General features: G+C 43.5%; 55 protein-coding genes and 1 pseudogene (1 of these 56 running past the window's edge). 18 read left to right on the plus strand and 38 right to left on the minus strand.

Features of this window, described 5'->3' with window-relative positions; all coding sequences use genetic code 11:
- Nucleotides 1–221 precede the first annotated feature (221 nt).
- Nucleotides 222–647, minus strand: coding sequence for a nucleoside-diphosphate kinase (locus GB993_RS08670; RefSeq protein WP_161003956.1), 426 nt, complete (start codon nt 645–647; stop codon nt 222–224).
- A 198-nt stretch (nt 648–845) separates the two neighbouring features.
- On the opposite strand from GB993_RS08670, the gene GB993_RS08675 reads away from it, so the two are divergent.
- Both GB993_RS08675 and GB993_RS08680 read left to right on the plus strand, forming a co-directional pair.
- A complete protein-coding gene (locus tag GB993_RS08675; protein ID WP_161003957.1) occupies nt 846–1481 on the plus strand; it encodes an NAD(P)-dependent oxidoreductase in 636 nt (211 codons plus the stop codon).
- A gap of 42 nt (nt 1482–1523) precedes the next feature.
- Entirely contained in the window at nt 1524–2552 is a 1029-nt protein-coding gene (locus GB993_RS08680; protein ID WP_161003958.1) for an NAD-dependent epimerase/dehydratase family protein, read from the plus strand.
- Between the two features lie 99 nt (nt 2553–2651).
- Here the strand turns inward: GB993_RS08680 and GB993_RS08685 are convergent, their stop codons facing one another.
- From GB993_RS08685 to GB993_RS08700, 4 genes are all read right to left on the minus strand, one after another.
- Entirely contained in the window at nt 2652–3005 is a 354-nt protein-coding gene (locus tag GB993_RS08685) for a helix-turn-helix domain-containing protein (protein WP_161003959.1), read from the minus strand.
- A gap of 165 nt (nt 3006–3170) precedes the next feature.
- Nucleotides 3171–4337: an LCP family glycopolymer transferase gene (locus GB993_RS08690; RefSeq protein WP_161003960.1), complete on the minus strand. Its 1167-nt coding sequence runs from the start codon at nt 4335–4337 to the stop codon at nt 3171–3173.
- Between the two features lie 210 nt (nt 4338–4547).
- Nucleotides 4548–5288 carry a hypothetical protein gene (locus tag GB993_RS08695; protein ID WP_161003961.1) on the minus strand — a complete coding sequence of 247 codons (741 nt, stop codon included), beginning with the start codon at nt 5286–5288 and terminating at the stop codon, nt 4548–4550.
- A 127-nt stretch (nt 5289–5415) separates the two neighbouring features.
- Nucleotides 5416–6114, minus strand: a complete 699-nt coding sequence (locus GB993_RS08700; protein ID WP_161003962.1) for an SDR family NAD(P)-dependent oxidoreductase — start codon at nt 6112–6114, stop codon at nt 5416–5418.
- A gap of 204 nt (nt 6115–6318) precedes the next feature.
- Here GB993_RS08700 and GB993_RS08705 point away from each other — a divergent pair, with 204 nt between their 5' ends.
- Nucleotides 6319–7215 carry a helix-turn-helix transcriptional regulator gene (locus tag GB993_RS08705; protein WP_161003963.1) on the plus strand — a complete coding sequence of 299 codons (897 nt, stop codon included), beginning with the start codon at nt 6319–6321 and terminating at the stop codon, nt 7213–7215.
- A 98-nt stretch (nt 7216–7313) separates the two neighbouring features.
- Here the strand turns inward: GB993_RS08705 and GB993_RS08710 are convergent, their stop codons facing one another.
- The 3 genes from GB993_RS08710 to GB993_RS08720 form a co-directional block, all read right to left on the minus strand.
- Nucleotides 7314–7634, minus strand: coding sequence for a DMT family transporter (locus GB993_RS08710; protein WP_161003964.1), 321 nt, complete (start codon nt 7632–7634; stop codon nt 7314–7316).
- A 395-nt stretch (nt 7635–8029) separates the two neighbouring features.
- Entirely contained in the window at nt 8030–8245 is a 216-nt protein-coding gene (locus tag GB993_RS08715; RefSeq protein ID WP_161003965.1) for a hypothetical protein, read from the minus strand.
- A 61-nt stretch (nt 8246–8306) separates the two neighbouring features.
- On the minus strand, nt 8307–9764 hold the full coding sequence (locus GB993_RS08720) for a solute carrier family 23 protein (protein WP_161003966.1): 1458 nt from the start codon (nt 9762–9764) through the stop codon (nt 8307–8309).
- Nucleotides 9765–10219: 455 nt separating this feature from the next.
- Here GB993_RS08720 and GB993_RS08725 point away from each other — a divergent pair, with 455 nt between their 5' ends.
- The 7 genes from GB993_RS08725 to GB993_RS08755 all read left to right on the plus strand — a co-directional run bounded on the left by GB993_RS08725 (nt 10220) and on the right by GB993_RS08755 (nt 16147).
- Nucleotides 10220–10846, plus strand: coding sequence for a cation efflux transmembrane domain-containing protein (locus GB993_RS08725; RefSeq protein ID WP_161003967.1), 627 nt, complete (start codon nt 10220–10222; stop codon nt 10844–10846).
- Between the two features lie 158 nt (nt 10847–11004).
- On the plus strand, nt 11005–11340 hold the full coding sequence (locus tag GB993_RS08730; protein ID WP_161001992.1) for an ArsR/SmtB family transcription factor: 336 nt from the start codon (nt 11005–11007) through the stop codon (nt 11338–11340).
- Nucleotides 11341–11404: 64 nt separating this feature from the next.
- Nucleotides 11405–11815 carry a peptide deformylase gene (locus GB993_RS08735; protein WP_161003968.1) on the plus strand — a complete coding sequence of 137 codons (411 nt, stop codon included), beginning with the start codon at nt 11405–11407 and terminating at the stop codon, nt 11813–11815.
- Between the two features lie 276 nt (nt 11816–12091).
- Nucleotides 12092–12838: a DUF2087 domain-containing protein gene (locus tag GB993_RS08740; RefSeq protein WP_161003969.1), complete on the plus strand. Its 747-nt coding sequence runs from the start codon at nt 12092–12094 to the stop codon at nt 12836–12838.
- Nucleotides 12839–12870: 32 nt separating this feature from the next.
- Nucleotides 12871–13314, plus strand: coding sequence for a DUF6530 family protein (locus GB993_RS08745; protein WP_161003970.1), 444 nt, complete (start codon nt 12871–12873; stop codon nt 13312–13314).
- Nucleotides 13315–13507: 193 nt separating this feature from the next.
- Nucleotides 13508–15739 carry an AAA family ATPase gene (locus GB993_RS08750; RefSeq protein WP_161003971.1) on the plus strand — a complete coding sequence of 744 codons (2232 nt, stop codon included), beginning with the start codon at nt 13508–13510 and terminating at the stop codon, nt 15737–15739.
- Nucleotides 15740–15784: 45 nt separating this feature from the next.
- Nucleotides 15785–16147: a GIY-YIG nuclease family protein gene (locus GB993_RS08755; RefSeq protein WP_161003972.1), complete on the plus strand. Its 363-nt coding sequence runs from the start codon at nt 15785–15787 to the stop codon at nt 16145–16147.
- Between the two features lie 140 nt (nt 16148–16287).
- On the opposite strand, the gene GB993_RS08760 is transcribed toward GB993_RS08755, so the two are convergent.
- The 3 genes from GB993_RS08760 to GB993_RS08770 all read right to left on the minus strand — a co-directional run bounded on the left by GB993_RS08760 (nt 16288) and on the right by GB993_RS08770 (nt 20074).
- Nucleotides 16288–18327 (minus strand): heavy metal translocating P-type ATPase, encoded by a 2040-nt coding sequence (locus GB993_RS08760; protein ID WP_186337679.1) that lies wholly within the window; start codon nt 18325–18327, stop codon nt 16288–16290.
- Nucleotides 18328–18590: 263 nt separating this feature from the next.
- Nucleotides 18591–19220, minus strand: a complete 630-nt coding sequence (locus GB993_RS08765; protein ID WP_161003973.1) for a sugar O-acetyltransferase — start codon at nt 19218–19220, stop codon at nt 18591–18593.
- A gap of 146 nt (nt 19221–19366) precedes the next feature.
- Nucleotides 19367–20074, minus strand: coding sequence for an ROK family protein (locus tag GB993_RS08770; RefSeq protein WP_161003974.1), 708 nt, complete (start codon nt 20072–20074; stop codon nt 19367–19369).
- A 23-nt stretch (nt 20075–20097) separates the two neighbouring features.
- Here GB993_RS08770 and GB993_RS08775 point away from each other — a divergent pair, with 23 nt between their 5' ends.
- Complete coding sequence (locus tag GB993_RS08775) at nt 20098–21057, plus strand: aldose epimerase family protein (protein ID WP_238331640.1); 960 nt, start codon at nt 20098–20100, stop codon at nt 21055–21057.
- A gap of 120 nt (nt 21058–21177) precedes the next feature.
- Here the strand turns inward: GB993_RS08775 and GB993_RS08780 are convergent, their stop codons facing one another.
- From GB993_RS08780 to GB993_RS08790, 3 genes are all read right to left on the minus strand, one after another.
- Nucleotides 21178–21738: a hypothetical protein gene (locus GB993_RS08780; RefSeq protein ID WP_161003976.1), complete on the minus strand. Its 561-nt coding sequence runs from the start codon at nt 21736–21738 to the stop codon at nt 21178–21180.
- A gap of 198 nt (nt 21739–21936) precedes the next feature.
- Nucleotides 21937–23367 (minus strand): amino acid permease, encoded by a 1431-nt coding sequence (locus GB993_RS08785; protein WP_161003977.1) that lies wholly within the window; start codon nt 23365–23367, stop codon nt 21937–21939.
- Nucleotides 23368–23729: 362 nt separating this feature from the next.
- Nucleotides 23730–24314 (minus strand): TMEM175 family protein, encoded by a 585-nt coding sequence (locus GB993_RS08790; protein ID WP_161003978.1) that lies wholly within the window; start codon nt 24312–24314, stop codon nt 23730–23732.
- 272 nt (nt 24315–24586) lie between these two features.
- Between GB993_RS08790 and GB993_RS08795 the strand changes: the two genes are divergently transcribed.
- Nucleotides 24587–25360 carry a (S)-acetoin forming diacetyl reductase gene (locus GB993_RS08795; RefSeq protein ID WP_161003979.1) on the plus strand — a complete coding sequence of 258 codons (774 nt, stop codon included), beginning with the start codon at nt 24587–24589 and terminating at the stop codon, nt 25358–25360.
- 82 nt (nt 25361–25442) lie between these two features.
- On the opposite strand, the gene GB993_RS08800 is transcribed toward GB993_RS08795, so the two are convergent.
- The 10 genes from GB993_RS08800 to GB993_RS08845 all read right to left on the minus strand — a co-directional run bounded on the left by GB993_RS08800 (nt 25443) and on the right by GB993_RS08845 (nt 36293).
- On the minus strand, nt 25443–26213 hold the full coding sequence (locus tag GB993_RS08800) for an ABC transporter permease (RefSeq protein WP_161003980.1): 771 nt from the start codon (nt 26211–26213) through the stop codon (nt 25443–25445).
- Nucleotides 26214–26225: 12 nt separating this feature from the next.
- The gene (locus tag GB993_RS08805; protein WP_161003981.1) at nt 26226–27128 is read right to left on the minus strand and encodes an ABC transporter ATP-binding protein; all 903 of its coding nucleotides are present in this window, start codon (nt 27126–27128) and stop codon (nt 26226–26228) included.
- Between the two features lie 178 nt (nt 27129–27306).
- Nucleotides 27307–28239, minus strand: coding sequence for a quinone oxidoreductase family protein (locus GB993_RS08810; RefSeq protein ID WP_161003982.1), 933 nt, complete (start codon nt 28237–28239; stop codon nt 27307–27309).
- Between the two features lie 126 nt (nt 28240–28365).
- Entirely contained in the window at nt 28366–29688 is a 1323-nt protein-coding gene (locus GB993_RS08815) for an MATE family efflux transporter (RefSeq protein WP_161003983.1), read from the minus strand.
- Nucleotides 29689–29997: 309 nt separating this feature from the next.
- Nucleotides 29998–31776 (minus strand): ABC transporter ATP-binding protein, encoded by a 1779-nt coding sequence (locus GB993_RS08820; protein ID WP_161003984.1) that lies wholly within the window; start codon nt 31774–31776, stop codon nt 29998–30000.
- A 49-nt stretch (nt 31777–31825) separates the two neighbouring features.
- Nucleotides 31826–32347, minus strand: coding sequence for a MarR family winged helix-turn-helix transcriptional regulator (locus GB993_RS08825; protein ID WP_161003985.1), 522 nt, complete (start codon nt 32345–32347; stop codon nt 31826–31828).
- Nucleotides 32348–32512: 165 nt separating this feature from the next.
- Nucleotides 32513–33166 (minus strand): TetR/AcrR family transcriptional regulator, encoded by a 654-nt coding sequence (locus GB993_RS08830; protein WP_161003986.1) that lies wholly within the window; start codon nt 33164–33166, stop codon nt 32513–32515.
- Between the two features lie 75 nt (nt 33167–33241).
- Nucleotides 33242–34399, minus strand: a complete 1158-nt coding sequence (locus GB993_RS08835; protein ID WP_161003987.1) for an ABC transporter permease — start codon at nt 34397–34399, stop codon at nt 33242–33244.
- Nucleotides 34377–35117: an ABC transporter ATP-binding protein gene (locus GB993_RS08840; protein ID WP_161003988.1), complete on the minus strand. Its 741-nt coding sequence runs from the start codon at nt 35115–35117 to the stop codon at nt 34377–34379. The genes GB993_RS08835 and GB993_RS08840 overlap by 23 nt, the downstream gene beginning before the upstream one ends.
- A gap of 615 nt (nt 35118–35732) precedes the next feature.
- The gene (locus GB993_RS08845; RefSeq protein WP_161003989.1) at nt 35733–36293 is read right to left on the minus strand and encodes a TetR/AcrR family transcriptional regulator; all 561 of its coding nucleotides are present in this window, start codon (nt 36291–36293) and stop codon (nt 35733–35735) included.
- A gap of 162 nt (nt 36294–36455) precedes the next feature.
- Between GB993_RS08845 and GB993_RS08850 the strand changes: the two genes are divergently transcribed.
- Nucleotides 36456–37640: an NADH-dependent flavin oxidoreductase gene (locus tag GB993_RS08850; protein ID WP_431188882.1), complete on the plus strand. Its 1185-nt coding sequence runs from the start codon at nt 36456–36458 to the stop codon at nt 37638–37640.
- A 130-nt stretch (nt 37641–37770) separates the two neighbouring features.
- Here GB993_RS08850 and GB993_RS08855 read toward each other — a convergent pair whose 3' ends face one another.
- The 4 genes and pseudogenes from GB993_RS08855 to GB993_RS08870 form a co-directional block, all read right to left on the minus strand.
- Nucleotides 37771–38643, minus strand: coding sequence for an alpha/beta hydrolase (locus GB993_RS08855; RefSeq protein ID WP_161003991.1), 873 nt, complete (start codon nt 38641–38643; stop codon nt 37771–37773).
- A gap of 116 nt (nt 38644–38759) precedes the next feature.
- Complete coding sequence (gene msrA, locus GB993_RS08860; protein WP_161003992.1) at nt 38760–39584, minus strand: peptide-methionine (S)-S-oxide reductase MsrA; 825 nt, start codon at nt 39582–39584, stop codon at nt 38760–38762.
- Nucleotides 39585–39753: 169 nt separating this feature from the next.
- The gene (locus GB993_RS08865; protein ID WP_161003993.1) at nt 39754–41979 is read right to left on the minus strand and encodes a MucBP domain-containing protein; all 2226 of its coding nucleotides are present in this window, start codon (nt 41977–41979) and stop codon (nt 39754–39756) included.
- Nucleotides 41980–42024: 45 nt separating this feature from the next.
- Nucleotides 42025–44987 (minus strand): annotated as a pseudogene (locus tag GB993_RS08870) (MucBP domain-containing protein); the annotation flags it as partial.
- A gap of 1399 nt (nt 44988–46386) precedes the next feature.
- Between GB993_RS08870 and GB993_RS08875 the strand changes: the two are divergent.
- Nucleotides 46387–47061: a hypothetical protein gene (locus tag GB993_RS08875; RefSeq protein ID WP_161003995.1), complete on the plus strand. Its 675-nt coding sequence runs from the start codon at nt 46387–46389 to the stop codon at nt 47059–47061.
- Nucleotides 47054–48607: a hypothetical protein gene (locus GB993_RS08880; RefSeq protein ID WP_161003996.1), complete on the plus strand. Its 1554-nt coding sequence runs from the start codon at nt 47054–47056 to the stop codon at nt 48605–48607. The genes GB993_RS08875 and GB993_RS08880 overlap by 8 nt, the downstream gene beginning before the upstream one ends.
- 89 nt (nt 48608–48696) lie before the next feature.
- Here GB993_RS08880 and rihB read toward each other — a convergent pair whose 3' ends face one another.
- Nucleotides 48697–49629, minus strand: a complete 933-nt coding sequence (gene rihB, locus GB993_RS08885; protein WP_161003997.1) for a ribosylpyrimidine nucleosidase — start codon at nt 49627–49629, stop codon at nt 48697–48699.
- A 130-nt stretch (nt 49630–49759) separates the two neighbouring features.
- Between rihB and yeiL the strand changes: the two genes are divergently transcribed.
- Nucleotides 49760–50443: a transcriptional regulator YeiL gene (gene yeiL, locus GB993_RS08890; protein WP_161003998.1), complete on the plus strand. Its 684-nt coding sequence runs from the start codon at nt 49760–49762 to the stop codon at nt 50441–50443.
- An 80-nt stretch (nt 50444–50523) separates the two neighbouring features.
- Here yeiL and GB993_RS08895 read toward each other — a convergent pair whose 3' ends face one another.
- From GB993_RS08895 to GB993_RS08920, 6 genes are all read right to left on the minus strand, one after another.
- Nucleotides 50524–50781, minus strand: coding sequence for a CsbD family protein (locus tag GB993_RS08895; protein ID WP_161003999.1), 258 nt, complete (start codon nt 50779–50781; stop codon nt 50524–50526).
- 160 nt (nt 50782–50941) lie between these two features.
- A complete protein-coding gene (locus GB993_RS08900; protein WP_017260379.1) occupies nt 50942–51331 on the minus strand; it encodes an Asp23/Gls24 family envelope stress response protein in 390 nt (129 codons plus the stop codon).
- Nucleotides 51332–51383: 52 nt separating this feature from the next.
- On the minus strand, nt 51384–51818 hold the full coding sequence (locus GB993_RS08905) for an Asp23/Gls24 family envelope stress response protein (protein WP_017260380.1): 435 nt from the start codon (nt 51816–51818) through the stop codon (nt 51384–51386).
- A 33-nt stretch (nt 51819–51851) separates the two neighbouring features.
- Entirely contained in the window at nt 51852–52037 is a 186-nt protein-coding gene (locus GB993_RS08910) for a DUF2273 domain-containing protein (protein ID WP_017260381.1), read from the minus strand.
- A 17-nt stretch (nt 52038–52054) separates the two neighbouring features.
- Nucleotides 52055–52612, minus strand: a complete 558-nt coding sequence (amaP, locus tag GB993_RS08915; protein WP_161004000.1) for an alkaline shock response membrane anchor protein AmaP — start codon at nt 52610–52612, stop codon at nt 52055–52057.
- A 128-nt stretch (nt 52613–52740) separates the two neighbouring features.
- Complete coding sequence (locus GB993_RS08920; protein WP_161004001.1) at nt 52741–53244, minus strand: GNAT family N-acetyltransferase; 504 nt, start codon at nt 53242–53244, stop codon at nt 52741–52743.
- Between the two features lie 172 nt (nt 53245–53416).
- Between GB993_RS08920 and GB993_RS08925 the strand changes: the two genes are divergently transcribed.
- Nucleotides 53417–54367 (plus strand): amidohydrolase family protein, encoded by a 951-nt coding sequence (locus GB993_RS08925; RefSeq protein ID WP_161004002.1) that lies wholly within the window; start codon nt 53417–53419, stop codon nt 54365–54367.
- A 71-nt stretch (nt 54368–54438) separates the two neighbouring features.
- Here the strand turns inward: GB993_RS08925 and GB993_RS08930 are convergent, their stop codons facing one another.
- Entirely contained in the window at nt 54439–55302 is an 864-nt protein-coding gene (locus GB993_RS08930) for a hypothetical protein (RefSeq protein ID WP_161004003.1), read from the minus strand.
- 211 nt (nt 55303–55513) lie between these two features.
- On the opposite strand from GB993_RS08930, the gene GB993_RS08935 reads away from it, so the two are divergent.
- A complete protein-coding gene (locus GB993_RS08935) occupies nt 55514–56554 on the plus strand; it encodes a zinc-dependent alcohol dehydrogenase family protein (RefSeq protein WP_161004004.1) in 1041 nt (346 codons plus the stop codon).
- A 566-nt stretch (nt 56555–57120) separates the two neighbouring features.
- Here the strand turns inward: GB993_RS08935 and GB993_RS08940 are convergent.
- Nucleotides 57121–57537, minus strand: a complete 417-nt coding sequence (locus GB993_RS08940; RefSeq protein WP_161004005.1) for a nucleoside 2-deoxyribosyltransferase — start codon at nt 57535–57537, stop codon at nt 57121–57123.
- Nucleotides 57538–57577: 40 nt separating this feature from the next.
- Nucleotides 57578–57671: the end of a TetR/AcrR family transcriptional regulator gene (locus tag GB993_RS08945; protein ID WP_161004006.1), read on the minus strand. The gene runs 446 nt beyond the window's last position; only the last 94 of its 540 coding nucleotides appear in the window; its start codon lies beyond the right edge, outside the window; it ends in the stop codon at nt 57578–57580.

Raw genomic sequence — 57671 nt, forward strand, 5'->3', positions numbered from 1 at the left:
ATTAACCAACGCCCCCTTAAAGTACTTAACTGGCAAACACCTTACCAAGTGATGCTGACTAATTTGTCAAAAAATTCGGATCAAATTTGCAATCTACCTAATAAATTAAAACAGTAGCAGTTTTTCACAGTAAAAAAGACAAATGATTCGCCGAGCATTTGAATCATTTGTCTCTCTTTATTAATCAGAATTCAAGTTAAACAACTTCTACACACCGACAACTACAGTTCCGGAAACCAAATTTTGATTTCACGTTCAGCTGCCGCAGGACTGTCAGAGCTGTGAACGACATTACGAATGGCACCGTCTTCCCAAGCGCGACCATAGTCACCACGAATGGTTCCTAGTTCCGCTTCATCGGGATTCGTCTTACCAGCCATTTGGTGGAAAGCATCAACAATATGCGTGCCAGTCGCTACGATTGCGACAATCGGACCAGACTGCATATAATCAGTAATCTCAGAAAAGTAAGGTTTGTCGACCTTGTCTGAATAATGCGCCCGCAATTGCGCATCAGTTGCCTTCTGGAACACTTTTAATGCGCTAATCTGATATTGCTTACGCTCCAATCGGTCGATAACATCCCCGATATGTCCGTTTGCTACACCATCTGGTTTAACTAGGATCAATGTTCGTTCTTCTGCCATCACACTCATCGCCCTTCGCATTTTTATGTACAAATCCAGTATATTTCACTTCATGAACAAACCCAATAAGAATTAAAAAATATTTTTTTAGACAGTTTTAACGTTTTTTTGTTTATTTTGTATTTGAATGATGTTATTATTTATTCCACAATCAAAACAATTACTGTCATCTTCTTAAACAAAGTGGAGGGGGTCAAAATGAAATTAGCAATTATCGGCGCCACTGGCAAGTCTGGTAACATGATTTTAAATGAAGCGCTATTACGGCATCTAGATGTAACGGCAATCGTTCGTTCACCCGAAAAGCTGTCTGCTAACGTCCCAATTATTCAGCGAGATGCTTTCAGTATTACTGCTGAAGATTTGGCACCATTTGACGTGATCATCAGCGCGTTTGGTAACGTTGCTGGCGAAACCCGTGAGGCTCACGTGGATATCGTAAAACACTACCTTGAAATTCTAAAGAATTCGCACAAACGGATTTTATTGGTTGGGGCTGCTAGCTACCTTTATACCGATGAAAAGCGCACTAAAAAACTTTACGACACGTTATGGATGCGCACAGCCGGTTTACGTTCTGGTTCTCTTGTCCTAGAACGTGCATATCTCACAATGAAAGAAAATGCTGTTGGTTTTGACTGGACTTTCATTGCACCAGCAGTTAATTATGAAGCGAGTGGCCCACGAACTGGCCATTATCAAATTGGCAGTGACGTAGTACTCAATAATGCAGCAGGTAAATCAGTGATTTCATACGCTGACCTTGCCGTTGCCTTGATGGACGAAGTGGAACGGCCCAAACATTTAAATATGCTGGCCGCTGTCGCAAACTAATTTTCATAATAAATTTGATGATTCACTGAAAGAAGGATAATTATGTCAACACAACCGGAAACTATTTTAGTCACTGGCGGCACAGGATTTGTCGGTGCATGGGCCATCGTTCGTTTGCTAGAACAAGGCTATAATGTTAAAACAACAATTCGTAACTTAAAGAAAGTCAACATGGTGCGTGACGCAGTCGCCAGCCAGGTTGACCCTGGTGAGCGGTTAACGTTCGTTCAAGCAGATTTGACCAGTGACGCTGGCTGGACTGAGGCCATGGCTGGCGTTGACCGCGTGCTGCACGTGGCTTCCCCCATGCATACAGATGACTCCGCGGATATCGAAACCTTCTTGAAACCACAACGTGAAGGTGACGAACGTGTACTTCGTTTTGCCGCCGCTGCTAATGTCAAACATGTTGTCATTACTTCTGCAGCCGCTGCTGCCAAACCATCAGACGATAGTAGAGCAGACTCCGATGAAACCGTTTGGACTCAGCCAAATGACCCTGTTCAAAACCCTTATCAGCGTTCAAAGGCCATTGCTGAAAAAGCTGCCTGGGCTTGGATGGAGAATTACAACGGTGACATGAAATTATCTACCGTGTTACCAACGGCCGTTTTTGGTCCCGTCCTCATGCCACAAAATGACAGTTCCCAAATTTTAATTGAACAAATGATCAAGGGACATGTCCCTGGCGCACTCAAAATCAACTTTGATATCGTGGATGTTCGCGATCTTGTTGACCTTGAAATTCTCGCTATGAAGAGCGATAAATCCGGTGGGCAACGGTATTTAGCCGCCGCTGGCAGTATGTCCATGCATGACATTGCTGAAACCCTAAAAGAACATCTCGGCGACCATGGTAAAAAGATCCACACATTGACGATTCCCAATTGGGTGCTGTCAGCAATTGCCCGTTTCAACGCTAATGTAGCTGTCTTTGTTGGTTTACTCGGCCGTAAATTTCACTACACGTCTGCCAAGGCAGAAAATGATCTCGGTTGGCGTCCACGCAATCCGCATACCACCATCACAGATTCTGCGGACCGCATGGTGACTCTACATTTGGTGGATTAACGAAAAATAAATGGACGAATTCATTTATACGTCAAAAAGAAAACCAACTTTCTCAAAAATAAAGAGGAAGTTGGTTTTCTTTTATCATATTTATTTACCTTATCGAAGTGCAATAACAATCCCATGAATAATGGCAGGAACAAACCAGTATAGAAACCCGCCAATTGGGAAAATCATCCACCAGTAGTGAGCCACGAAATCCCAAAAGCTTCTTTGATGATGTTTATCCGTTACAACGATTTTTTCTTGAAAGGTCGTATCCCCTTTAATTAAGCTGTCCAAGCTAACACTAAACAAATCGCTAATCTGAATTAACCGTTCGATATCCGGATACGCGGTTCCTAACTCCCATTTAGAGATGGCCTGACGACTAACATGCAATGTATCTGCTAACTGCGTTTGAGTCCAATCACGCCGTTCCCGTTCCTCTTTAATTCGCTGCCCCAGCATCATAATAATCGCTCCCCCTTTCGTTAACTATATTGTGAATGGTTAACGAAAAAGATGCACGATATACCTCCGAGCATGGCCAGCAACTAACGGTTGCATTCCCGTGATAGCAAGGTTTATGAACGTTCGTAATCTCATGTCAAACACAAATAGAAGCGTGTCTAGTAATTAGTTGTTAGCATCGTAATTTGGATTTAAGTCACCTGTATTATCACGATCATAGGCTTTATTATACTGACTTGAGGTATTCGTATCGTGACCCCAGGTCGATTTTGTATCTGCTGTTTCGCCAAAATCGGCGGCAGGCACATAGGCTTCCATGCCAGCTGGTACTTCTTCACCAAAACGCGGACCCGTTGTAGCAGCGCTCATTTCAAGTCCCTTACGTAACTTGTTTGTGACACGCTGCTTTTCCGTTTGAGGCAAGATTTCAAAACTCTGCCCGGCAATGTCATCACTCACACCCTGAACGTGATCTGAAACAACGTGTTTGGTGGCAGTTTTGTACGATTTAGCTAATTCCATTAAGTCACTCAGGGATAAATCTGTCCGTGATTGACTCGCCAAGGAATTAATAAATTGGTCATTCAACAGATTATTTAACTTACTCCCCTTTTTCAACAGTGCTTGAATGACAATCCGTTGTCGCAACGTCCGACCGTAGTCGCTTTCTGGATCCTGATAACGCATCCGCGTAAACTTCAAGGCCTGCGAGCCGTTCACGTGAATTTGTTTGCCCTTAGTAAAGTGTTGTTTTTCATACGTGAATGTCAGTGGTGGCACAATGTCGACGCCACCAACTTCATTGACCAGTTTTTCCATGCCTCCCATATTCAGCAAGCCATAATAATCGACTGGCACGTTAAACATATTTTGCACAGTCGCAATCGTGCTTTTCGTTTGACCAAAATAGTACGCGGCGTTGATCTTCGTTGGAAATTGATCCTCATGACCGCTAACCACCGCCAGCGAATCACGTGGAATGCTCATCATGGTCGTCGTTTGCGTCTTGGGATTAATGGTCACCAACATCATTGAATCCGTGCGACCACCGGCCCACACTTTTGAATCACGGCCTAGGGCGCCAACGTCTGTGCCCAATAACAAGATTGAAATCGGTTTTTGTTGCTTGATTAACTGGCTCACATTTCGGCTCTTCTTAATCCCCGATGCACTGTACATTTTACTTGTTGACCGTTCCACGCTACTAAACACGTGATAACCGTACCCACCCACGCTGAGCGCAATCACGGCAACGACTGCCAGAATGATGTTTCGTGTGCGGTGCTTCGATTGATGACGCTTCATGCGGTTGTCTTGTGATTCACTGTCCATAAATGGTTCCCCCCTGAGTAAATTGTGCCGTTACTAAACTGCTTATGAGTGTACGCAATTTTCCCAGAATTTAGGGGCGGTTAAGTTTTTATTGCGCTAATTTTAAGTTCAGTGATAGTTCTTAACTTTTTATTAAGGGCCTCGCGAAAATCAAACAAAAACACACTAACTGGTTAAACAGTTGGTGCGCAAACGAACTTAGAAATTTAATTAACGGTGCACGATTTCCTGCATGACATCATATTCATCCGGTTCAACATTGCCGGCATAGTTTGGTGTCGCAATGGAAATACCGCCATCGCGATTTTTAAACGCATAAAGGTCACCAGCAGTATCGATCTCGCTACTTTCCCCCGACTTCAATCCTTCGATATGAATACGCGTGTTCACCTTGACTGTCCGAACGGCATTATTGCTAGCGCCGAACACACGAATTGGCGTCGTCGGAATTTCTTCATACATCACGTTGTAAACAGCAGGTTGACTGCCGTCTGGGCCACGCCACGTAAATGTCGCAGTCCCAGCACCCGACTGATTGTTAAATGACAAATCTAGTGATGCCGGGACGTTCGCGCCACGATATTGAAACGAACTCACCGCATTCATCGATTCTGTCGAAACGGAGTACGGACCGACCGCAGTCGTGGTGTCATTATTTTTGCTGGATGAACTATCATCATTCATCATACTGGAGTGGTCACTCATCATCCCCGAATGCCGTGACATCATTGATGTGTGGCGTCCAGATGTTGAGTTGGACGATGCCGCATCCTCTGAGTCACTGCGTTTGGTAGAACTCGTTGATGAGGAAGCATTACTAGCAGTACTTCCGTTCTCGGAACCACCATTCATCGCCTTGCCAACAAAGTAGCCACCGACTGTGACCAAAATCACCACCAGTGCAATAAGCCACCATTTTGAATTCGATCTTTGATGTTGCTGACGCTGCATAATAACCCCTCCCCCGAGTTGTATCAATTACAACCCTAGAATACGGGATGACGTAGCATCTGTCTAGTGAAATTAATGTCTACGCTACCTTCGTCAAACGGTGAGAAATGACCAAAAGATGTTAATCTTACCCAATCGCAGGCTTAACTTCCAAAAATGCCCCTTGCTTCGGTTCTTCGCTCGTAATCAAACGGACAACGCCAGCGGCCGCTTCTTCGGCAGTCTGCATAAAGTCGGCCTGCAGGTTGCCGTTCAAGTCAGTGGAAACCGGTCCCGGATGGACGCTGAAGATTTCAACGGGTGTATCGGTTGTTTCAAACGAAGTGGCTAAGGAAGTTGTCATCACATTTTGAGCGCCTTTACTCGTTTGATAGGCAAACGGATTAAACAATTTGTTCGGTGTCGTAGGAATCGTGATGTTGGCAACTTGCCCGTGGTTTTGTTTTAACAGTGGAAACAGTGCCTGGGTTAATTCGAACGTTCCGAAAAAGTTGACTTCCATTGTCTCTCGTACATCAGCCATCGAGGTCTCAATGCCTGCGGCTCTCATGTCGCCGGGAATACCAGCGTTGTTAACAAGTAACTGTAACTCATGATAATTTTCAGTAATTGTTTTAGCGGCTGCCTGAATTGTTTGCGTATTGCTGAGATCTAACTCAACGAATTGTGGTTCTTCTAAACCCGCCGCACGTAATTGGTCAACAGCTTCTTGCCCACGCTTTGCATCGCGTGACCCAATAATAACCTGCCATCCTTGTTCACCTAATTGCTTAGCAATTTCAAAACCCAATCCCTTGTTACCACCTGTGACAAATGCCTGTTTCATTTGTTATACCTCCGTGTAAGATGCCGATTATTTGTATGCTTGGGTAAAATTGATGTCGGCACTAACTCAGTTCATGAAGCTCAAATTCACGTCGGGCCCACGCCATTCATCTCATTTACAAAAGCAATTATAACGAGTCTGTGTAATAGTTTAATCTGTTAGTTTATACTAGTATATAAACTAACAACTAAGGAGGCTTGAGAGATGACAACAACCAGGCAACAGGAACTGGCGGATTTCTTAGTGACGCGCCGGCAACGTTTGCAACCCGACCAGGTTGGTCTGCCCACTATTGGTCGCCGTCGAACACCCGGATTACGGCGGGAAGAAGTTGCTGCACTAGCCGGCATCAGCCTAACGTGGTATACATGGCTGGAACAGGGACGCGATATTCATATTTCAGATCAAGTCGTCGCCAGTTTAGCTAACGCGCTCAAACTCACGGAAAGTGAAACTAACCACCTTTATACGTTAGCTGGCGTTGCTCAACCAGATACAACTGCACCCTTTACCGAAACCATTAACCCAATGCTACAACGTACTATTGACAGTTGGCCGCTATCTGGCGTTATCGTTATTGATCGACGGTGGAATTTTGTTGCCGTTAATCAATTAGCAGATGTGTTTGCTACTCAAGTGGTTGGTCACCCATTGGTGCATGAAAACCTATTGCGCGAAATGTTTACCGATGATGCGTTTGCTCGGGTAATTACTAACTGGCCAATTGTTGCCCATAATATGGTTGGCCGCTTCCGCCAAATGTATGCTAGCCAAACGGATGACCAGGATTTAGCCGCTTTCGTAGCCGCTCTTCGTCATGACAGCGCAATATTTAGTCAACTATGGACGCAACATGATATCGTGCCTGAAGCTGAACGCGGTAAAACAATGATCTTCCCAGATACCGGAGAGGTTCATTTTGATGAAACAAACTTCATCGTCGGTGACAACACTGACTTACACATGTATGTGTTCACACCTTCTCTCGAAGATAATACATTAGATAAAATCATGGGGATTTTGAATCACACCAATCCCCAACAGTTGCAACGCTTCAAGGCATCGTTAAGTCCCCTACTAGAAAAACTTTCAAATGAATAATTTGCTGACGAAGCTGCATACAAGAAAGTGATGGTCCTTCACGTGACCATCACTTTTTTTGCTTTTATTCAAAAACGATCTCTTTCATCAACGATGAACTAATCACCCACTGTCACTTTAATGCCAATAATGCCGATCAGCAGTAGTGCGACGAAAAACCACGTCGCTAATGGAATCTTATCCCCAAAGAAAAAAACACCAACGATAATGGAACCGACAGCACCAACACCTGTCCAAATCGGATAGGCCAAACTAAGTGGCAAACTCTTCGTGGCCCGTGCCAGCAACAAGAAGCTGATGATCATCCCCACTACCGTCGCCACCGTGTAGTTCATTTTGGTCAAGCCGTTGCTCAATTTCATCGCCGTCGCCCACACAACTTCAAACACTCCTGCAATCATTAACTCAATCCATGCCATATTCAAATCCTCCTGATTTCCTCGTGAAAACAAAAAGAGTGCGATTGCTGATTTCTCTATAGCCTGTCGAAATCAGTAATTGCACTCTGTGCCCACCCGGCGGTGGTTTGAATTCATTAAATTTGTACGCTTAATATAGCACGTTTGCGGTAACTGGGCAAACTGACTAAAGGAGATCTGGCTAATCGCGTTATTTCTATCAAGAACACTCCCAAAATATTATTCATTTAATCTTCGCGAAAATATACATGGTCACTCCAGTCACACCAACGAAAACAAAATAAATGCTAAAAACATCAAACGCTCCTTTATTTCCAATTAACTTCTATCAATAAACGTTCACGACTTAATTATTATCTATGAAATTCTTAGCATCCAAACTAAATAACATTGCATTATTTATCCTTGAGTTTGTCCATCAACGGTTTGAACTGATCCATAAACTGATGAATATCTCGAACCCTCTCTTCATTGAGCGCCGAAATTCTTTTTAGAAAAACATTGCCTTTACTATCTACGATAGGTTCAAACTCGACATTTTCTGGCACATTTAATTCTTCGGGAAGGGTCAAAGTAATTGAATTGCCGACCTTTCTGCTTTTAATGATCATTTCGTACCTTCCATACTGACTCAGATGTTTTGTTAATCTATCTTCAGGCAATTTTTAACCGTTAAATAAATGCCAACACCGTGAAGTTAATGACAAAGAGTAATGACACAATCCAGATCAATGGATGGACCGTCTTTGCCTTACCCATTACGGTCTTAATCAAACAATAGAAAATGAATCCTGCTGCAATCCCATAGGTGATGTTATAAGCAAAGGCCATCATCAATGACGTCATGAAAGCTGGAATTGCTTCTTCTAAATCGCCCCATGGAATCTTATTGAATGAACTCATCATCATGATGCCAACTAAAATCAGTGATGGCGCAATTGCGGCTGTAGGAATAATTGACAGTAAGGGAGAAAGAACGGAACTAGCCAAGAAGAGAATGGCAATGACAACACTTGTTAAACCAGTGCGACCACCAGCACCAATTCCAGCTGAACTTTCAACGTACGTCGTAATGTTAGATGTACCGAACAGTGAGCCAACCCCCGTTGCAATCGAATCAGCGAACAATGCCTTATCCAGTTTGGACTTAAAACCTGGTTCGGCTTCCAAACGTAATTCTTCTTCACCTGAGAAAATACCGGTTTGACGGCCAGTTCCAATAAAGGTACCCAGTGAATCAAAAATATCAGACAAGCTAAACGACAGAATGGTCATTAACACTAAAATAATGCGGTGACTGTCAGAAAATAACGATCCCATTCCTTGTGACGAAAATGCTGCTAAGAAAGTTGTTCCTAACTGTTTGACCGACGCTCCAAAAGTAAAGGCACTAGACAAGTGTAAGTTGGTGACACCCATTGGAATGCCGATAATCGTTGTTGCAAAGATACCAATCAATAGAGCACCTGGAACTTTGCGAACTTTCAATAAAACTGTAATGACTAAGCCAATCAATGCTAATACGATGCTGGCATTATTGAAGTTTTGTAATGCTGGTACGATGCCGCCCCCAGTCACAACTGTCTCAATGCCGTGGTGAAATGTTTCTTGTGTTCCGGAAAATACTTTATTGTTAATCGATAAAATATTGCCAGCGTCTGAAGTGAACTTTAAAAAACCAGCGTTTTTCAAACCCGCATAAGCAATAAAGGCGCCAATCCCACCGCTAATTGCCAATTGTAGGTTCATCGGAATTGCTGAAATCAACATCTTCCGAATTTTGGTCACAGTAATCAAAATATTAATGATGCCACAGAAGAAAACTAACGCTAACGCGGCCTGCCATTTGAAGCCTAAACTCATAACAACGGTATACGTGAAGAAAGCATTGAGCCCCATCCCTGGCGCTAGCGCATAAGGCACGTTTGCAACAAGTCCCATAACTAATGTTCCGGCAACAGAAGCAATAATCGTTGCCAAGAACACAGCTTGAACAGGCATTCCAGTTTGTCCAAGAATCTGAGGGTTAACAAACAGGATATATGACATGGCGAAAAACGTTGTCAAACCTGCACCAATTTCTGTACTGACTGTGGTTCCTGCCTTTTTTAATCCGAATAACCGTTCCACTATGTCACCCCATCATAAATATTTTTATAAATACGAATTATTAAACCGTTTATTGTTTGATTTGTTCGTATTCAATATAGACATCGTACTCATTGCAAAATCAAAATGCAATCTCTTTTTGTCCTTTTAACAGCCAATTATAATGTTTCACGCAAGAAAAGGGATTCTGTTTTATTTGCGGCTTAAATCTTCAACAAAGTTCGTGTTTTGCATCACTTCATGTCAAAAAAATTTTGTCATCTTTGTTTTTTCCATACCAATAAAATTAATCCAGCCGTTACCTCATTCTTTTCGGCGAATTTGTAGTTTGACCATTTTCAGGACTTAACATTGTTGTTTACGAATCAAAAGTGTTATGTTATTATCAACATATGAATAAAATGACATATTTAAAGCGACTCTATTGGCCTTCAGATTAAGTTGTTCAATACGTTGCTCGATTGAGGAGAAAGAATATGCAAAATAACGCTGATTCAAACATGCTTGTTCGTCGAAGCATTCACACGGAGCACTTTTCAACCGGCTGGATGGCATTTGAATTCCTAGTCGGTCTTTATTCCGGTATTACGGCACATTCAATATTATTAATTGCATTTGGATTGGACAGTTTTTTAGAAATTATTTCAGGTAGCACACTGATTTGGCGTTTACGTAAAGAAGCAAATGGCGCAAGTCAGAGCGAAATTAATCACGCTGAACGTCGCTCCTCACTAATCGTTGGCTCGGTTCTCCTGCTATTATCTGTCTATGTCATTGGCGTTTCACTGTTCAATTTAGTCACACACCAGGCCGCAGACCAAAGCTTTTCCGGCATTGCGATCGCCATTGCGTCCGTTATCTTGATGCCATTTCTAACTATACGCAAACGCACGTTAGGTAAATCACTTCATTCAGATGCCTTAGTGGAAGATGGTATGTGCAATATCACCTGTGCTTATATGGCTGCTACTGTATTAGTCGGCGGTGTTTTAACCGCACTATTCGGTTGGTGGTGGGCCGACTCTGTGGCAGCACTTGTGCTGGTTTACTTTATCGCCAGTGAAGGCTGGGAATCTTTCCAAACAGGTCGCGGTAAGGACTAACAAAGAACTTCTGTAAAATAACAAAACGGCAGGTTTGACGATTGCGTTTGTCACAATTTGAATATTTTCATTTTTAAGTCGTACCTTTGAATGACTTCAGACGTTTACGCAAGTAACTCAACATGCTAGACTCAACATATGAAATGAAAGGAATCGCTATGACAAACTCCAACAAACCGAACTTGATCGATTCATTTCATTTAAGTGAATCGACGCGTATCTTTAAATTGCTCAGCAACCCCTCACGTTTGCAAATTTTATACGTCTTGGAACAACAGGAATTAAACGTTAATGACTTGAGCACGTTGCTTAACTTAGAACAATCGGTCGTTTCGCATCAGCTTGCGCTGCTTCGAAAGCACCAGTTGGTCACAGCTAAACGTGTTGGGAAGGCGAATTATTATCGGCTAGACGATCCTCACATTCTTGACATCGTCACGGAGACCCTTGAACATGCGGACCATGTAGTTCGTGGTAAAAAGCACAATGAGTGACACACTGTCGTCACGACTAATAATGCTGTCAGCCTTCTACTTCGTCATTTAAAAGAGGTTCGTTATGATTCAACCCATCAATAAAAACATCAATAGTTTAAAAAAAGTCTCCCGACTAGCAACACCTGCTGACCAACAAATCGTTGCTGACCTTGTCGACACGCTGCGGGCCCACCAAGACAATTGTGTTGGCATGGCGGCAAATATGATTGGGCAGACAAAACGCATCATTGCTTACCAACTCGGGCCAATGCTGGTACCGATGATTAATCCAGTGATTACTCAAAAACAAAATGTTTATCAGACTACCGAAGGCTGTTTGTCCTTATCAGGTCAACGGCCGACAACCCGTTATCGCAACATTACCGTCCGCTACCAAACAACTGATTGGCAAACAAAAACGGCGTCATTCTCCGATTTCACTGCGCAGATTATTCAACATGAAATCGATCATTGCGACGGAATTTTAATTTAATGACTAACTTACAAAATAGGATCAATATCCGGACAATTATGTTCGAATATTGATCCTATTTTATATTGATCACTGATTTCGCCAACAATGGCTCTAAGTGTTTGTATTAAATCGACTTAGCGACAGAGCGTTGATACCATGATCATCAGTGACAAAGCACCGTTAACATCCGTACTCAAAACCGGCGAAAATCAAATACTGCAATAAATAAAAAATAAAAGTGTTGACGAATACAGTAAACACATTTAATATACGTTTATTGATTGAGGTGATAATATGCTTTCAAATTACTCGCAACAAGAGTTGGCACAAGGTTGGCATCGTCAAGCAGACACTTTTTACTGTAACTACTGCGATGCCAAATTTGAAGCCGACCAAGTTTATCAAGTTAATGATCATTTTTTTGCTGCTGCAGCGGCAATTGAGCAACACATTCAAAACGTTCATCAAGGAAATGCGTACCAACTAATCCATGATGATTCAAAATACAATCAATTAACAGAGAAGCAACAAGACTTACTAACCGCGTTTGCGACTGGTCAAAAAGATGCTGATATTGCACGAGACATGAATGTTTCGGCTTCTACGATTCGCCATCAAAAATTTACGTTTCGAGAGAAAGCCAAACAAGCCAAGCAATATCTGGCTATGTACCACAACGTCTTTGAAATTAATCATGATCAATCAGACACGCTCATTCCCATTCCTGGTCACGTTGCCAGACCGGATGACCGATTCGCAATTACCAACGCTGAATGGCAGAACACTGTCGCGGAATATTTATCCGAAACAAATGGACAGCTAACTTTAAAGCGTTTGCCACGTAAACAAAAGCGAATCGTGGTCGTTCTCGACCGCATCACACAAAGTTTGCCAGCTGATGGTGAATGGGATGAGTTACAAATTACTGCAATTTTAAAGAAAATCAGCGATGACCCCGTAACATTGCGCCGCTATCTCATTGAATACGGCTTTATGGATCGTACTCGAGATGGCTCACGTTACTGGATTGTCAAGGACTGATTTTCCCGCTCAAATTAATCGAGGAAATTAACATGACTTACAAATCAATTTCAATCAACCCCAAGTTTGACCAAACAGATGGCCGTAGTACCGGCACCCATGCTATTGATACGGCAACTTATGGTGACAAACTTGGTTCTCGTCCTACGACTGGCGAACTCATGGTGCAACTCAATCAGGATGACGTACAAACCATCCCCGCAACGCGCATTTTAGACTTAGCGCTACTGATTCTCAGCACCAACGCCTACTTTATGGAGGCCGCCTACAAAATGGACGATCTTTACGACCCGGATCACCTTGCGATCATCAAGCATGCGTTACAAGGGACCGGGTTCGAAATCAATGTTGATGCCAATAACGAAACCATTGCACACGACATCCAATTTTTCTATGACCAACTACAAAGTGACGGCGAGTTGTACGGTGAACGTTACCGCCTACTTGCTGGGGAATTGAAAAAATTGGGGTATTAAGAGCAGAGTGTTGCACAACTTCAGGTTGAATCCGAGCAATAAGAAGTTGGACGAAACAGTCGGTGATTTTCCGAATGATTTGGCCTACAGCTTATGCACAGGATTCAGAAGTTGGGTGCACGTTTACGAAAGTGTTGCCAGAGCTCGGTAAGGTGCGAGCAATAAACAACACAAAAAATAAGGAGTTAGAACCATGAGTACCACATTACAAAAACAGCGCACCGACTATTCCACCGTGGAACAAGCGATGATCTGGCGGAAACCGGCTTCTCACGTAACTAGTGAACAAGAGCGGCGTATTGCCAATACCATTACTGCCACCTGGCAAATGCCGGAAATGCGCATTACAAATTTACTATTGGAAGGTGACGCCGGATCCGGTAAAACGCAACTGGCCAAAGCCCTTTCCGCTGATTTACAGCTGCCCTACACAAAGATTACTTGTTTTGCTGACATGGATAAATCCGATATTCTCGGTTCACTGCTGCCTGTTTTGGACGAAGATTCCGAACTACAAACCATCTTTGATGAGAGTCAGTCACAAACAGAAGTTATTTCACGTTTGGCTGACCACTTGAAGTTGTCTGAGCAGGACGCGAAGGCCTATCTACAACGCTATCAAGATAGCCATCAATCCGTTAGCTATCGTTTTTATCCTTCCGAAATCGTTAAGGCCGTTCAAAACGGTTACTTGCTAGAAATCCAAGAACCAACCGTCATTCGTGACGCGTCTGTCTTGGTTGCATTGAACTCGGTTCTGGAACCTAACGGAACGTTGGAAACCTTACAAGGTCGAATTCAACGACATCCTGACACGGTCGTGGTGTTAACAACTAACCGAAACTATCAAGGTAACCGACCACTAAACGAATCTTTGCGGGACCGGATGCAGTATTCTGAAAAAATGGACTTACCAACCATTCCGGTCATGGTTGCCCGTGCTTCCGCAAAAAGCGGTCTGCATAACGAAAAATTGCTGACCGTGATGGCCAACATTATTCGCTTACTTGATGAAACGGCAAAAGCAAACGGTATTCACGGTGTCGCTGGAATGCGAAGTTACCTTTATTGGTCCGCCAGTGCTGCGTTTACGGATATTCTTAAATCGTTTGATCAGATGGTCCTCTATAAGGTCACGACGGATGAACTCGAGATTGACCTATTGAAACAGGCAATTATAGATGCCGGTCTTTGGGATCAACTCGTCAGTCTGGTCACCCAATCGGCAGTCAAACGGACCATTCCTGCAGTTACACCACAAAAAGACGTTAAGCCGTCGGTCAGTGAACCGACCACGTCTGCTGTTGCGGACCAGAATAAGCCCGAACAAGATTCAGAAGCTGATAAACAAACTGTCTCACCAGACAATGAAAAGTCGCTAGACACTAAGAGTGAAGATGATAACGTCCAACCAGATGGCGATAAGGTCACAGCCGAAGATGCCAAGCGTGACACTAGCCTCGACGTAACCAGTACGACTGGTACTGAGCAACAAGTGGAAAGTTTTCACGAAGGCGAAACACTTTCGATGCCAATAATAGATACTGAAGCCGCCAAACAAACGCGAAAAGCGTTGAATCAATCTGCCCGTGAAAGCCTGCAAAACACTATTCATGCACATGAAGGCCTCATTGTTCATGTCCCTAAGATCACGCCCGCTGATGTTAAGATTGCTAATAAAAGCCTGCAATCCAACCATCTCATTACTGATCAACTAGTGCAGCAGATGCGTGAAATCCTACAGAACGAACACGCTAGCGATGTCGTTAAAGGTAAAGTGTTTGGACAACAATTCGATGCTAGTAAAGTTGTTAATCAAGATTTCGGTTACTTCACAAAAAAGCGGACTCCTGACGAAGACCCATCACTGGCGATTGCCGTTCGTGTTGATCAATCTGCTTCAATGGTTGAGGACGATCGCATCAAGCATGAACAAACAGCAATCTTTGCCCTCACCGCCTTTTGTCGAGATCTAAATATTCCGCTGACCATTAATGGCGATACGGCAGATGTTAGTGAACGTGAACGCACTTCCATCTATGCTTATAAAGAATTTGACGAAGATTATGATACCGCCCTGCTACGTTTGACGACCATCAAAGCGTTGAATAACAATCGTGATGGCAGCACCCTCAAAATTCTGGCGGACAAACTTGCCGCACGAACTGAGCAAACAAAACTGCTTATCAACCTTAGCGATGGTCAGCCAAAAGCCATGCCTAACTATACGGGTGATTTAGCCAAGAATGATTTGCAACATGTCGTTCATGAAGCTGAACGCGAAGGCATTGTCGTGCTCTCCGCCGCCCTTGGTGATGACGCTGAGACGTTGAAAGGCATTTATGGTAACCAACGCTTTCTCGATTTTACAGACCTTAACAAACTAGCCACCAATTTGGTGCACGTCGTTATGAGGTTCGTATGATCGTGATGCCGAGGCCAGCAGAAAAAAGGAACAAAGGAGGAACTCATGAATCCCAAACGAAGACAAGAACTGTTGGATCAATATGCGAAAATTGAAATCGATTATGGTGTGATTCAACTGAAAAATAAAGCGAACGGTAAAATATACATTGCCGCTGTGCCCAACCTCAAAAATCGGTGGTCCTTTTACCAACAAAATTTAAACAATGGTAGCTTTCCCAATCCAGACTTGTTAGCCGACTGGCGAAAGTATGGCGCAGAGAACTTTGAGTTTAGCGAATTGTATCGAAAGAATGCCACTGACGTGTTAAACATGCGGTATACACTCAAAGAGCTTAAGAAAGAATGGCTGACAAAATTACAACCATTTGGCGACCACGGATATAACCAGCCCATGAAAGAATTGTAATCACACAAAAAGGTGAAATCTGACATTACGTTTACCAAACGTAGCGTTAGATTTCACCTTTTTGTGATTGTGCCACTTTCCTTGATCATAGAGGTTGCCATCCCGTTTCCTAACACTAATCGCCACTTGATCAAGGCAACTTAAATTTTCAACGTTTGCGCATTGATCGCCACGACCACTGTACTGAACCCCATGAGCAACGCACCAACGGCCGGGCTGAGAATTATGCCGACAAATGCTAGAATCCCTGCGGCCAACGGAATGGCGAAGATGTTATAACCGGCCCCGAACCATAAGTTTTGGACCATCTTCCGTGTTGTGTTGTGCGCTAAATCGAGAAAGTTCAAGATATCGGACGGATCGCTTCGAACCAGCACGATGTCGGCAGAATCAACGGCAACGTCTGTGCCAGCGCCAATTGCAATGCCAATATCCGCGCGAACCAGACTCGGTGCATCATTGACACCATCGCCAACCATTGCAACAACTAATCCTTGATCCTGATACTGTTTGACAATACCTTCCTTATCTTCTGGCTTCAGTTCACCATGCACGTCCTCGTCAGGAATTCCCAGACGATTGGCAATCAGTCCGGCAACCTGTTTGTTATCACCTGTCAGCATAACTGGACGAATGCCGCGAGCCTTTAAGCCATCGATCAAGGCCTTTGAGCTTTCCTTCAATTGATCACCTTGAGCAACCCATACTAACAAACGATTGTCGCTGATCAAGAAACTCACCGTGTTCCCCTGCAAAGACAGTTCGTTAAATTTGCTCTGATCATAATCGATCTTGTTTTCATTCACAAAGCGTTCGTTCACAATTGCGACATGATGGCCCTGATACTCACCTTCAATCCCCGTTCCAGGCAAGTTATTGATATTGTCTATAGGGACACTCGCTTTGTGTCGGGTATTGAGTTCTTTAATAATACCAACCGACAGCGGATGTGAGGAGCCAGCTTCTAGACCACCCATAATAGCCAGAACACTGTCGGCATCGTAGTCTGGTGTGAAGCTTTCAACATCCGAAACTGCGAAGTTGCCTTCTGTTAGCGTACCTGTTTTATCCATCATCACTACGTTTAGCCGCCTTGCATCCTCTAACGCTTGCCGTTTGCGCGTCAATAATCCGTTCTTAGCCCCAATAGATGTGGAACGCGCCACAACCAATGGAATAGCGAGACCCAGTGCGTGCGGACAGGCGATAACCAGAATTGTCACCATTCGTTCTAACGCAAAATTAAAGTTCTTGTTGACGATCCACCAAAGGATAAATGCAGTTATGGCAACGCCAACAGCCACATAGACAAGCCACCCGGCGACACGATCAGCGACACCTTCAGCGTTGGACTTTTCTTTTTGCGCATTATTTACCAATTGCATAACTTGGGACAGATATCCTGACTCTCCAGTCCCGGTAACCTTCACTCGGATGACGCCGGCGCCATTTGTCGAGCCCCCAATAACCTCGTCGCCAACGTCTTTCGCGACGTCACGCGCTTCACCAGTGACCATCGCTTCATTAACCGACGTTTGCCCATCGACAATCGTGCCATCAGTCGGAATATTCTCGCCAGCCTTAACTAGCACTGTTTGACCAACCTGAACTTCTGACAATGGCACGTCGTTTGTGGTGCCGTCAGTATTCATTAGTGTTGCATCATTTGGTAACAGTGCGGCCATTTTCTGCAAGGCGTTACCTGCAGACATCACGGCATTCATTTCAATGACGTGCCCCAACAACATAATGTCAATCAGTGTGGCTAATTCCCAGAAGAAATCCATAACGTTTGTGTCACCGACAAACGTATTCATGATAAACGCATAAATGCTGTAGAAATAGGAAACGGAAATCCCAATTGCAATCAATGTCATCATTTCCGGATGACGATCCTTTAGTTCAGCACGTGCACCACGAAGGAATGGTGCGCCACCGTAAAAATATATAAACGACGCTAGAATTACCAGTAACCATTCTGATCCAGGAAAGGCGAGTCCTGGATAGAAACGATTCAACAATACGGGTGACAAAATTACAACCGGAATTGAGACAACTAATGACACCCAAAATTTTTGCGTAATGTTGCCCATATGCATCATCTCACCGCCGTGCTGCATCAGGTCACTGTCATTATTCATATCCATTGACGCATGACTATCCTTATTCATATTTTTCATGCGGCTGCCTTCTCTCTTTCGATTCAACCGATCACGTGCTCGTTTAGCACAAAGATTGAGTCTAAAACATTTCCATGCACCAATTATTTACGCTTAATTATAATCAGTTCGTGATATTTGCGCTAACAAAGGTGCCCAGCGAGAAACGGTCATCGTCATTTTTAAACTAACAAATCGTAAGTTTTCTGTTTTAATCCCATTCGAGGACATCAAAAGGCCAACCCCAATTGCAGAGCCGGCCTCACCATCGAAATCATTAAATTTTAATCATCCATCGCTGCACTAAACGGCCGGCCTAAAAACTCGTGCTTGTCTCCGTCATTCACCTGACGTAATACATGGCAAGGATTCCCGACTGCGACAACGTTTGCCGGCAAATCGCGAGTAACAACGCTACCAGCACCGATAATCGTATTATCACCGACCGTCACACCAGGTAACACAATACTCTGTGCACCTATCCAAACGTTATTGCCAATGTTAATCGGTAAAGCATATTGCAACGCGGATGGTTTTTTACGTAATTCTGGATCCACGATGTGACCCGCCGTATACAAACCAACATTAGGTGCAATTAAAACATCATTACCGATATTAATCACATTAGAGTCTAAAAACGTGCAGCCCATATTTACCTTTAAATTGTCGCCTGCATTTATATTGACGCCATAGTCACAGTGAAACGGTGAATCGATGTAAAAGTCTTTGCCAATACTCCCAAACAAATGACGAATAATCTGTTCTCGCGATTTCAAATTGGCAGGATCAGTGTCGTTAAACGACTTCACCTCTCGACGTGTTTGTAACCTAATTCCCAATAACTCATCTGTCTGTCGAAAAGCTTTGCCTGCTAGCATCCTTTTGCCAGCTTCCGGCCACGTAACTTTTTCCATGATCTCTCTTCTTTCACGTTGCATACTTTTCTTTTGACCATTTACGCTTAAAGAAAAGGACAATCATTCAGAAATTCACTGAATCATTGCCCTCTTATCAATCGAATTTAAAATGACACATTAAAAAAATAAAAATGAATCTAGCCTTACACAAACTTTAGAGCATAATCATCCATTTTAAGAACGCGATGCGTAATAAGGGAACATGCGCCAAGTAATGTTGCATGCTGTGAATCCTTTGCTAGCCGAATGCGGGTGCGATTCCGAGAAATTAGTTGATATTTCTGACGAATTTGTTCAAGCAATGACGGTAATTCGTCAATTAACGGTGAATTAATGAAGATTGCTTCTGGATCAAACTCACTGGCTACGTTGAAAATAATCTTGGCAATGGCAGTCGTAAATTCATCCAGAATTTTCTTAATATCATTATCGCCACTACGAAATAGATCCACTAAGTCATCTCGCTGTAAGCTTGGATCCTCTTTAACGCCCTGAGCAAAACCAATAATGGCATCTTCAGAGCAGAAATCTTCCACTTTACGAAAATTGTCTAACATCCCTACATTTGCATCCATCATAATGCTTCGTCCAATTTCACCGGCCTCACCATTTAAACCGCGATAAAGCTGACTGTCAATAATGATCCCGGCACCAATCCCTTTATGGATGCTGACAGTGATTGTATTTAGATACAGGCCCGCTTCATTGAAGTCACGCTCGTAAATAGCAGATAAATTAGCCTCGTTTTCCATCATAACAGGCACTTGAAATTCACCAGTAAGACTTCGAACGATATTTTCATCCTTCATATCGATAAACGGTGCATGCACAACGTGTTCAAAAGTTGTCACTCACAAATAGTCATGGTGTAACTTTGTCAGTCTTAACACTGGGTACTACTTTATATGAAATCAATGTTCCTGATGCTGAAGACCAGCCACACAATCTGATTTTAAACTACCCACATAGTGAAGACTATCTAGCCAATCCATTCTACGTTTGCATGGCAATTGGACGCACGGCGGGTCGAATCTCAAAAGGACAATTTTCAATCAATGGTCGGCCTGTCACAGTACCAACCAATGAGGGGCACAACAACTTGCACGGAGGGCCTCATGGATTTAATACAGTCATTTGGGATGGCCAATTTGATTACTCCGCCACGACCCCTACCATTGCCATGCATCATAAGTTCACTTCACAAGACGACGGTTTCCCCGGCGATTCAGATGTTACAATTCATTACGCACTAACGGATGACAACCGTGTCAAAATAAGCTTCACTGGTCAATCTGATCAATTTACACCGTTCAATCCAACTGTTCACACCTATTTCAATCTTGGTGATCAAAATTCGATTGAAGAACATGTTCTTCAAATCAACAGTACTCAGCGATTAGTTTTAAACTCTGAAAAGCTCCCAACTGGTGAATTTGAAGATTTAACCAACACGCCTTACGATTTTGAAAAGCCAACACCACTTAAGGCGGCAATCAATGGTCTTCAGTCAATCCCTGAACGTGGACTAGATGATGTCTACAAAGTAGAACCAACGCGTAATGACCAAGTCATTGCGACATTGACAGATCCTAAAACCCACCGATCAGTAACTCTTCATTCAGCAAGGAACGGACTGGTTGTCTTTACTGCCAATAGTTTTACTCATGAAAACGTGAACTTCAAACGAACAGGCGGGTATGGCAGTCCTTATCTTGGCGTTGCTCTGGAGGCTCAGGCACTGCCAGACAGCATGAACCACCCACAGTTTGGCGATGTGATGCTGACGCCCGGAAAACCGCAGACGCACGAAATCACTTATCAATTATCTTTCTAAGATTAGCGTTTTAATCAATTTAAATCATCAGAATACAAAACGCACACCGAGCATCCTATTACAGGAAAAATTCGGTGTGCGTTTCTTCATCCACATTCAATTTATTTATCGAAAAATTGATTAGTCAATCGCTTCGATTTTGCCAACCGCAATTGGCAAAGTTACATGCGCATCATAGGGTCCAACAACGCCGGCCACTGTCTCAGGCAAGACCAGGCTTTCAGGAACACCATGAACATAAACAACCCGCTTGTCTAGCTGTAAATCAGTCGTTCCAAACGCCGATTTAAACTGCTGTTGCAATTCGTCAAGCGGAACCGTCTTTTCGTAAACGAAATGACCCTCACCATCTGATACGGGATATGTATCGTTTGGAATTGCCATCTTTTCCGGTGCAGCATCAAACGGCACCATTGTTGTCCCAGATACTGGTTCCGTCTCAGGTAAGTCTACAAAGCCATCACCATTGGCATCCTGTGCCGCTGTCGCAATGGTTGCTTCCTTGCCCTCTGGAAAACCGTGGAAATGTTCCCAATGCTGTGTATTTGCGGGTGTATCAAACATTTCAATTTTGATTGTCAATGTGCTTTCATCCTCAGTAAATTGAGCAGTTCCATGAGGATTGGAACCTATCTTTTCCGCGTTTAATGACACAATTTTTGCTTCATAATGTTTTGACATATTTATCCGTCCTCCGATAATAATTATGGTTTGCTAGAACACCCTTATTATTAAAATAATTTGTGCATAATTAAATTGATCCATATCAAGAAAAACGGCTTTTATAAAAAAATGTATCTGCCAATTTTTAGAAACTGGCAGATACATTTTTTATTAGATTAATAACTTCTTCAAATAAACATTTCAACCGGGCGCAGGTTAATCTTTTTTTTCATAAGGTTCATGCTTGTACTCACCAGGTTCGGGCGTTGCCTTTCCTGTCCAACGACGGACGAAGAACAGTAGACTAAGCAAGCCCAGAACACCAAACCCAATGCTGACTGAAATGCGAGTATCTGGATTGATGAACATAAAAATTACCACTAAGATCAGAGCGAAAATCGTAAAGTAGTTAGAATATGGATACCATGGCATTTTAAACGGATGTGTTTTCATCACATCAGGATTTGCGTGACGGAATCTTAGCTCCGATAATAAAATAACAAACCACGGTACCATCCCTGGTAACACACCTGAGCTATAAACCAAAACGAAGATATTAGCCGTCGCATGATTTACAACGGACAATAACGTATTCAAAATCAGGCCAATCAAAATACCAGCGGAAATGCACAGGGTTGCGCGTAATGGCACCTGACGACGTGATAGTTTGCCCAGACCGCGATACGTTTCACCGTCTCGAGCAAGTTTGTACAACATTCGACTGGAACTGTAAATCCCTGAGTTGGCACCGGACATCGCCGCCGTCAGCACAACAAAGTTAATAATTCCGGCTGCCCCAGCAATCCCCACCTTAGAGAACGTTTCAACAAACGGTGATCCCAATGCAGCCAAGTGATTCCACGGATAAATCGTCACGATAACAAAGATTGCGCCGATATAGAAAATCAGGATCCGCCAAACAATTGATTTAACAGAAGATACGATGGCTTTTTGCGGATCGGCGGCCTCCCCAGCAGTAATCCCCAGCACTTCAATACCTTGATATGAACCAATTATCACGGACATGGCGAAAATGAAGCCGCGAATACCACCAGTAAAGAATCCCCCGTGAGACCATAGATTACTTAGTCCTAATGGATGCCAATGATTGCCCAAACCAGCGAAGATGACCAACACACCCAAAACAATCATCAAAACAATCGTGACCACTTTAATCATTGCAAAGTAAAATTCCAGTGTGCCATACGCACGGGCCGATGCTAAGTTTGCAAACGTCAAAAGAACGATCACAACTACCCCAGCAATCCAATCCGGCAGGTTCGGCCACCAGTAATGCAAGTATTGACCGACCGCAATCACTTCACTAATCCCGACGACTATGTACTGAAAGACATTGCTCCACTTGGTCAAATAGCCTGCCAATGGGTGAATATAATTCGTCGCATAATCGGCAAACGATCCAGTCGTGGGATTCACATATATCATTTCACCTAATGCTCGCATGACCAAATATAGTAGCAAGCCAACGAATGCATACGCAAAGACAACGGATGGCCCCGTCCATTTAATTGTTGACGTTGATCCTAAAAATAGCCCAACTCCGATGGTTCCCCCAAGGGCAATCATCTGCATTTGATTCGACGATAACGATCGTTTTAACTCACTTTTTGGCTCTGACTCACTCATATGAATCTCCTCCTGATTTGGTCGAACTTTTACTGGGTCGCCGCACCACTCTAATAAAAAAGGCCAGCCGCGATGTCCTTTGACAGACACCTTGGCTGGCCACTTTTGCGATAATCAACAACTACCACAAAAGCCCCAGCCACGTCATTGTGGTTGAGGTTGTGGTAGTTGTGCTGAGGCTGGCGCCATTAACTTGATCTAAGTTTAAATATTTCATTCTGACGCCTCCTCATCGTTTTTTCCTTGAACTGTAAGTTACCACTCATAACTAAACATTGCAACTGAAAATTCTTAACGACCAGTACCAAACCATCGTTTAACCACTGGAAAAAATAAGTATACTTTCGTTCAGTCCCATGTGTTTAAGCTGATAACTGCCGACTTCGATGACGGTTGGAAATAATCTGGATGATCACTGTCACAATCGGCGTCAACATGCCAATCTCTGGAATCACAAAGATTAGTGCAGTCGCCAAAACTGTCCAAACGATATTACTCGTCAACATCACGCTACCAGCCTGCCGTTTGATAAATTCTTTCATTTCCGGCACGTCTTGGTTCTCACGAATAATGAGAAACGACATTAACTGGGCCGAAAGTAGCCACAACAGCGCAACCATTAAGTAGACGAGCTCTGCACCCCAGTAACTTGGAAAACGGCCAACGAACGCCGTGGTCACTGGTAGAAAAGAGAGTACGAATAACCACACACAAACGCCAATGAAACCACCAAGTTTGACCCGTTTAATTGCTAAAAACATCCCGTGCTGCACATACCAACTGAACATGACCAAAATGAACGTCATCAAGTATGAAAACGCCATCCGCCACTCACCGAAAAACATTTTTAAACTTGGCTCATCTGGCACCTTAATTTCCAAGATCAGTACCGTTAATACAATCGCAATAATGGCATCAATAAATGCTTCAACCCGACTTTTGTTCATATGATCACCCCCCAAGATAAGTTAATCATAAGCGTTTTACACGAGTTAAACACGAATAAAAACGCAGACATCACTAATTTCTTTTCAGTAATTGTCTACAATCACACAAAAAACCACAGCTGATTTTAGTTACATTTTCAAAGCACACTAAGGTGAATTTCCGCGTCTATTATCGGTTTGTTCGCAAACGTCACACCATCGATGCAATTGTTTGCTTTTCCCGACTTTATTAAGTATTCTGCCTGTGTAACATACTTTAAGGAGGCATTATCATGGCTAATAAGGTTGCAATGGTAACGGGCGGGGCACAAGGGATTGGTGAGGCAATCATAAAACGACTATCAAAAGATGGCTTCTCGGTTGCGGTAGCTGATTTAAACCTAGAACGTGCGCAAAAAGTTGCCAATGATGTTAACAACGACGGTGGTAAAGCAATCGCAGTTAAATTAAATGTCGCAGAACGTGACGAATTCTCACAGGCTGTTAATGACGTTGCTAGTCAACTTGGCGGCTTTGACGTTCTTGTTAATAACGCTGGGCTTGGACCAACAACACCTATCGAAACAATCACACCTGAACAATTTGACACCGTATACCACGTCAATGTGGCCGGTGACTTGTGGGGAATTCAAGCCGCTATCAAACAATTTAGATCATTGGGCCATGGCGGTAAAATCATCAATGCTACCTCGCAAGCTGGCGTCGTTGGTAACCCTAACCTTGCACTTTACAGTGGTACAAAATTTGCCGTCCGTGGTATTACACAGGTTGCGGCGCGTGATTTAGCCAAGGATAACATTACGGTCAACGCTTATGCGCCAGGAATCGTTAAAACGCCGATGATGATGGATATTGCCCACCAAGTTGGTCAGAATGCTGGTAAAGACGATGAATGGGGAATGCAAACCTTTGCAAAAGATATTACCTTAGGCCGGTTGTCAGAGCCTGAAGACGTTGCGGCAGCAGTATCATTTCTCGCTGGTCCAGATTCAGATTACATTACTGGGCAAACGATAGAAGTGGACGGTGGCATGCAGTTCCATTAAAAGACAATATAAAGGCTCAGGGATTATTGACTGGTGTTAACCAGTGATAATCTCTGAGCCTTTTAATTAATTCTATTTCAGCTTAAACATTACGCTTCCGGAATAGCAGTAACCCAATGAGCAGGAATAATGCAATATATCCGACATTGCCCCAAAATAACTGTACATCTGACAAGCGTGTCAGTTTGGACAGACTCGGTTCGAGAACCTGTGAACCGTAGTTTAAAAAGTTGATGGGATTCCACTTCAGCCATTCGTGACTATGAATCAAAATAAACATCACGCTACTTACAATGTTTAAAACAAAGTACCCCAAAATACCAACAGAAATGGCAACGGCCGAACTCTTAAACAATGTGGCTAACAAAAATACCAAACTAATCAGAAGCCATAACGTTAACAATCCTGCCCCAAGATTAGCCAACCAATCCTGCCAAATATCATTGTTATAACCAGTACCCGTCAATGAAAACTTATCATTCACAAAAACGAATTTGGCAATCAAGGCTAATACAGCAGTCATGACATACAAGTACAGTGAGTAAGTTAAAATGACAAGCCATTTGCTAACTAGAATCATGCTTCGCGAATAACGCTGTGATACAACTGTTTTAATAGTGCCATACTGAAATTCCATCGTAACAATCGAGGCAGCAGCCGCGATTAAGAAAAACATGATAAACGTTGTCGAGGCAAAATTAGTTGTAAACAAACCTGATGCTGAGAAATACTTCGGTTGCAACCGACTAGTCAGCGCAAACCCGAAAACAATCAGCGCCAGTACAATGGAAATCCATAAGGTACTCTTCTTTTTCAATAATTTAAACGATTCCTGTTTATATAACGTCCACATACTACCGCCTCCTTATTTCTGATCCTCTGACTCAAGCAGCTTTAAAACCGATCCCTCAAGATCCTCATCCTGATGTTGAACATCAGTAACGGTAACCTGATTGTCAGATAATGTTTTCAACACATCTGCAACTGCATCATCCGTTTTGGTTTGAATCTTCACTTCAACGTCACCAACCAGCTTATAACCTGCCTCGGACAAGACCTGCTTGGCTTTCACATCATCAGTTGTTGAAACAACGACAAAATGGTTGTTAGACTCCAGTAAAGCATCCATAGTTGTTTCCTGAACGATTTTACCGTGATCGATAATAATCAAGTCCTCAGCCAACTTCTGCAGTTCACTTAAGATATGACTCGAAATCAAGAAAGTGACGCCTTCATCACGTTTAGCAATAATCAAATCACGAAGTTCCTTCGTCGCTTGCGGATCTAACCCGTTCATCGGCTCGTCCAAGATAACTAACTTTGGATCGTTTAAGAAAGCCATAGCAATACCCAGCTTTTGTTTCATCCCCAGCGAGTAACTGCGGGCTTTCGTATCAATGTATTTATTCATATTCAGTGCATCAACTAATGCCTGAATGTCCTGAGTATTTTTGTTACCCATGGCAAATAACTTCAAGTGGTCACGGCCACTTAAGTATGGATAAATGCCTGGATATTCAATCAAAGCGCCTACCTCATCCAATACTGGATGGTGATCAAATGTGCTCTTCTGACCGTCAATTGTAACCTCACCAGTCGATGACGTCAGACTCAAAACGGCCTTCATAATCGTTGTTTTCCCTGCCCCGTTTGCACCGACCAAACCCACGATTCGTCCGGACTGGCATGAAAATGAAATTTTATGTAAGACCTGTTTGCGGCCAAACGACTTATTCAGATTCTTAACTGTTAACACTGCTTCTGCCATTCGTTTCACTCCTCTACATGTATGTCTTCCTGCAACTTCTCCCCACACTGAAATGCCACCTGTGGATCTTCTGTGTTGATGACAGTTTACCATATCGCAGCCGTTAACATGAATGTAATCAACGCATAACAAAAAGCTATCGCACACTTTACAATGTACAACAGCTTTTCTTGACGTCCTATTTCACATCACGTTCGACAATAATCCGACCGTCCGTGTGGCCTGTTTCATTCAGCTCACTGGCAGCCACAACGCCGGCTAAGGTAAACGGAAACCGCTTTGCGATTCGGACAGATAGCGAACCGGTATCCATGAGTTGCTTAAGCGCCTGCATCGCCTGGTGTACATGGCTCGCATCTACTGGATGAATGTGAACCTGTTCAACGTTTGGCTTATTCCCAGCACTTTCTTCACGACCAACTGTTGCCACGGTGCCACCCAGTTTAACTAGTGCCATCATCGCATCGGCATGACCGCCCATAAAGTTCACGTTAATGACCACATCCGCTGAATCGGCAAACGCACCGTCTTCAGTAACTTGCGCATACGTTGCGACATCATTGGCACCAATTTGGCGAACATAGTCCAAATCCTCAGCCCTCGCAATCCCAATAACGGTACTGGCGCCAAGCGCTTTCGCAAACTGAACGGCCATCGCACCAATGCCACCACTAGCGCCTAAGACTGCCACTGTCTGCCCCATCTGAACTTGACCAAACACGGTGAGCGCATCATATGACGTCATCGCAACAGTTGGTAACCCGGCAGCATCAGTAATTGGGAACCCCTCAGTTAATTTAATCGTCGTCGACTCTGGCGCAACGGCTTGTTCCGCGTAACCACCGCCTTCAATGTGAGCGACAACCTCGTCGCCCACTTGAAAGTTAGCCACCCGCTTGCCAGCTGCTGAAACGGTTCCGGCAACATCGAACCCAGGAATTATTGCCCGGCCACCACTAAAACCACTCCGTCGAAATGCATCCACATGATTCAAACCAAACGCAGCGACATCAATAACGACCTCATCCGAAGCCGGTTTCGGTGTTGGCAACTCAATCTCCGTAAAAGCATCAGCCGCTACACCATCCGTTTGATACCCAAAAGCCTTCATAATTCTGCCTCCACATTATCATGTTTTTAATACACGACATTATCAGGCAGAAATACATAGAAAACGATTAATTCATTTTGAAACGGACGGTCAGCGAACTAATAAGAAAGTTGTTGTTTGCTCAGACTATTTCATTCTTCGGAAATCCTGCCGATAAATTACAAACCCTAATAAACAAGTCAGTACATCCGCCAGTGGTTGCGCCCAAACAACACCCAAATAACCCCACAACATGTGGGCCACGTAAATCACGATGGCAAAAATGACACCCTGTCGCGAAATGGCCAGCAAAAAGGCACCCAACGCTTTGCCCGTCGACTGGAAGACCGTGGTGAACACGAGGATTGCACCGATGAATGGAGTCGTGCTTAGCAATGCCCTCAACAGTAGTACTCCGGCAGTCACAATCGTTTTTTGCGTCATGAACAAACGAACGATAACCGGTGCCAATAACATTAAAATAGCAGCAAAAATTACTGAAAAGACGACTTCCACTAACAGGTCAAAATTCACGATTTGACGAAACCGTTTCTGATTATGAGCGCCGTAGTTATAACCGACCAAGGGCTGAGCGCCAAATGCAAAACCGACCATCACCAACATCACAATCATGTAAATTTTCGTGGCAATCCCGAAGGCAGCCACTTGAGCGGCGCCATACCGCACCAAGAAATTATTGAGTAAGGCAGTACCAAAGGCCTGCATGAGATTGGTCATTGAAGCGGGAATGCCAATCACTAAAATAGCCCCGGCAAACGCAAAAGTCGACCTTTTAATGTGCCAGCTCAGGCTAATGACCTGACACCGTTTGATTACGTATGCACACAGAATCAAATCAGTTACGAGATAACCAATGACAGTTGCCAAGGCAGCTCCTGCAGCATATAAATGAAAACCGAAAATTAGTAACGGGTCAAGTAAAATCGTCACGACCAAGCCGGCCACGCTACCAATCATCGATTCACGTGCCAGTCCTTCTGTACGAATCAAGTTGCTAGGCACCAGCGACACAATAATTAGCGGCCCGCCAATTGCCATAATCCGATAGAAGGCACTTGCAAACGGACGAATGCCATTACTAGCCCCAAAAACAGTGAGAATGGGCGCTTCAAATATCAGTAAAATGCCTGCCGTCAGAATACCGACAACAATCGCTGCATAAAAACAAATGCGACTCACTTGACTGGCCGATTCATGCTGTTTGCTACCCAGCATTTTGGACACCAGCGCACTGCCGCCTAGGCCGAAGACATCCCCAATCGCTAACATAATGGAAAACAGTGGTGTACAAACAGTTACCCCAGCCACAATGTTGGGATTCTGCGTTTGTGAGATGAAGAATGTGTCTACCAGGTTATAGATCATGCTTGCAATCATACTGATGACAACCGGCATGGCGAGTGTGAAGTACGCGCGTGGAACTGACGTCTTAGTAAATAAAGTATCCATATATTGTATATTTTCTCTTTTCTGCGTTAAAGTCGTGTATTCAGCATAGCATTAATGCTACGCGCGCATAATAGAAGAAATTAGTGTGCGGAAATTCATGGCGTTAGAATATACCTCTCGTTTTGGGTAGGTTGCTTTCTTTCAACGAACTGCAAAAGCACCAAATTTTCGCTTTTATATTGTCGCAAACGTGTTCACAACCCCAAAGACCTGCGCACAATTAAAATAAGACACCGCACAAGCAAAGTTCGCTTGCACAGTGCCTTATTTCCATTGTTGCTCGGTCTTTAAACGGGGTTGTTCACGCTCTTATTCCTTAAACTGAATCCTCACGTATTCTCGGTAAAGTGGCAATTCATCCATGAGTGCCTGATGCTTGCCGTGACCGCTCACATGACCATTTTCAATAAAGTAAATGTCGTCAGCGTCAACGATCGTGCTCAATCGGTGTGCGATGATTAACGCTGTGCGACCCTTCATTAATTCGCCCAATGCCTTTTGAACCATTGCCTCAGATTCGGAATCCAGGCTCGCTGTTGCTTCATCTAACATCAGAATCTTTGGGTCACGGAGAAAAGCTCGGGCAATGGCTAAGCGTTGTCGTTGACCACCACTAATTTTCACGCCACGTTCACCAACCTGCGTATCCAAACCATCTGGCATTTCGTGCACAAACTTGTCTGCGAAAGCTAACTCAAGCACATGCCAAAGTTCGTCATCCGTGTACGTTTTGTCCGCGCCATAAGTTAGGTTGTGACGAATCGTACCTGCCATAATGGCAGAATCCTGGCTCACATAACCAATCTGAGAACGCCAGTCTTTCAAATTGACGTTTGCAACATCCTTGCCGCCAATCGTAATTTCCCCACTAGTAGGTTGATAGAAACGTTCTAGCAGACTAAAGATAGTGGACTTCCCACCACCTGACGGTCCAGCAAACGCAATGACACTGTTTGGTTTTGCTTCAAAGTTAACATCGTGTAAAACGGGACCATCATCGTCATAAGCAAAGTCGACGTGTTCCATTGCCACCGTTTGGTCGGTAACAGATTCACTGTCGCCATCCGTGAATGATTCTTCAGGTTCCTTCAATAAATCTTGAACCCGTTGTGTCGAACCGTTTGTCTTTGCTAATGTCGTGAAGAATTGGCCAAGTGAACCAACTGGTCCGATAACTTGGAACAAGTACATCATGAATGACAATAATGTCCCCATCGACATCGTGCCGTCAGCGACTCGAACGGCGGCGTAACCCAGCAAACCGATAAACATGGCCAGCATTAACGTGTTCATGACCGGACTAGCAATGGAATCAAAAATGGCCTCTCGCATCCCAATGTGATACAGCTTATCAATCTGGTTGTACCCAGAGGTTGTTTCATATTCCTCAGCGTTTGAGGATTTTACCAACCGAATTTCGCCCAACGATTCGCCAGTTTCACCATTAAATGAAGCTAGGGCATCCTGCCGCTGCAGCCCAATCTTGCTCGATTGGCGCATAATTGGCCGCATTACAATCATGACCAACGGAATGGCAATAATCATAACCAAGGTCATTTTCCAGTCCATCAGCGCCATGATGATCAGCGCGCCGACCAACTGCAAAAGTGAATTAGCCATCTGTGGAAACGCGTTGGCCAATAAATCTTTAATCTGGGTTGAGTCGTTCACCAGCCGTGAAGTCATTTCACCGGCTTTCACGTTATCGAAATAGTTAACATGCAAGCGAATTAACTTTTGCCACAAAGTGCGCCGCAATCGAGCGACAATATTTTCACCAAAGAAACCCAGCATCGTCCCTGACAAGGCGTTGATTAACGCACTCGCCAAAAACAGGACAACCGCAATAATCAACAACGTGGAATTGAATCCTGATTTAAGTCCGTTGATAATCCCTTGCGCCATTTTCGGCACCGCCAACTGTGCACCCGTCGCAATAAAGCCAAGGATTAATCCTAACCATAACTGCCAATACTTCGGTTTCGTTTGACGAATCAGGCTTAAGAACCCTTTAAAATCAAACTTTGTCCGTGTGTATTGGGCATCTTGTGAGCCGCCACCGCGTGGCCCGCCTGCTCTACGATCCATAATGTTGCCTCCAAAAATTTTTCTTTAGTCCTTCGCATCTCGGCTTTATTTAAAACCAGCGTTGGTCAAAATTTCCGCGATGTGGCCATCCTTGGTCACCGCCCATAAAGTCCCGCCAATCTAAATCTGCCGTGCCCTTATTTAACTTATCCAGCAACCTGTCTAACTCCACCTGTTCATCCTCGGTTAATGTGCCAAAGACCTGGCTTGCCATGTCATCAACCTGATCATCTTGTTTAGCAAACATGTCGATGCCAGCTTGCGTCATCTTGATGATGACGGTGCGTTTATCCGTTTCACTGGGCACTCGTTCGACCATGTTAACGGCTTCCAAACGATTGACCATGGCACTAACGGAACTTGGCCGAATATCTAATAACTGCGCGATTTCTGCATTGGTTAACCCTGCCGGTGTTTGGTATAAAACCTGTAACAGCCGCAACTGACCACGGCCTTCACTTGGTGCCCGCCTGCTCGTCAAATCACGCTGATGTAACACTGCCATCATAAATAATCGATTTTGCATTAATGAACCGAAACGATCTAATAAATCACGACTTTCATCTGCCATAATTGGCCTCCTGTATTTCAATCCTTATTTTAAAATCAAATTCTTTCCACTGGAAATTTTTGAACGAGGATTATGTTAGTTCTTTTGTTAGTTTTATGCAATAAAAACTAACAATTATTTTTAAAAAAAGTCGCAATCCCTGATGGAATGCGACTTTAAGTAAAACTATTTAATTGGCGTTAAGCCACGAACTAGGAATTCGGTGGCTTCTTGGCATGATTTGTCGATATCCAACTGGCTCGCCTTACCAATTAAAACGGCGGGCACGATGTAGCTGCCTGCTACACCAAGGAAATAACGAACAATTCGTTCTGTAGGCCAATCAACTAATACGCCACGATCCTTGAAGGTCTGCAAGTTCTTGCCAAACGTATTCAGAATGCGTGACATTATTTTATCGATAACAGACTGAATCATGTCACTATTCCGTATGATTTCTTGAACCAAAATTCTTAGTTGCTTCTGGTTAGCAATGGCAAACGTCATTCGATCCTTAATCACGTAGTTAAAGAACGCCGCTAGATCGTCAAAACGTTGATCCTTAACCTCCGTCAAGAACTCAGTTGCCGCCATTGGCACGACCTGATCCAAAAACGGATTCAATAATGCTGCCAGAATACCATCTTTCGTTTTAAACTGTTTGAACACTGTGCCTTCAGAAACACCAGCCTGTTTAGCGATTTCGCTAGTACTCGTCCCATCAAACCCCTTCTCTGCGAAGAGGTTTAAACTCACTTTGAGCACCGCCTGTTGTTTAGCAGTCAGCTTCGATTCCTGGAGTGTTTTGTCAAACAGTGTTTCAACATTACTAATTTCCATGTGTTTTTACTCCAAATTTTTGTCTACCTTTTAATTTAACCGCACATTGAATTAAATACCAGTCATTCCGGCAAATTAAACCTGCCTATATTTGCGCATGGTGAGTAAATTCAATACAAGGAAGACAGCAGCAAACAACAAGAGAATACTCAAGTTCGGTAACACGTCCATAAACCCAACGCCTTTCTGGACCACGGCACTCATGCTTGAAGCACCATAGTACAGCGGCATGATGTAAGATACTGGCTGCAACCAGCCTGGCAGTGAACTAATCGGAATAATCCCAGCGAAGAAAATCTGCGGAATAGCAACGATGGGAATGAACTGAATCATTTGGAATTCACTGGATGCAAACGTTGAAATCAGGAGCCCCAGCGTCAGGGCAACCATCGCCAACAGTACATTGATTAATAAAACAAGCCAGATACTACCAAGAATTTGAATCTTGAAAACGTACATTGTGAATAGCACAATCAGCAAAGTTTGGATGAACGCAAACGTGCCGTAACCACACAGGTAACCTGAAATAATTTCACCACGTTTGACGGGTGTTGCTAGCAAACGATACAGCGTTCCAGTTGTCCGTTCCCGCAACAATGCGATACCTGAAATCAAGAACACGAAGAAGAAAACAACGAAGCCCATCATAATCGGCAACAGCGTATTAAAGAATGTAGAATCCTTACTGCCATACAGATAGTGTGTCTTGGTCGTATAACTAGTGCTCCCTAGCTTAGCTTTCAGGTTGCCAACATTAGTAGTCGCGTTAACCGGCGTGTGCGTCGCTGCACCAAGGGCAGCCTGCATCTTTTGTAATGCCTGGGCCTGCGTCTTAATGGTTGTGGCTGCTGCTTGACCCTTTAATTTTGCTTGTGCTGCTTGCAAACTTTGTTTGATCACAGCGCTCTTACTTTGGTCGGTGTTAGCCAACGTTAACGTCAGTTTGTCACCGTTTTGACTAAGCATGCCGGCATAGTCATGTTCACGGATGATTGTCTTAACAGATTTATCCGAATTGACATCATGAATCTTGATGTGTTTATTCTTAATCGCCGTCACCATACTGCTGTCAACGTTACGTGTTGCCAACGAAGCCGTCGTTGTCGTATTTCCCTGAAACAAGAAGTAGACCAGTGACAGAATAAACAACGGTGCGATAAACATTAGGGCTAACGTCCGTTTGTCACGCAGCATTTCTCGAAAGACTCTTCTAATCATTGCTAGTGTGCGCATCTTGATCCCTCCCTGCTTGCAAAAAGACTTCTTCAACTGAATTAACATGATATTGACTAATCAGATCATCCGGCGTGCCTTGTGCGATGGCGCGGCCACCACGAATCATCATCAGATAACTGGATTGCTCGGCATCTTCCATAACGTGCGTCGTCAATAGAATCGTCTTACCTTCGTCTGCCAAACGATGCAATTCTTTCCAAATCTGTTGCCGCAATTCAGGATCAATCCCTACAGTTGGTTCATCTAAGATGAGCAATTCAGGATCAGCTAACAGTGCGATTGCCAATGACAACCGCCGCTTCATCCCACCGGAATAATCCTTCACGTACTTATCCAAGTCATCGTTTAGATTAACGATGCCCGTTGCATAGGGAATTTGTTTTTGTAATTCTGCTTTACTCATCCCCTGCATTTCACCAAAGAACGTGAGATTTTCGCGGGCCGTTAATACCGAATACAATGCATCCGTTTGTGCCATGTAACCAATTTTGCCGAGCAACTTTCGATTTGGCATTGGCGTGCCTAATACAGTTACTGTGCCTTGCTTTGGCTTCAACATCCCCATGATTGTACTGACCAAGGTTGTTTTACCGGCTCCACTGGGACCAATTAAACCAAGAATATCGCCACTGTTAATATTTAGATTAATATCATTCAAAATAATACGTTTGCCATAACCTTGCTGCAGGTTAGTAACTTTAATGACTTCTGTCATGACGTTCACCTCTGTGCTTACTTTAGTGAGTGACTACTTACTTACTAAACATAGTATAAACCGTCATGTCACGTTGTCAATAAAAACCATCAAAAAACACGACTTCCGTTTAGAAATCGTGTTCGACAATCCTCTTATATGTGTATTCTAAATGCCGCTACTTCAGGAAGAGACGCCGTTTCATGGGACTGGTCTCAAACCGCAAAAAACGCGGTTTTCTACCTTGATTTCAAGCCCATAAACCGGTCTTGGAAGTCATCCTGCACTCCTAAGTGGCCTAACCCGCCACAAAGGATTGCCGACACGAAACTTTGTCTCTTCCTGACTTCACTACTTTTCAAAACCCGATTCTACGTGTTCGAATTTACATAGCTTTGATGCCAAATTACTATCTTTACGCGGTTACTTTTCTACAGTAGCTGGTGGGCGACGGCATTGAAACCAAGGCGTGAAGGTGTTGTTAGGCTGGTGGGGCCCCAGCCTTATAACACGGACGGTCGGCAGGACTCGGGGCTTCACGAGGCCTGGCGGCGAGGTGAAAGACTCCGGTTTGGGGAGGCTCAAACCGGTCCCGCGCCGGCGTTTCAATGCCGTCAACCGCAAGTGGCAGTGTTGCTAAGCGTACTCAGGTTCAATGGTGATTTCATCGCAAGTAGCATCTAGGATGACTTGTGGAATCAAACTGGTTAATTCGCGGACAACCTCATCGATCGGCGTGCTCATATCCGAGGATAACCACCGCCGCGTATAAGCCACGACCCCATCAGCATAGAATTGCACCGCATGCTTTTCTACAGCTGAAAGTTCCGTTTGATGACCATACTTTATAATTGCTTCGCTAAATTGACGGACAAGATGACAATTAAAATAAGTGCAAAACGAATTCTGCCCCGTTATTTTAAAAGCAGATTTAAAGAAACTGGCATTATCGGCCAGAAACTCAAACTGCTTGCGCATGATGCCATGCCAATTACTGAGGCGACAATTTAAAAACATTCGGTTCATCGTATCTGCAAAATAAGAATTGATAACATCATACTTGTCGGTAAAATATTTATAGAAAGAACCACGACTGACGCCCGAAGCAGTTAAAATATCATCAACGGTTAAGTCATTGATCGGTTTATTTTGCATAAACTCATATACTGAATTAAATATTTGCCGCCGAATTTCCATAATCTTTCAGTCTCCTCACATAAGAATAAACAAAAGCAGTGTTTTATTCATTTTTGAACATTATCATTAATTTGTTCACTACGTACCCGTCAGAATGGTGCTACACTGACTTTTAGTAAGCATCTATTAACGCTAATCTTATCACACATTTTTCAGGAGGTTATGAACATGTCATACCAATTTTTAAAGCCTTATACTTTTAGATCCGGTGTTACCGTTAAAAACCGGATTGCGATTCCACCAATGACCGAAGGCATGTCGCTAGAAAACGGCGAAGTCTCAACAGATGAACTAAACTATTTCAATATTCATACGGGCGGGGCCGGCATGTTTATTACCCCGGTCGCTAACGTTAATGCGTTAGGCAAGGGATTCGAAGGTGAATTATCCGTTGCCGATGATAAGTTTATTCCTGGTCTCGCCAAGCTTGCGGCCACGATTAAGCAAAACGGTACAAAAGCAATTTTACAAATTTTCAGTGCCGGACGAATGACAAACTCGCGTATTCTTCGAGGTCATCAACCCGTTTCTGCTAGTGCTGTTGCAGCATTAAGGCCGCACGCAGAAACGCCACGGGCGCTATCCGAAGATGAAATTGAGCAAACGATTGCAGATTTTGGCGCGGCAACTAAACGGGCTATTTTGGCCGGCTTTGACGGTGTCGAACTTCACGGAGCCAACACGTATCTACTCCAACAATTCTTTTCACCACACAGTAACCGTCGCGAAGACCAATGGGGTGGCTCACTAGAAAACCGGATGAGGTTCCCGGTTCGGGTTATCGAAGCTGCTCAACAGGCCATCGCAGATACTGCTACCTCACCCTTTCTTCTCGGATACCGTTTGTCACCAGAAGAAATCGAAGAACCAGGTATCCGAATTGAAGACACATTGAAGTTTGTTAGCAAGCTCAATGATATGAAATTGGATTACCTGCACATCTCCATGGGTAACGTTTGGCGGCCGTCATTGAACAACCACGATGACAAGGAACCTTTAATCACCAAGATTCAGCGTGTCTCATCAGACACGCCACTGATCTCAGTCGGCAATGTAAATACGCCTGCTGACGCTGAAAAAGTGATTGAAGCTGGCATTACGTTTGCTGCGATTGGTCGTGAAAGTATTCGGGAACCTCATTGGGTTCAAAAAGTTGAGGCAGGTACGGAACAATCCATTCGCTACAGTCTGTCATTGGCCGATTTAGAAGAATTAGGTATCAAAACACCGTTTTTTGAATTCTTAAAGAAGATGAACGATGCTGGTGCTGATCAAAAGTTCGACGTAAATGATGCGCAAACAAAAACGGTAGATACGGATAGAATTGACGTAGCGTTTAGGAAGTAAGCGACATTAACACTGTTCGTAAGTCTGGTCATGCTCGAATACTTTTAATAATTGAGCATCTGTTACAATCCATATTTATACAAAAAAACGACCTGCCATTTAATTGACAAGTCGTTTTTAGTCTTCAAGTTTATTTTGCCCACAAGAAGTCAGCAAGGAGCTGATCGACCTGAGCATTATTATGCAATAACGTGTGTTTAGCCCGGGTTCCGGTTATTTTTCGTTCACGGTATGACTTAGCCCGGTCAGCAATCAGATACCTCAGTGACAACGATGAAACGTTGGGCACCGTGCCATCCGTTTGACCGCCAATATCACCGTAGATATTTAATACATCCACCTGGTGCTTAGGAAATGTCTGGCGTAGCTTGGTCATCTGCCGGTACGTTGCGTTCATCTTGTTTGGCTTGCCGTCCTTATCCAGCTTTAGCCCTGCCGGTTGTCGAACGGATGCTGGCACACGTTTGAAATTCAATCCAGCGAAGTGACCGGCCATGTCGACCTGTTTCTGTAATTTTGGCAAATGCTGATCCTGCCCGTACTCCAACATGTAATAAATCAACGAAATATTCCCAAGTGAATGGCCAACCATATTGAATTTATTGATGTGATATTTCTTCTGTAAGGCAACGACAACATTTTTGGCCCATTGACCATGCTTATAAAAATCAAGTTGCCGATTATTGGCATAATTCACTTCCACGATTGGATTAACCGCTTGTTTGCCAATGGTGCCGTCCAAACGGACATGACCCGTTCTTGAGACAAACGCACGAATAATCGTGTTGGTTGCGCCTTCCCGTTTAGCAACACTCGTCATATGTTCTTCAGCGTGGTAATTACTGCCACCGCCGTGAAAAAAGAGCGTCGGCGTCGATGACTGCACGTATTTCGTTTTTGCCACTGCAACGCGATGTGCCTGCCATGCGCCGCCACCGATGACAGCCACAATGACCAACACTAGTAAGGCCCAAAAGCCACGATCAATTATTTTCTGTTTCATGATTAATTCCCCCTGCCAAGCTGAATCCACAGATGACAATTACAAACGCACGCATTCGTGTTTAGCTTAATTATCAGTATAGTGGGTTCGAGTAGGCTTAAGGCAAGGAAAAACAATCATTTATTATGGTGTCTAAACTGTCCCTTAATTTTCTGAAACCAGAGGAACTGACGGCGACTACGTTCCATTGCTCGATAACGCTTAGGCTGCTTTTTATAAAATTCTTGATGATAATTTTCTGCCGGCCAAAACGGCTGAGTATCACGAATTGCGACTACAATCGGTTTCGAATACCGGCCTGACTCGGCAACATCCCGTTTGGATGCTTCGGCGAGGTCACGCTGTTGTTTGTTACGAACGAAAATAATTGGCCGGTATGAATCACCGCGATCATTAATCTGACCGTCATCATCAGTTGGATCAATAATCTGCCAATAGAGTTTTAATAAATCCGCATAACTCATCTTGTTTGGATCAAACACAATTTCAACGGCTTCAACATGGCCCGTCGTCTGTGAGGTGACCTGATCATATGTCGGTGAGTCAGCGTGACCACCCGTATAACCCGATAAGACAGAGATAACCCCGGGACGCAGTTCAAACGGTTCAACCGTGCACCAAAAGCAACCACCAGCGAAGACAGCATGATCATACCGTGGATCCGTCAACGCCGCCTGGTGCCGAGCATAACCATACTGCTGCGACTGTTCGTCGTTTGACGTTATGGACTGATAGAAGTCGGTTACCGCTGGCGTTAAGTTGTTGCGGACAGCCAGTGGCCGCAAACTGTGTTCAAGTTCGGCAAAAACCTGAACCGATGTTTGACCAGCGGCCAGTTGTTCTTTGGCTTTCACTAATTGCTGCCGTTCCCAATCGCGGGTACCCGGCTCTAACAACAGGTTATAAAAGGTACTCAAATCTTGTTCAGTAATGGCCCTCACGATATCATCTCCCTTCAAGTCGATGAATTATTCTGACTGTCATTATCACCGCATTGCAACAAAATAGCATATCATTTGCTCATGTGAACTATGACGACCAATCAAAAAAGCGCTAACCACTCGACTGTATCTCTATACAATCAAATGATTAACGCTTATTTTTACTATCTTAAATATCGCTATCTTGATTATCATCGACGTTGTGGCGGCGTTTGCGCCAGCTAAACAAACCTAGCAAACCAAATAGCATTGCTAATAGACCTAGTCCCAAAGCTTGTAACCATGACTGCTGCCCCTCATTTGTGTGAGGCAACAGGTTCTGGCTAGCCGCTGAGTGAGCTGCAGCTCTTGACATCGTGCCCTTTGCAGCGGTCTGTGTATCAGAACCGGCCACTGTTTGAGCAGTTGGCGGTGTTTGATTCTTTGCCAAAGTTGACGCAGATGTTGCTGCGACCATGGTACCATCAGAGTCCTTTACCAAACGCAAGGTTTGCGGTGAGACATCATTCAGTAACAACCAAGCGCTTTGACCTGGGGCCAGATGATACCCTGCAGGAATCAAGTCACCGATGTACACCCATGTGCCCGTGTAGCCACTGACCTCATGGACGGCAATGATATGACCATCAACGTCCATCAGCACTAACTTAATTGGATCCCAACTTGGCTCATCAACAGTTGTTCGTGTCGATTGTGAACCGCCAGCGATTGACACTGCATTTGATTGCAATGGTGTTGGATCGCCCGTCATTTGACGGGCGATCGGCGTCCCGGCTTCGTTAGCTGGCGTTTCATTAGTCGCCCGATTTCCCGTTGGTGTCACAACCGGAATAACAGGTGATGTGCTAACCGGCGCCACTGGCACCACACGCGGTGGCACTGTTTCGGTGCCTTGATTTGGTGTCGATGGCATACTCGTTGCCAAATCCTGTGATGGTGTCACTGACATACCACTGGTTGGCGTTGACGTTTGTGAAGTAACTACCGAAGTACTTGTAGAAACACCACTTGCCGGTGTTGAGACCGCTGACGGTGCTTGACTAGGTGACGTTGATGTCGACGGACCACTTGTTGGCGTCTCACTTGTCGAAACCTTCTGATAGACATAGGTGACATCGACACTATTGGCCGTATTTGTACGATCATACTGACCGCTCGCATTGGCAGGTGTTGCCACTAACGTATAACCACTAACCGTTGCCGGCTGTGTCGTATAAGTACCACCATAAGTTAATGTTTGTGAAACCGGTGTGGCAATAACATTGCCATTATTATCCACATAATGCGTCGTCACAGTTTGATCCTTAGCATATATGAAGTGAATATCGCTCGGATCAAGACCAACGGTGCCCTTAACGGTCGCATCACTAACAAGTGTATAACCCGCAATTGCTGGCGCTGTAAAACTATAGCCAAGACCATAGTAAGCATTCACAAGTTGAATAGTGTTAACCGGTGTTTGACTAAACAAATCATTTCCCTGTAAGTCAGTGTAGGTTACCTTAAATGATTCAGGATCAGCATTGTAATAGTATACAACCTGATTTTTTGCTGAGTCTGTCGACAAATCTGACCAGCTTCCGTTTGCAGGACCGGCCACACTCGTTGCACTTACGTAATAACCGGTTATATTCACTGGCGCCGTCGTATACTGACTGTTGTATTCAACAGTTGTGACTGCTGACGGAGCCATAGTTAACAATTCCTGCTGACCATTAACTGTCACTCGACGCACATATGACACATTGACGTAACGATTGCCGGTATCATCGTACAGGAAAGTCATCGTCTGTGGACGATCCGTCAGTGTCGTAGTCGTTTGGGCTGGCGTTCCAACCAACGTATAGTTTGAAAAAGCAGCAGTCTGAGCCGTTACAGTGTCGCCATAGTGACCAGTCAGTTGCGTTGTGCCTAATACTTTTGTCGTGCCATTAACCACGTAATTTACTGTAACCGGTTGGCCGTTCTCACGGTCATACGTATACGTTACAGTCTGTGGTGTTAACGAATACGTACCCGTAGCATTAGCCGGAGTTGCCTGATTCCAAACGTAACCGGTTAACGCGTCTGCCGATGTCGTGTATGCCTGACCATATTTGCCGGCAGGAAGCGTCCGCGTAGAAATAATCGTTCCGTCAGTTAAAACGTCATTAACCGTTATAGTCGCCGCATCCTCTGGTTGATAGTAGAAATTAACAGCTGACGTATCATTCGTAAAGTTAACGACTTGGGTATTTGACAGTGCCGTGTACCCGGCAATTGCAGCAGCATCTGCAGTTTGGCTTGTACCATAATCACCCGTTAGCGTGGTTGACGGCGCCAGCACGTTAGCCGTATTAACCAAATAATAGTTAACGGTCGTTGTTTCGATCTTTGGCAGATAGGTAAACGTCACCGTTTGACCAGCATCCGTATAACTGCCTGTAGTACTTGAGGAACCTTCTAAAGTGTATCCGTCAAACTTTTGGCAGCAGTCGTAAAGGTATCACCGACAGTGCCCGTTAGCGTTTGTGCACTGGCAAGTTCAGTATTTGTCTTGCCATTAACGTAGCGGACAATGACACTGCCACTCTTCGGCACGACCTTATCATACACAAGGGTGATGGCAGGCGTGCCATTCGCATCATAAGTGCCTGTTAATGAACCGGACATGACCTTGTCAAAGGTATAACCATCGAGACTGAGGATTTTGTTCTGGGCATCATACGCCGCCCCTGTTGCACCGGTTAAACTACCGTCGTTCGCCAAAGACTTACCATTTTCATCGACATAATGAATTGTCACTGATTGTGAATTGGCCGTGTACATCAAAGTAACGGCTGGTGTCGTCGCCTTACCCGTAGTGTCAACCGTGTACGTTCCTGTCAAAGAACCAGTGGTAACTGCTGAGAATGTATAACCGGGAATCGTGAGTTGATCATCACTGACGTCGTATGAATCACCAGCAGCACCCGTCACAGCATTGTCTGTGTGAATCGTTTTGCCGTTGTTGTCGACATAATGTACCGCCAATGTTTGACTGTCACCTTGGTACTGCAGAACAATATCTTTCGCCGTAGACTTACCATCATTATCAACACTCAATGTGCCTTTAAGGTCACCGTGTTGAACTTTAACAAACGAATAACCAGGAATGCTAATCTCTGTATTAGTCGCATCATAACTAGTATTGGTCTTGCCTGACACTGTGTCGTTGGTGTGAATTTGATTACCATTTTGATCAACATAGCTAACCGTTACGCTTTGACTATTCGCCTTATAACGAAGCGTGACCGTCTGCCCATCAGCACTCAGTTTGCCTGACAGTAACGACGCATCATCAGCATCCAGAGTATAACCCGGGATAGTTGGTTCATAATCACTGACATTGTATGTGTCATCCTGTAAACCAGAAATCGTTTTGCTGGCTGCCAATGTCTTTGAAGAATCATCTTCGTCTACATAATTTACCGTTAATGACGCTGCCGTTTTCACCGGTGTAGATACTTTTTTATAATGGAAGGTCACCGTGTTGGTTGCCCAAGAACTTTGATCATAGGTAACAGTCACAGAGCCATCGCTGTTAACGATATCCTGACTGCTGATTGAGACAGCCGGCGTACCAGTCACTTCGTACCCGTCAATCGCTACTGGCGACACTGTTTTGGTACTGCCATCGGTCGTATTGTTAACGGCCCATGACATGCTTTGATGAATCTGATTCCCATTTTCGTCTACATATTTGGTGGTGAAGCTGTTTAGCGCGGCCTCACCAAACGTTTTAACAGCAATATTTCCGGACGTTGAAATAGAACCGTCCGTATAAAATGTCGCGTTAGGTGCCAGAATATTCCCTGTCAGAGCAGCATTATGGGTAACTAAACTAACGACATCCGGCATGTTCCAAGTTACGTTTGCAGCAGTAGCAGCACCGGTCTTGCCATTTATTTTGATCGTTGTGTTGTTGATGTTAACAGAACCACCGATAACGTTAATGATCACCTTGGCTGTGCCACCTGCACTATTAGTGACATTCGTAATATTAATGGCCCCATTGCCAAATGATGCGCCCGGAAAATCCGAACTATTTAGAACAAAAACATCTTCATCAGCACCATTGACGCCTTGTAGAGTCAGATTAGGGTTTAATTGTGTAGGAACAATCACCTCAGCCCCTGCTGTCTGTTGTAATGCACTCAATGCGTTAGATTCATTCTGCAGATAAGCCTTAGCATCTGTGAAGAACGTAGTCGTGTCAATTTTAAAGATTCTATGCTTTCCCCATTTATTGCTCCACACAGTTGCATCATTGTTGACATAAAGTTTGCCGTCAAAATTTGAATTAATTAATTCTACAGTATTTCCACCAACAATAACTTGTGGCAAATTGTCTTCCGACGATGTGCTATTAGCTGACGACTGATACAAAATTAAATTTCCACCAGCGGCAATTCGATAGTTCGAACTGATATTTTGCGCGGTTAAACTGTCAAATGTGAAAATCGTAAAATGTTTGGTTACACCTAAAACACCATCCGAAGCATTCGCAGTTTCTGAATAACTGCCTGTCAAGTCATAAACTGGCGACACACCCTCGCTAGGCACAAAACCAAATATGCCAACCGTCGTCCCCTGTTTAAGCAATTTCGTCCATTTGTCATACTGAATTTCAGCACCGACACCCTCCTGATAGCCTTCAGTATCACCTATGGCATCCATCCGAACGATTTCTTGAGCTGTCCCAGTTACTTGATAAGCGCTAGTAGCTGCCGATTTAGCCGTTGCAACGTCACTATCAGTGGCAGTGTTCAATAAAGATGTCACCGTAACGTCACTGTCGACAGTTGACGATGTGGCCTGACTGACTGTTGATTGTGCGGGTGATGCACCTGTTGACTCATTCGTCTGCTCACTTGTTGCTGACTGAGAAGCCGTACTAGAAACACTTTTTTGAGCGACCGAAACTGCACTAGAGGCAGCCGACTCACTATGTTTTTGTGATGCAACACTGGTCTGAGATTGCTCACTATTGTTTGTACTACCTGTACTAGATGCTCGTTGGCCTGATTCACTGGTCGAACTTTCACTATTTGTTTTATTTGATGCTACTGACGTACTAGTCGATGTAGCCATTGATTGATTTTGCGTAGCACTCGACGCCGAACTACTAACTGCTGAATTTTGATCGGCATTTGTCGTAGCATCGCTTGTATCGCCGTTTGACGCCTGTGCCGATTTTGATGCCGTCGAAGTAACAGCAGTCGTTTGAACTGTTGATGTCGTACTATCGCTATCAGCATTAGCGACCGTTGTCAGTGTCATGCCGGTAGCAAACGTAATTACGGCGACGCCAGCAAACACCCAGCGCTTTCCCGCTTTGTACATTCGATAATGTAACTTTCGATTTTGATACAATTCAGGCATAACTCTCCTTTTACTTCTCTCACTTAATGCTGATTGATGTTAAAAAACAATTTTGCTCAAAATTAATCCAAATAAATAATTAAGTTGCAAAAAAGTTCAATAACTCTACTCAATTGATTGTTTTAACACCTTTGCTTACAAAATAAAAGTGCCACACTAGTTTCTTTGAATAGTTTGCGAAAGATTTAATTATTGCGCATTTTTGCTACCATGTTAATTTATTAGTCAATTATTTCTGGACTAAAAATGTTTATAACAAGTTGTATCAGATAGATGATAAGCGAACCTTAAAGTGTCCGCATTTCAATAAATTTGAGTCGTCAGACGGTCATTTAGGATTGTTGTCATTTCAGGGCAAATAAAAAAAGCTCCAATTTTCGTTTCGTCACAAATTAAATGTGAGTCACAAAAACTGAAACTTTTTCGTCCATCAAGACAAACGTTTGTCTTGGGGGGCTTTATGCAACTAAAGGTGCTAAGTAAGGACTAGATAAACATTTTATCGTCTCAGATGACAAATACGGTGAAATAAGCAAAAGGGAGCGAACTATTTACTGAGCTATAAATTAGAGCATTGCGATGAATGTAGTTTATGTCGACGATTGTTAAAAAACGAAATCATAAGAAAGGCACGTCTAATTCGGTAGGTGGCATAAATGCTCGCAATTTGTTCAAACTACAAACAGATTAAAATCTTCATTGAAAATTAGCAGTTAACTTTATTAATACATAATGTACACCTTCACTAGTAAATATCTTCTTCTACACAAACAGTGTCTTTAAAGATCCTTTCGCCTGATTATTAGGATTCTATTGAGCATCTTTGGTCAAACAGGAACTGCCCTCGCCAGGTAATTGAAATACACTATCCACCTCAACACAGTGAGCGTAAAGTTTACACATCTACACAAAACTGTTGTTTTTAAGAATATTACCTTTACATCATCTCCTGTTCAGCAGAAGTTAATGGCAATCATTTTTTACGTTAAATCGCACTAGTAGATCCCGCCAAATGCATCTTAATGTCACTCAAAGCTATACAGGTTGGTTTTAAGATTTCCAGACGAGTCAACGCCTTCAAGTACATACGAGCTAAAGGAGCTCTACATTTTTATTATTAGTGCACCCTTCAACGTCACTTTGAACCGTTTGAAGACTGCCATAATAAAAGCACGATGTCTCACTCAGGCTTGATTGATGCCAAAAGCTGTGAAACTGAGTAAAAATATAGTCGTTGAGACACACAGACATAGTCAATTCAAAACCTTGTGCCTGCTATTCATAAGGAATTTTCTTCAATCTTAAAATCATTTCAAAAGAAACAAAATTGATAAAATAGAAAGCGTTTTCTTTTAAATGATGTATATTATAAATAGTCAAAACACTAGGGGGAACTGTAATGAACGAAAGTAAAGATGTACTAATTATAACAAAAAAGGCAAATATGCCATTAGCTAATAAATTAAGTGTTGAGTTAATTTCAATGGGCTATAGGTCCTTAATATGGAACGAGGAACAATTTCAAAAATCATCAGCAACTGCTGTTCCACAAAGAACTATTTATTTAGAAAACTCAAAGCCAGAGAAAAACATGAGAGACGCTTTAAACACAGTTTTTCAAGCGTCTGGCTTGACAATCAAAATACAAGGTCCCGATGCAATAATTGATGTAGATCAGAACAATGTAAATATTAATAATGCTTCTGAAATTGAGTCTTGGTATCCGAAAGAGTCTTTAAAAGCAATTCACTCGTTTAATGAACATGACAATTCCCTTCATAAGGCATTAGGAAAGACGGGTAAATCGGCAGCTGTTCTAACGGCCGCGATTGGATTAGGAGCTAGTTTTGCTGGTCCCTTAGGGGGCATACTTGGCGCAAGTACAGGCACTTTGATAGGCAAAGTCACGAAAAAAGATCTAATAGATGATGCTGATGTTGCCTTAGTTTACCTATTTGTAAATTTTTATGCCAAAGATTTTATGAGCGCCTCTACTGATTCTCAAATCACGTATAAAACCACAGAAGAAATACGTCATCTTCTAGATAAGCAAAAGGAAGCTTCAAATGCCTAAATTCAACACTGCTGAGTCCCAAAATTCAGATTTTCAAAAAAAAGTGATTGCAGAAACTTCTTCCACATTTGGTAGCAGTCAGAGTATATCGTATGTTGACACAATTCAGTCGGAAATTGACAATACAACAAACTTCATTCTAAAACTAGGAGCTTCTAAAAAGAGAGCCAATATACTAGGTGGAGACGAAGCTGAAGCTTTTATGTCCGGGTCTTTTAACATTCAATCGGCCTTACAAGGAAAACTAAAATCAACTTACGCAGATGCTCCCAGAGTTAATGGCCTAGGCACCTCTGATATTGACGTTCATTTAAAAAATGGCCGGATTATTTCTAATCAACTAAAGTATGGAAAAAATTCAAATAAAAGTGTCAATATGCAACGCACGACTTATCAAGGGCACTACAAAAGTGCGCATGGCACTCTTGATGGATTTTCAGATTGGTTTAATAAAAACAAAAGACCAGGCTCCAGTCCGGACAGCATGATTTATGATGATGACATGCAGAGAATAATTCCTTCAGACCAACTTGAAAGTGGAAAAAAATTTATCTCAAAGAAAATAACAAAATATAGTCAAAACAACCAAAATCAAAATTTGTCTAATGCAAAAGAGGTCAAAAATGGGTTATCGGACCACATCGAAGGTAATGGAGTTTCATCATCAACTTTATCTAAAGACGAATCCACGCAGATAGCTTCAGACGCAAAAAAAGGACAATTTGACGCCGATGATTACGGTGTTGGTTTAAAAACAACCATATCTAACGGTCAAATACATGTTTTAAAACAGGCTATGAAAACTGGTGCTGCATCTGCAGCCATAACTGCAATTATTTCTGAATTACCAACTTTATTAAAGGTTATTCAACAGATAGCAAACCAGGAAAACATCGACTTAACTGATCTTTCAAGCAATACTGGACCGACGATCGCTAATACGACCGACGCTTTTTTACAGTCGACAATTACTGGATATTTGACAACCAATGCAGCATCCAAAGTTTTTGGAGAAAAGTTAGCTTCAGAAGCAATGAAGAATTTAACTCCTGTCGGTATTTCTTCATTAGTTGTATTTGTATACGGAACTTGCAAAACATATATTCAATATGCACGTGGAAAAATTTCTACAGCTTTGGTTAAAGACCAAGTGAATTCATTACTTTTTTCAACTATATTTACTCTATCTGGCAGTCTCCTTGGAGCAACCCTTGGCCCGATTGGCATGACACTTGGCAGTGTTATTGGAAGTGTTATTGGTGGCTTTGTGTATCAAGGTATAGAAAATTTAGCATTGTCGTACTCAATAAAATCCGGACAAACAATTTTCGGCCTGGTTGAACAGGATTATACATTAACGGACGAAATGGTTAAGCAATTAGGCCTTGAAAGGTTTGCAATAGACACCCTAAAATTCGATGATATTGCTTTTAATGATTTTCAATTCGAAAAATTCAATTTTGAGACATTCAATTTTTCCAATATTGAGGTTGGACGTTTAAGACGCGGAGTTATTGGCGTAAATAAAGTTGGTTTTATACAATAACGGACACCAATTAAATATTTTTATGTAAAAAGGGCGCTGCCCATTTCATGTTGATTAACAATTGCAAATGGCAGCACCTTATTACATATTTACTTATACATCCGAACACATTCTTCAACTAAGTCCCAGAACTTATCTAGATCCAGTGCAATGCCGACCTTAGTATTTGGCTCTTCTTTCATCACATGGTGCATGTCACAAACAGTCCGACCATAACAAGGTCCACGGTCGATATCAACATCGACGTAAACGGACTCTGTCTTGAAAATATCTGGCTCAATCAAGTAGCCGATGGTAGTGGCATCATGAACAGGACCAGCCTTCAAACCAAATGCCTCAAACTGTGTCTTCAACGTAAAGTTCATCATGTCGCTAAACAACTTACCGGCAGTATTGCCCACATCTTCCATTCGTTTGATGATGTCAGGCGTGCAAATCGTTTGTTCGGTTAAGTCTAGTCCCATCATGGTAATTGGCACCCCAGCGCCAAAGACAACCTTGGCTGCTTCTGGATCAGCAAAAATATTGAATTCAGCAGATGGCGTAAAGTTTCCAGTCCCATATGCACCACCCATCAGAACGATTTCCTGAATCTTTGGGATAATGCGTGGTTCACGACGCATGGCAACGGCAATGTTAGTCAGTGGTGCGGTTGGGACTAACGTGATGTCGCCATCACTAGCCATCAAGGTATCAATAATAAAATCAACTGCGTTCTGCTTCTCGGCTTCCCGATGTAGTGGGCCAAACGTTGGACCATCCAAACCTGTTTCACCATGAATGTTGCCAGCGACCACCTGTTGACGAACCATTGGCTGTGGCATCCCCGCATATATTTTTGTGTCAATGTCCAATAACTGCGCGACATTTAACCCATTACGAACGGTTTTAGCCAATGTCTGGTTACCCGCAACAATCGTCACACCCAACAAGTCAATTGCTGGATGTGCAGCTGCCATGAATAATGCGATCGCATCATCGTGTCCTGGGTCACAATCAAGAATAATTTTACGTCCTGCCATTTTTACTTCCTCCTCGAATTTCAGCGGTACTCGGGTGCCCCCGAGCTTCGGCATCACTCTGCTACAATTTGTATTATATGTAAGCGGTTGCTATTATAAGTATGAGAAATCTCATAGTTGAGGTGAAAACATGCAGGAAATCGATAACCAGGATGTTATTAACAATTTCATCGTCACTTCAGGGTACGATGAACAATTTTCGTTTGATCCACAACAAGACACCAAGCTTTTCCACATTGCGTCGAATGATTTCATTGTCAAAACCGGCGCTCCGTTAACATACTTATTTTATTTGGTTAAAGGAAAAGCGAAACTATATGACGTGTTGGCAAACGGCAAGGTTTCACTAATCGATTTCTTTACACCACCCTGTTTTATTGGTGAAATGGAACTTATCGAACAGCGACCAGAAACGGCTTTCAGCATGCAGGCCATCACCGACTGCTGGTGTCTAGCCCTGCCTATCCGCCAATTGCAGGAAAGGCTACTTGATGATCCAGTTTTTCTGCGTCAAATTTGTCTTTACTTCGTTCATAAAAATTACCGAACCGTTAAAACTGCCGGCAACAACGCGGCCTTTCCCGTTGCTCAACGTTTGGCATCATTTATTTTATTAACCGCTCACGATGGTCTCTACAGCGAGAAACACGTTCAAGTGGCTGAATATTTAGGTATCTCCTACCGTCACTTACTCTACGTGCTTGCCCAATTCGTGAAAAATGGCTACCTTGTCAAACAGCAACATCATTATAAAATCGCTAATTTAGATGCCTTAACAAGGCTTGCCCACGACGTAAACGAAAGTACCAACTAGCCGAAAAACAGCTAGTTGGTACTTTCTGATGTTTATAGGTTAGTAATCTACTGTGTGAGGGATGATCCGTCAATGCAACTTTAGTCGTTAGTCAATTTATCCTTCAAATCGGAGACGCCTTCTTTGACCTTTCCCTTGCCTTCGTCCACATTGCCGCTCACTTTGTCACCAGTATCGCCAGTGATGGCACCTTTGACTTGCTTAGCCTTGCCTTCTGCTTGATCAGTTAAGGCATCAAAACGTGACTTAATGTCCTCCATCTGATCCTTATCCTGAAAGATCATGTAAGCCAGAGCAATGTTAGCTGCAACACTAAAACCGAGTAACAAATTCTTCATCTAATCGCTCCTTAAAGGTTGTCTGAAGTATCCTACTATTATTAGCTTAGCTAAACCTGCTATTGCATTCAAAAAATATGCCTGTCGACACTGCTTTCCTTGAAGTAGAAGTGTGACAGGCATTTTTACCATTCTAATCAGATTCAACAGCGCTAACTAGTTACTTTTTCTTATCCGTTTTCGTCTGGTCGCGCCACTCTTCAGCTGTCAATAAATCTTTAACGTGCAACTTAATTGATGTCACCGTGTAACCGGTCATCGACCGAACAGCAGCAGTAATCTTACGCGTGATTTTATCGAAAATATCGTTGGCATCCTTACCATATTCAAGTGTGCCGTCTAACTCTAATTCGACTGTCTTTTTATCTTCATCAATATCAGCTGAAACGCCTTGTTCAGGTTTATTAACGCCCATCTGGTTTGAAATATTGTCGAATAGGCCACCCTTTAATTCCAAGACGCCATCGACTTCTTGCGCAGTCTTGCCTGCAATTTTTTCTAACACATCGTTATCAAAAACAAGTTCCTTTTTCGTCATCGCTTCAGCCATCTTTATAACCTCCGTTAGTTGCACGTGATGTCATAGGTGATGTTCAAACTGCTTATTCAACTTCTTTTGTTTCTGTTGAATGTGATGAATTTGGTTTACCTTTTGTTTGATCCTGCCATTCCCGTTTGCTCATCACATCATTGATGTGTAGATTCAACTCTACAACATCCAAGCCGGTAAAACTTTGAATGTCACGAACAACGCGCTGAGTAACCTGTTCAAATAATTGGCGGATATCTTTGCCATACTCAACGGTGGCGTGCATATCTAAAGCCACTTGTTTTTGGCCAACCTCTGCATCTATTCCTTGTGTTGGATCCGCTTGGTTTCGAAAGCGATCAGTAATGCCGCTAAGCATGCCACCATCTAGTGACAAGACACCATCAACATTTCGTGCGGCCAATCCGGCAATCTTTTCAATAACGCCATCGTCGTAACTTAATGTGTGCTTTAACTGTGATTGTGCAGCTTGTTTAGTGTTTTCCATTATCGATTCCCTCCATAACAAAACAGACCTAACTTAACTAGACAAAAATTGATTGATGCGACGCTTGATTGTTTGTCGATCAACTACTCGACTGTACTTACCAATTAATGTACCAACTAAAGCCAGTACCGCAACCAAAATCATGCTCCAAAAGCCGGCCAGTACCCACGCCAGACCAAGCACCAGCCCGACGATTGTGCCAAACATCGGACGACTCATGAAACCACCTCCTTTCGCTAAACCACCCGTGCCTTCTGGTCAGGATTGCGAAATGCTTCAATTGTCACCTGACGTTTACGCAACTTAAATTGCAAACTGTCTTTAAGATACTTATTGACCACTGTCAACACTGCTTCGCCCAAATCATCATATCTGGGCGTGTCTTGTGCTAAAGCGGTGCCATGCACTTTAACGTCTGCCCGCCGCTGTTTGGCGTGTGCACGAATATTTACCTCAAGATGGCCTACGTCGACGGCGTCTTCAATTCGAAGTTTCAAATCCTGCTCAATTGCATTGACAGGTAGTTGCACAACGCCACGAGAGCCATGGAACTCGATCATACCAACTGTTCGTGGCTTAAATAAACCAATCAACAGAATAATTAACCCGACCAACGCAATAAAGCCACCAGCCACAATCAACCCAATCATGGCTAATTTTGTGTTGCGATTCATGATGCTAACAAGCCAGTCGGAGACATAGCCGATGTTTGTATTCATGGCCACTAACAGACATCCAATCACTAGCGTCAAGGAACCCGTCAGCCCAACTAACCATTTTGTTGGCGCCCTCATTGCCTAACCTCCTTTCCTTTTATTGTGTACATATTATCCAATCCATAAGTGACCTTTCAAAAAATATGTCTGTCGCTAAAAAAGTAGTGAATCATAAGGAATTACCTCACAATTCACTACTAATCGTTCTAATTATTAAAATCGGTCAACCTTCGTTCAAAAATAACCGTTTCATCATTTTGCATGATTCTTTTGAAACTTAGCTTTTTTAATAACCTTCTCGAGGCTTGGTTATTTGGATCAACATCTGCCTTTATCACCCTGACGTGCTGCTGTGACAAAAACTCGATCAATGCCTTAGCGCCTTCAAATGCATACCCATGTCGTGCAAATAGCGGATTGATCGTATAGCCTAACCACATTGTGTGACCTTCCCGTTGCAGATAAAAATCACCCAATAACTGATCCGTTTCAGGTTGTACAAATGCAAATTGTTTTCCCTGCGTGAGTGTTGGATTTGATAATAGTGCATCTACGGCCTCCGCCTTACTCAGCCCTTTAAATCCCTGATACTGCATCCAGTCAAGATTGTTATGATAGCTCAAAAAGGCATCGACTTCACGCGCCGAAAAGGGACGAATTATCCCCCTCGTAGTAACTATTGATAAATTACAAATACTTTCTTCATTCATCTGTGTTCCCCATCAATTGTGACAATGTACAGTTACCATAGTTATACGGCCAGATTTGGCCTCGCTTCGCTGTTTTCACGTATCTAAATGGATCCTCATAATGAGCCAATTGTGAGTCATCCTTATCGGTGGTACTTTAAGGTTAACTTCATCTACAAAAGGAAGTCCCATTATGCCCTATCAAAAAATTGACATCCACAGTCATTACCTGACTCCTGGCTATACCAGATTCTGCCAAGAACAATTCGGTGGATTAGCTGGTGACGTAGCCGAGCCCAATTGGCAGGTTGAAAATACGCTAGCGCTCATGAAACTTGAGAACATCGACTACTCTGTCCTATCCGTTTCCATGCCACATATTTCATACAATCAGGATGCGCGTGCCACCACAAAGCTGGCGACTGAGATCAACGCCTTTGGCTGCCAACTGCATCAAGAGCACCTGAACCAACTAGGCTATTTTGCCACCGTTCCCTTGCCGTTTGTAAACGAGAGTATCGCGATCATCAAAAACGCACTGTTTTATCAGCAGGCCCTTGGTGTCGTATTACCCACCTCAGCACAAGGCATCTACCTTGGTGATCCCCATTTTGATGCTGTTATGCAGTTGTTGGATGATACCAGTGCAATCGTATTGATTCATCCAAATGACCCACCGAAGACACCTTATCACGTTGATGAAAAATTTCCGCACCCAATTTATGATTTCTTCGCTGAAACAACGCGCACCTTCTTGAATTTAGTGCAAAATCGAATTTTCATTCGGTATCCCAATATCAAATTTATCATTCCACACGGTGGTGCTGCTCTTTCTGTCCTAGCACCACGGACACTGGGCGCTAAGATGTTAAACCACCGTTTGCAAACGGATGAGGTTGACGTGACCGCCGCTATGAAACATGTTTATTTTGATATTGCTGGCCGCGTTCTACCTAGCCTACTGCCAGCGCTACTACAGATTGTAAAACCAGACCAACTCTTGTATGCTTCCGATTATCCATACACACCCAAACCTGTTGTCCTCGGACTTAACAGCGCTTTGGCCCACACGCACTGGTTAACAGACACTCAGCGCCAGCAACTCTACTTTCAGAATGCGCTTAAGTTGTTTGATTTAGTTTAAAAGATTTTATTCATTGAGAAATTAAATGACTGGCTAGATTTTTTCTAGCCAGCCATTTTTATCATTATTTATTACTTTGCAAATTTCTGCGCAATTGATGAGGCTGCTGGGTTCGTTTGAGACTGATTGACAGCTTGCTGCAAACTAAATGAACCCGTTGACTGATTAACCCAATCAGCGCCACTCACTGCAGACGGCATCGTATACATTTTAACTGTATCACCAGTTATGGTATAGCCTACGTTGGAGACACCGTTATTGGTGTTAAGCACGTGAACTTGCCCATCATCACCAGGCGTTATGTTGCCCCACTTAGGATCTGCGTTAACAATGGATAACTGGCTCATGTCTGCCACATTACGATCCTGACCGCTTGCCAATAGGATGGCCGCTGCCGTTTGAGCAGTTGATGATTGCTGTGGCACCTGTGAACTAGCAGTGGCTGCGGCTTGTTGAGTGGCCTGCGAGTTACTGTTGGCTGAAGATTGTTGCGCTACAGAAGACTGACCAGTTGTTGCACTTGCAGTCTTGGTCGCCACAGATTGTGTAACCGGTGTCGAGCCCTTCGTGGATTCACTAACGCTTGACGACTGAATTGTGGGAGCCAATGAGCTGGCAGTCGTTGTTGTACCGGTTGATGGCTGTGAGCTAACAGTGCTGCTTGAAGCAGTATTGACCGTTTGAGTCGATGGCTGCGCATTTTCTACCGAGCTGTCCGCAACAGTCTTAACACTGCTATTCACTTCTGTAGTATCGTTTGAGGCACTCGCCTTCTGACGAGACTGACTCGCATTACCTTTGACGACTTTTTGTGACGTAGTATGTACACTACCGCTCGACGCATTTGTCTTTGCCGTTGCTGACGCTGAGCAGCCAGCCAACACAACAACCGTTAATAAACCAACCGATGCAATTTTAAAGCCTTTCATTGTCATGTCATTGACCTCCCAAATTCATGCGCTTTCTACAATTCAAATGTTACACTAGCGTTACTTAGGTTACAATATCATTTCACAATTTCATTCTTTCTTAAACACTTATATGCGTTTTTTTCAAACAACATGACAAATTTAAATTTTCATTCCGTAAAGTACGCAAACAAACGGTAAAAGTCTTAAAATAATCTCGAAGGGAGTGTTCTACATAATGAAATCTACTGTATTTGTAAAAGCAGGCAAAGTTGAAGTTAAAGACGTTGAAAAACCAACAGTTCAGGCATCAGACGATGTCATTATCCGAGTTGTTCGGACTTGTGTTTGCGGATCCGATTTATGGGCTTACCGTGGTTTAGAAGACAAGGCTGCCAATTCAGAAAACACCGGCCATGAGGCAATCGGTGTCGTTGAAGAGGTTGGTAGTGCGATTACCACCGTTGTCCCTGGTGACTTTGTTATCGCGCCATTCACTCACGGATGCGGTCACTGTGCCGCTTGTCGTGCCGGTTTTGATGGTGACTGCCAAGACCACGATGACAATTTCAGTTCTGGTGTCCAGGCCGAGTACATTCGATTTGCACATGGCGAATGGGCATTGGTTAAAATTCCTGGTAAACCAGAAGATTACAGCGAAGCCATGTTGGATTCACTGTTAACGCTTGCTGATGTTATGGCAACTGGTTATCACGCTGCTCGAGTCGCTAATGTCCATGCTGGTAGTACCGTCGTTGTCGTTGGTGATGGTGCCATTGGTTTGTGTGGTGTCATTGCTGCTAGAATGCGCGGTGCCAAACGGATCATTGCGATGAGCCGTCATGAAGACCGTCAAAAATTAGCTACTGAATTCGGCGCCACTGATATTGTTGCAAAACGTGGTGACGACGCTGTTAAGAAAGTCATGGAACTCACTAACAATGATGGTGCAGATGCGGTGCTCGAATGTGTCGGCACTGAATTATCCAACGAAACTGCAACCCAAGTTGCTCGTCCAGGTGCCATCGTTGGTCGTGTTGGTTTGCCACATGAACCAAAAATGGACATGGCACCTTCCTTCTACAACAACATCTCAATCGCAGGTGGTCCTGCTTCGGTTACGACCTACGACAAGAGTGTCTTGCTAAAGGCTGTGCTGGATGGTGATATTCACCCAGGCAAAGTCTTCACTAAGTCATTCAAACTGGATGACATCGATGATGCCTACAAAGCGATGGCTAACCGTGAGGCTATCAAGTCACTGGTTGTTACTGACTAGTAATCGCAATTTATGATAAAAATAATCTCGTGTACAACGACTATTACTGCCGTTTGGCACGAGATTTTTGTGTTTGTTAGCTAATTTGCTCAGTAATATGCCGTTACGCTGACTGAAAACGCCGTTCCATGGGACCGGGTTCAACCCGCTAAAAAACGCGGTTTTCACACCTTGATTATGAGCCGAAAATCGCGTCTCATAAGTCATCCAGAAACACTAAGCGGCCCAGTTCCTGCCGCCAAGTGTTGCCGACACGGAACTATGTTTTTCAGCCAGCTCCACTCATACCACAAATTAGTGAACTGTTTACAACCAATGTTTTGATGAAGACTGATATCTGCCTAAAATTGGCTACTATATGAGCTGAAGGGCTCAACATCGATACCGAGCCGTGATCGTAACCGTTAATTTGATGGCTTATCCGAATTTAGGTTACGGACGGTCGCATAGACTCGACGGGGGTTACGAGGCTTTGCGGCGAGGTGAAAGACCGTGAGCTTCGGACTTGAACCGGTCCCACGGCGAGCGTGTCAATGTTGACAACCGTAGGCGTCTTCCATCGCCGCTTAAATCAACGGCAACTCCCGATCTAGAATCCGAAATGCTTCGGCAATGTTTGAATAGTTGAAAATATGATTAAAGTACTGCGTGCCAGCAATCATCGCAGATAACTGGCTACGCTTCGCATTATGCAAAATAATCACTGGTTTATACAAGCGCTCTGCAGACGCTAGTTCATAGCCAACGCCCAAACTTGGATTGGAGGTTTCCGCAACTACCAGATCACATTCTGCCAGCCAACTCATATCACGATTGCGAATATAATCATCATCTAATTGGTTCTGCCCTGCAACGGACAGGCTGTAATCACCAATGTGCTCTGTCAGCACGTGATTATTTAAATTTAGATGATCAATTAACTGGCGGTAAACCTCAACATCATCCCGTCCACCACGAATCGATGCAGCAAAATAAATTTTCATTTTCTAGTTCTCCTAATCGCCAATTCAATCATCAAACCCGTCAGTCTTTACAAATATCAGACATTTTAAACATTTCATTATAAAGCCGATCCATTTCGTCAGCCGAACTGTGCAGTTGAAAATCCTTTTGCCAT

Origin of the sequence: Furfurilactobacillus milii, from assembly GCF_009864005.1 — a bacterium.
Taxonomy (GTDB): Bacteria; Bacillota; Bacilli; order Lactobacillales; family Lactobacillaceae; genus Furfurilactobacillus; species Furfurilactobacillus rossiae_B.

Excerpts from the sequence above, each read along its gene's own strand:
- GB993_RS08670 (WP_161003956.1), bottom strand. The coding sequence starts at position 647 with ATGGCAGAAGAACGAACATTGATCCTAGTTAAACCAGATGGTGTAGCA.
- GB993_RS08675 (WP_161003957.1), top strand. The coding sequence starts at position 846 with ATGAAATTAGCAATTATCGGCGCCACTGGCAAGTCTGGTAACATGATT.
- GB993_RS08680 (WP_161003958.1), top strand. The coding sequence starts at position 1,524 with ATGTCAACACAACCGGAAACTATTTTAGTCACTGGCGGCACAGGATTT.
- GB993_RS08685 (WP_161003959.1), bottom strand. The coding sequence starts at position 3,005 with ATGATGCTGGGGCAGCGAATTAAAGAGGAACGGGAACGGCGTGATTGG.
- GB993_RS08690 (WP_161003960.1), bottom strand. The coding sequence starts at position 4,337 with ATGGACAGTGAATCACAAGACAACCGCATGAAGCGTCATCAATCGAAG.
- GB993_RS08695 (WP_161003961.1), bottom strand. The coding sequence starts at position 5,288 with ATGCAGCGTCAGCAACATCAAAGATCGAATTCAAAATGGTGGCTTATT.
- GB993_RS08700 (WP_161003962.1), bottom strand. The coding sequence starts at position 6,114 with ATGAAACAGGCATTTGTCACAGGTGGTAACAAGGGATTGGGTTTTGAA.
- GB993_RS08705 (WP_161003963.1), top strand. The coding sequence starts at position 6,319 with ATGACAACAACCAGGCAACAGGAACTGGCGGATTTCTTAGTGACGCGC.
- GB993_RS08710 (WP_161003964.1), bottom strand. The coding sequence starts at position 7,634 with ATGGCATGGATTGAGTTAATGATTGCAGGAGTGTTTGAAGTTGTGTGG.
- GB993_RS08715 (WP_161003965.1), bottom strand. The coding sequence starts at position 8,245 with ATGATCATTAAAAGCAGAAAGGTCGGCAATTCAATTACTTTGACCCTT.
- GB993_RS08725 (WP_161003967.1), top strand. The coding sequence starts at position 10,220 with ATGCAAAATAACGCTGATTCAAACATGCTTGTTCGTCGAAGCATTCAC.
- GB993_RS08730 (WP_161001992.1), top strand. The coding sequence starts at position 11,005 with ATGACAAACTCCAACAAACCGAACTTGATCGATTCATTTCATTTAAGT.
- GB993_RS08735 (WP_161003968.1), top strand. The coding sequence starts at position 11,405 with ATGATTCAACCCATCAATAAAAACATCAATAGTTTAAAAAAAGTCTCC.
- GB993_RS08740 (WP_161003969.1), top strand. The coding sequence starts at position 12,092 with ATGCTTTCAAATTACTCGCAACAAGAGTTGGCACAAGGTTGGCATCGT.
- GB993_RS08745 (WP_161003970.1), top strand. The coding sequence starts at position 12,871 with ATGACTTACAAATCAATTTCAATCAACCCCAAGTTTGACCAAACAGAT.
- GB993_RS08750 (WP_161003971.1), top strand. The coding sequence starts at position 13,508 with ATGAGTACCACATTACAAAAACAGCGCACCGACTATTCCACCGTGGAA.
- GB993_RS08755 (WP_161003972.1), top strand. The coding sequence starts at position 15,785 with ATGAATCCCAAACGAAGACAAGAACTGTTGGATCAATATGCGAAAATT.
- GB993_RS08760 (WP_186337679.1), bottom strand. The coding sequence starts at position 18,327 with ATGAAAAATATGAATAAGGATAGTCATGCGTCAATGGATATGAATAAT.
- GB993_RS08765 (WP_161003973.1), bottom strand. The coding sequence starts at position 19,220 with ATGGAAAAAGTTACGTGGCCGGAAGCTGGCAAAAGGATGCTAGCAGGC.
- GB993_RS08780 (WP_161003976.1), bottom strand. The coding sequence starts at position 21,738 with ATGTCAAAACATTATGAAGCAAAAATTGTGTCATTAAACGCGGAAAAG.
- GB993_RS08785 (WP_161003977.1), bottom strand. The coding sequence starts at position 23,367 with ATGAGTGAGTCAGAGCCAAAAAGTGAGTTAAAACGATCGTTATCGTCG.
- GB993_RS08790 (WP_161003978.1), bottom strand. The coding sequence starts at position 24,314 with ATGAACAAAAGTCGGGTTGAAGCATTTATTGATGCCATTATTGCGATT.
- GB993_RS08795 (WP_161003979.1), top strand. The coding sequence starts at position 24,587 with ATGGCTAATAAGGTTGCAATGGTAACGGGCGGGGCACAAGGGATTGGT.
- GB993_RS08800 (WP_161003980.1), bottom strand. The coding sequence starts at position 26,213 with ATGTGGACGTTATATAAACAGGAATCGTTTAAATTATTGAAAAAGAAG.
- GB993_RS08805 (WP_161003981.1), bottom strand. The coding sequence starts at position 27,128 with ATGGCAGAAGCAGTGTTAACAGTTAAGAATCTGAATAAGTCGTTTGGC.
- GB993_RS08810 (WP_161003982.1), bottom strand. The coding sequence starts at position 28,239 with ATGAAGGCTTTTGGGTATCAAACGGATGGTGTAGCGGCTGATGCTTTT.
- GB993_RS08815 (WP_161003983.1), bottom strand. The coding sequence starts at position 29,688 with ATGGATACTTTATTTACTAAGACGTCAGTTCCACGCGCGTACTTCACA.
- GB993_RS08820 (WP_161003984.1), bottom strand. The coding sequence starts at position 31,776 with ATGGATCGTAGAGCAGGCGGGCCACGCGGTGGCGGCTCACAAGATGCC.
- GB993_RS08825 (WP_161003985.1), bottom strand. The coding sequence starts at position 32,347 with ATGGCAGATGAAAGTCGTGATTTATTAGATCGTTTCGGTTCATTAATG.
- GB993_RS08830 (WP_161003986.1), bottom strand. The coding sequence starts at position 33,166 with ATGGAAATTAGTAATGTTGAAACACTGTTTGACAAAACACTCCAGGAA.
- GB993_RS08835 (WP_161003987.1), bottom strand. The coding sequence starts at position 34,399 with ATGCGCACACTAGCAATGATTAGAAGAGTCTTTCGAGAAATGCTGCGT.
- GB993_RS08840 (WP_161003988.1), bottom strand. The coding sequence starts at position 35,117 with ATGACAGAAGTCATTAAAGTTACTAACCTGCAGCAAGGTTATGGCAAA.
- GB993_RS08845 (WP_161003989.1), bottom strand. The coding sequence starts at position 36,293 with ATGGAAATTCGGCGGCAAATATTTAATTCAGTATATGAGTTTATGCAA.
- GB993_RS08850 (WP_431188882.1), top strand. The coding sequence starts at position 36,456 with ATGAACATGTCATACCAATTTTTAAAGCCTTATACTTTTAGATCCGGT.
- GB993_RS08855 (WP_161003991.1), bottom strand. The coding sequence starts at position 38,643 with ATGAAACAGAAAATAATTGATCGTGGCTTTTGGGCCTTACTAGTGTTG.
- GB993_RS08875 (WP_161003995.1), top strand. The coding sequence starts at position 46,387 with ATGAACGAAAGTAAAGATGTACTAATTATAACAAAAAAGGCAAATATG.
- GB993_RS08880 (WP_161003996.1), top strand. The coding sequence starts at position 47,054 with ATGCCTAAATTCAACACTGCTGAGTCCCAAAATTCAGATTTTCAAAAA.
- rihB (WP_161003997.1), bottom strand. The coding sequence starts at position 49,629 with ATGGCAGGACGTAAAATTATTCTTGATTGTGACCCAGGACACGATGAT.
- yeiL (WP_161003998.1), top strand. The coding sequence starts at position 49,760 with ATGCAGGAAATCGATAACCAGGATGTTATTAACAATTTCATCGTCACT.
- GB993_RS08895 (WP_161003999.1), bottom strand. The coding sequence starts at position 50,781 with ATGAAGAATTTGTTACTCGGTTTTAGTGTTGCAGCTAACATTGCTCTG.
- GB993_RS08900 (WP_017260379.1), bottom strand. The coding sequence starts at position 51,331 with ATGGCTGAAGCGATGACGAAAAAGGAACTTGTTTTTGATAACGATGTG.
- GB993_RS08905 (WP_017260380.1), bottom strand. The coding sequence starts at position 51,818 with ATGGAAAACACTAAACAAGCTGCACAATCACAGTTAAAGCACACATTA.
- GB993_RS08910 (WP_017260381.1), bottom strand. The coding sequence starts at position 52,037 with ATGAGTCGTCCGATGTTTGGCACAATCGTCGGGCTGGTGCTTGGTCTG.
- amaP (WP_161004000.1), bottom strand. The coding sequence starts at position 52,612 with ATGAGGGCGCCAACAAAATGGTTAGTTGGGCTGACGGGTTCCTTGACG.
- GB993_RS08920 (WP_161004001.1), bottom strand. The coding sequence starts at position 53,244 with ATGAATGAAGAAAGTATTTGTAATTTATCAATAGTTACTACGAGGGGG.
- GB993_RS08925 (WP_161004002.1), top strand. The coding sequence starts at position 53,417 with ATGCCCTATCAAAAAATTGACATCCACAGTCATTACCTGACTCCTGGC.
- GB993_RS08930 (WP_161004003.1), bottom strand. The coding sequence starts at position 55,302 with ATGACAATGAAAGGCTTTAAAATTGCATCGGTTGGTTTATTAACGGTT.
- GB993_RS08935 (WP_161004004.1), top strand. The coding sequence starts at position 55,514 with ATGAAATCTACTGTATTTGTAAAAGCAGGCAAAGTTGAAGTTAAAGAC.
- GB993_RS08940 (WP_161004005.1), bottom strand. The coding sequence starts at position 57,537 with ATGAAAATTTATTTTGCTGCATCGATTCGTGGTGGACGGGATGATGTT.